Here is a 55,336-nt window from a genome sequence, read left to right as displayed (position 1 = left end):
CCCAGACGATGAAGGCGTAGAACACGGACATGAAGCCCACCGCGATGTACATGGCCCGGGGAACGGACGTATCCGGGTCGCGGGCTTCGGAGCGGTACAGCACCGTGGATTCGAACCCCATGAATGCGGCGAAGCAGATGCCCAGGATGGCCAGGACGCCGGGCCCGAAGGCCTGCCCGGGGCTGAAGGATCCCATGCTGATGCCGTGCGCGCCGCCGCTTCCCAGGATGCCTGCGCCCATGACGCCGAGGATGCCGGTCTCTGCTACCAGGAGCACGCCCAGGACCTTGGCGCCGACGTCGATGCCCCGGTATCCCAGGAACCAGACGGCAGCGACGGCGGCAAGGGCGACCGCGGGCCATGGCACGTCGAGTCCGAAGAGGACCTGCAGCATGTCGTGCGTCTGGACGGCAAAGAGGCCGTAGACGCCGATCTGCAGGCAGTTGTAGGAGATGATCGCAAGGATGGCTGATGCCAGGCCCGCGGTCTTTCCCAAAGAAATCGAGATGTAGGTGTAGAAGCCGCCGGATGCCTTCACGTGGCGCGTCATTGCCATGAAGCCGATGGCGAAGAGGGTCAGGACGATGCCGGCCAGGAGGTAACCGGCCGGGGCGCCGATGCCCGCGACTCCGATCGCCACCGGGGCTACGCCTGCCATCACTGTCAGGGGTGCCGCGGCTGAAATCACCAGGAAGGCGATGCCTCCGGTGCCCAGCGCGTTGCGTTTGAGTGCGCCGTCGGGGGACGGCGGTTTTGGTCGGGTTTTGGTAGCAGGCATGGCGTGGTCCTTTCCTGGGAGCCCACTTAAACGAAAGGCTTTCGTTTAGTATGGGACTAAGTGGTCCGGAGCACAATAGGTTTCCCGTGACGGCGGGTAATGTTTCCGGCAGTTAGGCTGGACCCGATGTCCAAGAGCTGCAGTCAGGAGAACCGATGGGCCGCCCGCCCCTCCCGTTGATTTCGGTGGAGGCCCTCACCTCGGCCGCACTCGAACTGGTGGACCAGACCGGTGATTTCAGCTTTCCCAAGCTCGCCAAGAGAATTGGCGTCAGCCAGTCCTCCATCTACAACCATGTCAGCGGCCGGGACGAGATTCTGGAACTGCTGAGGCACCGGATCATTACCGAGGAACCGTATCCGCCGGTGGACCACCAGGATTGGGAAGCGGCCCTGCGGGTCCTCATCCGCGCGTACAGGGATGCGTTCGCCCGTCATCCGCGGCTGGCACCCCTGATGGTGCTGCAGTCCATCACCGACCCGGAAGTCATCGGGCTCTATGAGGACCTCGCACTTGCGCTGGAAGCCGCGGGTTTCAGGGGCCGGGACGTGGTGGCGGCGATTTCGACCATTGACAGCTTTGCCTTGGGCGCGGCACTCGACCTTGCCGCCCCGGAGGTCGTCTGGGACCCCCCGGCCGACGGTTATCCCGCGTTGAAGCGTGCATTGGGCTTTTCCGGCCCGCCATCGGAACGCGGCGATCATGCCTTCGATTTTGGGCTGGATGTGATTATTGCGGGGTTGCGGGCGAAGCTGGCGGGCTGACCCGCAGTGCCGCCCGCATCCGGGGCTGGATCCACACCTGGTACCCCTCGGCGGCGGTGAACAGCTCCCTGTGGCCGGCGGCGTCGGCGGCCAGCCACAGGGCAGCCGGGTTCGGCATGGCGTCATCCACCACGCCGGCCCGGACAAGGGTGCAGTTCCGGCGGATCTCCACCGGAACGCCGATCAGCCGGGTCCAGCTGGAAGAGGGGTAGGGCTTCATGGCATTCCCCCGGGTGTCCGGCTAGCAGGACTCGAAGTCGGTAAGGACCTTCACTTTGCCGGCTGACGCCGACGACGGATCGAACGTGTAGCCGATCCACTCCTTCGCCAGCCGGCGGGCCAGCTCGATCCCCACGACGCGCTGGCCCATGGTGAGCACCTGGCAGTCGTTGGAAAGGATTGAGCGTTCCACGGAGAAGGAGTCGTGCGCGGCGGTGGCGCGGATTCCTTCCACCTTGTTCGCGGCGATGGCCACGCCGATTCCGGTGCCGCAGAAGAGAATGGCGCGGTCCGCTGCGCCGTCCCGGATCATTTCCCCGGCGGTGATGCCGACATACGGGTACGGCCTGGTGAAGTCATCCGGCGCATCGGTGCGGTTCACCCCGATGTCGATGACTTCGCTGACGCGCGGATCCTGCCGCAGGTCCGCGAGGACCTTGTCCTTGTAGTCCACGCCGGCTTCATCCGCGCCGACTATGAGCCGCAGCCCCATGGTGTGTCCTTCCGTTGTCATTGCTTTGCTCCCGCCGGTGCGGCTGCGCTCGTGGTGGAGGTGGTGAAGTGCGGTCCCATGACGGCGAAGACCATCGCCAGGGACGTGGCGCCCGGGTCCGGGGCGCCCAGGCTCTTTTCGGCGAGGGGGCGTGCCCGGCCCTTGAGCGGAAGGAGGTCCGCCGTGGCTGCCGCCGCGGCGGCGGATTCCTGCGCAGCGGTTTCCCAGGCGAGGACCGGTGCAACCCCGGCGGCCAGTTCCCGGCTGAAGGCGGCGGCGAAGGGCAGCAGGGCGTCCACCATGGTCTTGTCGCCGGTTTCGGCCTTTCCCAGCTGCACGATCCGGTCCGCGAAAGCGGTCACGGCCGCCGCGAGGGCTGCACCTTCCGGCGCGGCGCTGTTTCCCACGGTTTCACCGAAGGCGCGCAGCCCGGCCCCCCACAGGACACCGGAGGTGCCGCCAGCCTTGTCGGCCCAGGCGTCGCCGGCTGCGGCCAGCACGTCGCCGGCCCCTGCGCCCTCGCCAAGTGCCGCGGATGCGGCGGCTGCGGCGGCGTCCACTCCACGGACCATGCCGCGGCCGTGGTCCCCGTCGCCTGCGATGGCGTCCATCCGTCCGAGCCGTTCCTCGGCGTCGTGCAGCGAAGCCCGGGCCGCGCCGATCGCGGCGAGGCAGGCTTCGGCATACCGGCGGGAGGCGTCCGTGGCGACGAACTCCGCCGCGGAAGCGCCGCCGTCGGACGCTTCTTCCCCGGCGGCAGCGCCCGCCGACGTGGTCACGGCGCCCCGGCGGTAGGCAGGGGTTTCTGCCGGAGCTGTCCAGAGCGGTTCCAGCTCTTCGTCCAGCCACGTCACCGTCAGCGAGACGCCGGCCATGTCCAGGCTGGTGACCAGTTCCCCCACTTCGGGCATGACCAGGGTGTAGCCGGCGGCGCGGAGCAGCGGTGCCACGGTTCCCCAGAGGACGAAGAGCTCCTCGTGCTTGGTGGATCCCAGGCCGTTGAGGATGACGGCGATCCGCTTGCCGGCGTTGGCGGGGGTCTCGGAAAGAACCCGGGCAACCAGTTCCCGGCCCAGCTCCTTGGCGGACGGAAGGTCCGTGTCGCGGAGGCCGGGCTCGCCGTGGATGCCCAGGCCCAGGCCCATCTGTCCGTCCGGGAGCGTGAACAGCGGTGATTCGGCGCCGGGGAAGGTGCACCCGGCGAACGCACTGCCGATGGTGCGGGTGAGGTCATTGGCCTTACGGCCCAGACGGACCACCTCGGCCAGGCTGTCGCCCCGCTCGGCGGCCGCACCCATCACCTTGAAGACCGTGAAGTCACCGGCAATGCCGCGGCGCTTGGCGGATTCCGACGGCGGCGCGCTGGCGATGTCGTCCGTCACCAGGACGTTCTCCACGGCGATGCCCTCGGCGGCCAGGCGCTCGCTGGCCATGCCGAAGTTCATCACGTCACCCGCGTAGTTGCCGTAGGTGAACACGACGCCGGCCCCGGACTCTGCGGCCTTGGCCATCGAGTAGGCCTGCTGGGCGGACGGCGAGGTGAAGATGTTGCCCACCACCGCGCCGTCGGCGAAGCCCGTGCCGATGATTCCGGCGAAGGCCGGGTAATGGCCGGAACCACCGCCGGCAAGGACGGCGACTTTGGGCCGCGCCGGCCGGTAGCGGCGGACGGCACCGCCGGGGACCTGGCGGACCAGGTCCGAATGGACGTCGCAGAAGCCTGCCAGGGCCTCCTCGGCGAACTCTGAGGGGTCGTTGAAGATTTTGGTCATGGGAGGTTCTCCGGCGTCCGGGGTTCTGTCAGTGCTGGGGCTGTGGGTGGTGACTGGTGGCAGGTGGCTGCTAGTGCATGTGGCTTCCACCGTTGATGTCAACGGTGGTGCCGGTCAGGTAGGCCGAGTCCTCGGACGACAGGAAGGTGATGACGGAAGCGACTTCCTCGGTGGTGGCGTTGCGGCCCAGCGGGATGCCGGCGTTGATGGCGGCTTCCTGTTCCTCGGTGCTGCCCACGCGGATGTTGGTGTCCACGGCGCCGGGGGTGATGGCGTTGACGGTAACGCCGGTGGTGCCCAGTTCACGGGCCAGGGCCTTGGTGAAGCCCAGGATGGCTGCCTTGGCCGCGGAGTAGGGGACCTTGCCGAAGACGCCGCCGCCGCGCTGGGCGGAGACGGAGGACATGTTGACGATCCGGCCCCATCCGTTTTCGATCATGTCCGGCAGGAACGCCTTGGTCACCAGGTAGGTGCCGGTGGCGTTGACGTCCATGACCTTGTGCCACAGCTCAAGGGTGGTCTCCAGGAACGGGACGGGCGAGGTGATGCCGGCGATGTTGGCCAGGGCGCCGACGGGCGGGAGGTTGCCGGCTGCGACTTCGGCGGCGACGGCGGCCTGGGCGGCGATGACAGAGGCTTCGTTGGCGACGTCGATCTCATGGCCGAAGGCGGGGACGTTGAATTCGTTGCCGATTTCAGCGGCGACCTTGGCGGACTTTTCGCCGTCGAGGTCAAGGATGACGATGCCCCAGCCCTCACGGGCATAGCGGCGGGCGGTGGTGATGCCGATGCCGCGGTCGGAGGTGGCTCCGGTGAGGACGGCGGTGCGCTGGATGTTGGTCATGATGGTGCTCCTTGAATGTGTTTTTGTGGATCGATTGCTACGTATTTGTCGTTATGAGGCGTCAAAACGACATCTGCGGAGCAATCGATGGTGTTAGAGAAGGTCGGTGATGAAGCTTGCTGCCTTGGCGGCGGCGGCGGGGCGTTCGTCATTGGTGACGTCCCGGGTTTCCAGCTCGAGGGAGAAGTGGCCGGCGTAGCCGTCGGCGGCGAGCCGCTTCAGGCCGCCGGCGAAGTCGGCGTCCCCGTTGCCGATGCTGAGGTTGATGTTCCCCGGCACGGCGTCGCGGAGGTGGACGTGGCTGATGCGGCCCCGGTGCCGGTCCAGGTAGGCCTGGATGTCCTCGCCGGAGGCCACGATGTGGCTGAAGTCCATGACGATTCCGACGCCGGATCCTGCCAGCCGGTCCGCAAGCAGTCCCGCGCGTTCCAGGTTCCAGCAGAAGCGCAGGAAGTGCAGGGATTCCGTCCAAAGTTCGACGCCGAACTCCGCCGCCCGCCGCCCGGCACCAATGAGCTGGGCGGCAACGAGGTCCAAGTCCTCCTCAACGCTCCGGACCGGGGTGTGGTCCAAAGCGCCGCACGGCAGAACCAGTGCCTTCGCACCGATATTGGCGGACAAGGTCAGCAGGGCCTCCAGGTGGCGCTCCCGCGCTGCCTGCGCATCGGCGTCGAGCACCCTGTTCAGGTCCCCGATGTCGCCGTTCACGGAACGGACGCGGAGCCCGGACGCGTTGACTTCAGCCGACACCGCCTCGACGGCAGCGGCATCCAGCCCGTACGGAACGTGGTCGCAGACGCCGGGCAGGGCACCGAGGTCGATTTCCTCAACGCCCAGGCCCTTCATGGTGCGCAGCGCACTGGCCAGGTCCTGGTGCCGGAAGCTGATGGATGAGCATCCAAGTCTGGAATGGAACATCATTGATCCTCTGGGTCGTGCCGGGCTGTAGTGATGGGCACCACAATATCTTCGTTAACTGTCAACAGTCAACTCCAAAAGTCGACTGTTGACAGTGAGAATGATGTGGGTCACACTGGAGCGTATCCAGTTTGTTAACAGTCGACAGCGGCCGTCGTTCTGCAGCCGCTCTTCGAAAGGGAACCACCATGAGCAAAGATGCTCTGACCATGCGCGGTCCGGTCCACGGCACCAAGGACGCCAGGCGAGTTGCCATTGGATCCGGCGTGGGGGCCGTCATCGAGACCTATGACTTCATCGGCTTCGGCACCGCTGCCGCACTGTACTTCGGCACCGCCTTCTTCCCCGGGAGCGATCCCGTCACGGGGACCCTCGCCTCCTTCGCCACCCTTGGCGTCGGCTTCGCCGCCCGCCCCCTGGGCGGCATCATCGGCGGCCACCTGGGTGACAAAGTGGGCCGCAAGCCGGTCCTCGTCTCCTCGCTGATCCTGATGGGGCTGGCCACCTTCGCCATCGGCCTGCTCCCCACCTACGCAGCCGTCGGCCTCCTCGCCCCCGCGCTCCTCGTCTTCGTCCGCATCGTCCAGGGCCTCGCCTTCGGCGCGGAATGGGGCGGCGCCATCCTGATGAGCTACGAGCACGCGCCGTGGAAGGCCAAGGGCAAGTACACCGGCATCGTCCAGGCCGGCTTCCCCGTGGGCCTGCTGCTGGCCAACCTGACCTTCCTGGCGAGCGCCGGCCTGGGCAACGAACTGGCCTGGCGCATCCCGTTCCTGGCCAGCATCGTGCTGGTGATCGTGGGCCTGATCATCCGCTCCAAGGTTCCCGAGTCCCCCGTGTTCGATGAGGTGAAGGACAGCGGCACCATCGTCAAGGCACCCATCGTGGAGGTCATCAAGACGGACTGGCGCAACATCGTCAAGGGCATCGGCCTGCGCATCGCCGAGACCGCCGGTTACGCCGTTTCGATCACGTACATGATTTCCTACATCAACAGCCAGCACCTCGCGGACAAGACCCAGACCCTGGTCGCCCTGTGCATCGCCTCCGCCATCGGCATTGTCGCCACCCAGGCCTGGGCTGCCCTGACGGACCGCATCGGCCGCCGCCCGCTGTACGTCTGGTCCACCGCCTTCGCGGCCCTGTTCGCCATTCCGATGTTCCTGCTGGTCAACACCGGCCTGTTCATCGCCATCATCCTGACCATCGTGATCTCCTACGCGGTCTGCCAGAACTCCCTCGCCGGCGCACAGGGCGCCTGGTTCCCCGAGCTTTTCCAAGCCAAGACCCGCGCGTCCGGTGCCAGCCTCGCGTACCAGATCTCGGCCATGGTCTCCGGCTTCACCCCGTTCATCACCACCCTCCTGTTCGTCAGCTTCGGCTGGATGGGCCCGGCCCTGCTCTTCGGCGCCTACGCCCTGATCGGCCTCTGGGCGGCCGTCGCCACCCGCGAAACCTGGGGCAAGCGGGAACGGGAACTGGCTGATGAGGCGACCAAAAGCACCCCGAACACCGTCAACGCCTGAATGACCACCACGTACAAAACGACCACGGAGCCAGCAATGCCTACAGATACCGTCCAGGACGCCACCCCGCAGGGACCCGCACTGCAGAATGCGGTGACTCCGGAACGGCTGGAGAAGATCAGCGCCGCCGCGTACCGGATCCGGCACCACGCCCTCAACATGGGCGAGGTGCAGGGCCAGGGGTACGTGGGCCAGGCGCTGGGCGCAGCCGACATGCTCGCCACCGTCTACGGGGACCAGCTGCGGTTCCGCGCCGAGGACCCGCACTGGGAAGCACGCGACCGGTTCCTGCTGTCCACCGGCCACTACGCGATCGGCCACTACGCCGCCCTCGCCGAAGCCGGAATCGTCCCGGTGGAGGAACTGGAGACCTACGGATCGGACGACTCCCGGCTGCCGATGTCCGGCATGTCCACCTACACCCCCGGCATGGAAATCTCCGGCGGCTCCCTGGGCCACGGCCTGACCATCGCCGTCGGCATGGCACTGGGACTGCGCTACCAGGGCTCGAACGCCCGCGTCTTCAACTTCCTCTCCGACGGCGAACTGGACGAGGGCTCCACCTGGGAAGCGGCCATGGGTGCGCACCACCACCAACTGGGCAACCTCACCGCCATGGTGGACATTAACGCCCTGCAGGCCGACGGTAAGACCGCCACGGTGCTCCGCACCGAACCGATCACCGAAAAGTGGGAATCCTTCGGCTGGTACACCCAGCGCGTGGACGGCAACGACGTCGCCGCCCTGCTGGCAGCGTTCGACAACGCAGCCGCCCAGGCCGCCGCCGTCGGACGCCCCTCCGTGATCCTGTGCGACACCAAGGTGGGCCGCGGCGTTCCGCTGCTGGAAAACCGCGAAAAGGCGCACTTCATGCGCATCGAAGAAAACGAATGGCAGATCTGCCGCGAGCAGCTCACTGCCGGCTACGAAGGAAAGGCTTCAGCATGAGCACCACCACCGAGGCCCCGGACACCGCAGCTGCTGCGGCAGGCAAGCCGAAGCTAAAGACGTCGGCGATGATCGCATCGTTCGCCGACCCCGGGCAGAAGACCTCCTCCGCGCCGTTCGGGCACGCACTGGTGAAGGCCGCGCAGGAAAACGACAGGATCGTTGGCCTGACCGCGGACCTGGGCAAGTACACGGACATGCACATCTTCGCCAAGGCCTTCCCGGAGCGGTTTTTCCAGATGGGCATGGCCGAGCAGCTGCTCTTCGGCGCAGCCGCCGGCCTGGCCGAGTCCGGCCTGGTGCCGTTCGCCTCCACCTACTCGGTGTTCGCCGCCCGCCGCGCCTACGACTTCCTGTGCCTCGACGCCGCGGAACCGAACCTGAACGTCAACATCGTGGGTGGCCTGCCGGGCCTGACCACCGGCTACGGCCCCAGCCACCAGGCCACCGAGGACATGGCGATCTTCCGCGGCATGCCCAACCTGACCATCGTTGACCCCTGCGACTCGATCGACATCGAACAGGCCGTGCCGCAACTCGCCGCCTCGGAGGGCCCCACCTACCTGCGCCTGCTGCGCGGCAACGTGCCCACCGTCCTGGACGAGTACGACTACACGTTCGAGCTCGGCAAGGCCAAGGTGCTGCGCGGCGGCAACGACGTGGTGTTCATTTCCTCCGGCCTGATGACCATGCGCGCCCTCCAGGCGGCAAAGGCCCTGGCGGCACACAACGTGGACGTCGCCGTCGTGCACACGCCCACCATCAAGCCGTTCGACGCCGAAACCGTCCTCAAGGAGGTCAACACCGACCGGCTCGCCGTCACCCTGGAAAACCACTCCGTGGTGGGCGGCCTGTTCGAAACCGTGGCTTCCGCCGTCGTCACCGCCGGCGTGGGCAAGCGCGTGGTGCCCGTGGCACTGCCGGACCAGTTCCTGGATGCCGGCGCCCTGCCCACGCTGCACGACCGGTACGGCCTCGCCGTCGACCGCATCGTGGCCAAGGTCCTCGCCGAACTCGGCTAAGGAGCACCAATGCAGAAAGCACGGCACCGGTCCCAGGCCGGAGCCGTGCTTTCTGCCGTAGTATCGAAACCACTACCGACTGTAAACAGTCGACTTATGACATTGAGGACAGAAGCCATGGCCGGACTCACCGCCCCGCTGCTGGGACTGGAAAAGAAAAGCCTGCGCGAGCAGGCACTCTCCGCGCTGCGGACCGCCATCACCAGCGGCGAACTGGAACCTGGCCGGCACCTGGTGGAAACAGAATTGTCCGAGATGCTCCAGATCAGCCGCGGCACCCTGCGCGAAGCCCTCCGCCAGCTGGAGCAGGAAGGCCTGCTGTCCGCCGGACCCCGCGGCCGCCTGTCCGTCCGCCACTTGGACGAAAAGGAAATCCGGGACATCTACGCCGTCCGGGCCGCCCTTGAATCCCTCGCCGCCCGGACCCTGTGCGAACTCCCGGACCGGCAGCACGTCACCGAGTCGCTGCACAAGGCGATCGACGCCATGACCGATGCCACCAGCGGAAGCCTGGAGCAACGTATCGAATCCGATCTCGAGTTCCACCGCACCCTTTGCCGCCTCACCGGCAACGAAACCCTCCTTCACTCCTGGGAATCCCTCGAGGGCTCCATCCGGATGTCCATCATGTTCGCGGGCCTGGAAAAGGGCGTGAGCAACATGAGCGTGGACCGCCACAAGGACATCGTGGCCGCCATCGACACCGGAGACGCCGCCCTGGCCCGGAAGACGATCCTGGAACACATGGACACCGCGGCCGCGAACCTGGTGGCGTAGCTTTCCTGCGTCTGTCAAGCGTTTGGGAATCCCTGCGCACTCCCGGCCGTTAACCTACTGCGCGGTAAATAACCGCGGCGTTAACGAGGGATGATATGACCGCAAAGTTTGTGTCATTTGAGGACGACGCCGGCAAGGTCACCCGGTATGCCCGCCACGACAACGGCGGCGGGCTCATCGCCCCGGGAGCCATGGTGGCGGACAGCGCCAGGATCGGCCCCATGACCTACATCGAGCACGGCGCCAGGGTGGGGGCAGGGTGCCGGATCGGCCACGGCAGCTGGATCGACCGGGATGCCACCATCGGAGACCGGACTGTGATTGGTGACGGCGTCCGCATCGGCCGGGGCACGGTCATCGGCAACCGCGTGCACATCGGCAGCCACTCAAGGATCGGCTCGAGTGTCCTGATCGAGCACGGCGCCCACCTGGATACCGACAGCACCGTGCCAGACGGCAGCGAAGTCCTGGCCGGGGCGCACTCACGCCTGGCACCGGCACGGCACCGGCAGCACCGCAAAACCAAGGGCGGGCTGGCCGCCTAGGCACGGCCTAAAAAGCCCTGCGGGTCCTTGGCCACTAGGGAACGGAGCTTCCGCGCACCACCAGTTCCGCCGGATAAATAACCGGTTCCGGTGCTTCTCCGGGCTCCCCGATGGCTTCCACCAGAAGCTTTCCGGCTGCGGCCGCGATATCCGCCATGGGATGGGCCACTGTGGTGAGCCCCAGGCCATGCGCCGCCTGGATGGAGTGGTTGTCGAAGCCCACCACTGCGACGTCCTCCGGCACCCGCCGCCCCCTTCCGCGAAGAGTGTCCACGACCCCGAGCGCCATGAGGTCGGACGCAGCGAATATTCCGTCCACATCAGGCGACATGGCCAGCAATTGGGCCGCAGCATCGGCGCCGCCCGCCGTCGTAAAGTCCCCGTGGATGACGGGTCCGGGCTGGATGCCCGCTTCCCGTAGTCCCTGCAGCCAGCCGTCCAGGCGGTCGACGGCGGCCGTCATGTCAGTGGGGCCGGCAACAGTTGCCAACTTACGGCGGCCGGCGCCGGACAGGTGCCGCGCCGCCAGCCGGCCGCCCTCGACGTTGTCCAGGTCCACATAGGGAATCCCCGCGTCCGTGTCCCACGGCCTGCCGATGAAGACGGTGGGCAGCCCGGTGGCGCCCAGGGTCTCCACCCAGTCGTCGGCGCGGTGGTGGGACACCACGATCGCGCCGTCGACGTGTCCTCCACGCAGGTAGCGGAGGGTCCGCGCGGAGTCATCCCCGGCCCGGGACATGAGCAGCACCAACTGCAGGTCCGTATCGCGCAATGCTTCGTTGACTCCCATGATCACCGCGGCAAAGTACGGGTCCATCATGACCCTGGCGTCGGGTTCGGGGATGACCAGCGCCACGGATCCCGCCCGCCGGGTGACCAGGCTCCGCGCAGCACGGTTGGGGGTGTATCCCAGCGCCACAATCGCGGCGTCAACGGCCGCCTGGGCCTGTGCGCTCACCTTGGAGCCGCCGTTGATCGCACGGGATGCGGTGGAGCGGGACACCCCGGCGGCCGACGCCAGGTCCTCCAACGTAGGACTGGGCCGCCCTGCCCCTGCCGGGGCCGGGCGGCTGGAGTTTGCGTTCATTACACCGACAATACGACACCCCGGGCCGGCGGCGGGACGGGGTTGCTGCCCGCGGGAAGGGCGTTGCCGGATGCCACCGACGAGTACCACAGGGCGCTCGCTTTCGGAATCCGTTCCTGGGTGGGATAGTCCACCCGGACCAGGCCGAAGCGCTGGTGGTAGCCAAAGGACCACTCGAAGTTGTCCAGCAGTGACCACGCGAGGTATCCGCGGACGTCCACGCCGTCCGCAATGGCTCCGTGCACGGCGTCGAGATGGGCGGCGAAGAAGCCCAGCCGGTCCTGGTCGTCCACGAAACCCATGGCGTCGGGCACGTCCTCATAGGCTGCGCCGTTCTCGGTGACGTAGATCGGAATGCCGGCCGGTCCCGTGTACTCGGTTTGGAGTCGGTTGAGCAGGCGCCGGAGCCCTTCGGGCTGCACCTCCCAGCCCATTCCCGTGACAGGAAGGCCCCGGCGGACAGAGCGGGCGCCGTCGGCAGCCACGAACGGCGATGCCACCGCTCGGGTTGCCTGCCCCGGGACCGACGTCGTTTCCGGAGCTGCTTGCTCCTGGACGCCGGCCGGGTCCTTTGTGAGTGATTCACCGTGGTAGTAGTTGACGCCGAGCAGGTCCAGGGGTGTGGAAATCGACTCAAGGTCGCCGGCGTGCACCAGGTCCGCCATTCCCAGGTGCGCTACGTCTGCCAGGACGTCGGCCGGGTATTCGCCGCGGAACAGCGGGTCAAGGAAGATCCTGTTGAACTGCCCGTCAATCCGCCTCGCTGCATCCCGGTCGCTTTCGCTGCCGGGATCCCTCGGGTCGGCGACCGTCAGGTTCAGGGTGATGCCCAGGGAGGCCTCCGGGTCCCGGCGGCGGAGCTCCGCCGCTGCCAAGCCGTGGCCGAGCAGGAGGTGGTGCGCCGCAGCCAGGGCGGCCCGGGGTTCCTGCCGGCCCGGAGCGTGGATTCCTGCCGCGTAGCCCAGGAACGCCGAGCACCACGGTTCGTTGAGGGTGGTCCAGATGCGGACCCTGTCCCCCAGCACGCTATGCATATGGGCCGCGTACTCAGCGAAACGGTAGGCGGTGTCACGGTTGGCCCATCCGCCGTTGTCTTCCAGGGCCTGGGGCAGGTCCCAGTGGTAGAGGGTCAGCCACGGGGTGATGCCGGCAGCCAGCAGCTCATCCACCAACCGGGAGTAGAAGGCGATTCCCTCGGGATTGGGCTTAACGCCGTCAGGCATGCAGCGGGCCCAGGACGTGGAGAACCGGTAGGCCTTCATGTTCAGCCGGCCCATGAGCGACACGTCCTGCCGGTAGCGCCGGTAGTGATCGCAGGCCATGTCCCCGTTGTGGCCGTCCGCCACGGCACCGGGCAGCCGCGCGAACACATCCCAGATGGAGTCCCTCCGGCCATCGGCGTGTGCTGCGCCCTCGATTTGGTAGGCAGCTGTTGCCGTCCCCCAGAGGAAATCCTCCGGAAACGGACGTTGGGTGGAACTCATCCTTTGACTGCTCCTTGCATGATTCCGGATACGAGTTGACGGCCTGCCGCAATGAACAGCAGCAGGAGCGGGACGGTGGCCAGGACGGCGCCGGCCAGGACCACGGAGTAGTCCACGAAGTGGGCGGCCTGCAGCAGCTGCAGGGCCACCGGGAGGGTGGGGTTGGAGGGGTCAAGGACAATGAACGGCCAGAAGAAGTTTGTCCAGGTGGCCGCGAAAGTGAACAGTGCCAGCATGGCGGCGGCAGGGCGGGCTGCCGGGAAACCGATGTGCCAGAACGTCTGGATCATCGATGCGCCGTCCATCCGGGCGGCCTCGATAAGCTCGTCCGGCAGGGCGTCCCGAAGGTACTGCGTCATCCAGAACACCCCGAACGCGGTGACGAGGCCGGGGATGATGACCGCCCACAGTGAGCCCGTCCACCCCAGTTTGGACATCACGATGAACAACGGGACCACGCCCAGCTGGGTGGGGACCGCCATAGTGGCGATAACGAACACCAGCAGGGCCTTGCTGCCGCGGAAGCGGAGCTTGGCAAAGGCGAACCCCGCCAGGGTGGAAAATACGACGACGGATGCGGCCGTCACGCCGGAGACGATCAGGCTGTTGCCCATCGCCTTCCAGAACGGGATGCTGTCGAAGACCTTGGCCGCATTGGCCAGGAAGTTCCCGCCGGGAAGGAGCGGGATGCCCCGGCTGAGGACGGTGTTGTCATGGCTGCCCACCAGGAACGACCAGTACAGCGGAAAGATCGAAGCGAGCAGCACGGCACCGAGGAAGCCATAGGTGGCGAACCCCGGCCGGCGGGCGGCGCCGAAGCCTGTCCGGTGGTTCCCGCCGCCGCGCCGGGCTGCTGCCCTGGCCGCACCTTTTCCGGCAGTCTGTTCGATCATGGGAATGGAGCTCACTTGCGGCCTTCCTGGCTGGCGATGCGTTTGGTGATGACGAAGTTAAGCAGGGCAATCAGGACGATGATCAGGAAGAGCAGCCACGCCACCGCGGAGGCCCTGCCGAAGTTGCGCTGGCCCCAGCCGAGTTCCCACATGTACATGGTCAGTGTTTGCCACTGGCGGTCCGCCCCGCCCAGGCCGGACTGGTCAAAGACCCGGGGCTCATCGAAAATCTGGAGGCCGCCGATGGTTGAGGTGATCACCACGAAAATGATGGTTGGGCGAAGCATGGGTACTGTCACGGAGAAGAACTGCCGCAGCCTGCCGGCGCCGTCGATCGTGGCCGCTTCGAACACGTCACGCGGAATCGCCTGCATGGCAGCAAGGAAGATCAGGGCGTTGTAGCCCGTCCAGCGGAAGTTCACCATGGTGGCTATGGCGGCATGGCTTGCCACCGGATCGGAGTGCCACCGGACCGGGTCAAGCGCAAGCGCCTTCAACATCTCGTTGATCAGCCCGAACTGGTCGGCAAAGAGATTGTTGAAGATCAGCCCCACTGCCACGGGTGCCACGACGAACGGCACCAGCACCCCCATCCGCCAGAACGTCCTTGCCCGCAGGTTCGCGTCCAGCACCGCTGCGACCACCAGGGCCACGACTACCTGGGGAACGGAGGAGAGGATGAAGATGCTGAAGGTGTTGCCCACAGCGTTCCAGAAGTACGGCTGGGCCACCACGAAGGCGTAGTTTTCCAGTCCCGCGAACTTTCCCTGCCCGCCGATGAGGTTCCAGTTGTGCAGTGAAACCCAGGCCGTGTAGCCCAGCGGGAAGAGGCCCGTGACGGCGAACAGCAGGAAGAAGGGAGAAACGTAGAGGTACGGTGACAGCTTGAAGTCCCATTTGGAAACCTGCTGGGATAACGCGAGGCGCCGGACGTTTCCGCCGTCACGCCCCGTGCTGGGGCTGGGACCTGCGTGGCGCGTGACCCGGTCGGTGACTGCCATGCCTAGAGGGACTTCACTGCGGTGACGAACTTGTCCCAAGAGGACGCGGCGTCGTCCGACTTGTCAACGTCCACCCGGGTGAGGGCCTGCTGCATGGCGTCATTGATGGCGAAGTACTTGGTTCCCTTGAAGGGCGTGACATCAACGGCCTTGGCCCGCTCGGCGAAGATTTCGCCGGTCGGGGCGCCGTTGAAGAACTTGCTCGTCTGGCCCAGCAGCTCACTGCTTTCCAGTGCCTCTTTCTGGCTGGGGAAGGTGCCCTTAGCGGTGAACGCCTTGATCTGCTGCTCAGGAGCAGTCAACCAACCGGCCAGTTTCTTGGCTTCTGCCTGGTGCGCTCCCTGCGTGGGAACGGTCAGGTAGGACCCGCCCCAGTTTCCGCCACCTCCCGGGAAGACGTTGGCCACATCCCAGCCGGTGACCCCGGCCGCGTTGCCCTCGATCACTCCGAGCATCCAGCCCGGGCAGAGCGTGGTGGCGAAGGCGCCGGTCTGGAAACCGGAGGCCCAGTCATCGCTCCACTGCTTGAGGTGGGCGGACAAGCCGTCCTCGGTGGAGGCTTTCAGGACCTGCTTGTAGGTGTCCTTGACCTGCTGGTTCTCCGTGGCGATGACGGAACCGTCTTTCTCCTCATAGACCTTTTCAAGCTGGTTGCTCATGCCTTGGTAGATGGCCCCGGCGGAGTCGAACCAGGCGGAACCGGGGTTTGCGGCTTTGAATTTCTTTCCGGCGTCGAAGTAGCTGTCCCAGGAGGTACCCAGCATTTTGGCAACCTCGCCACGTTCGGTGGGCAGGCCGGCCTTCTTGAGGAGTTCGGAGTTGTAGCAGACGGCCTCGGGGCCGGAGTCTGTCCCGTAGCCAAGCAGCTTGCCGTCCGCGGTGGTGGCGGCCTGGGCCTTCCAGTCCAGCCAGCGCCCTTCCACTGCGGGGTCGGCCAGGTCCGCGAAGCGGTCCGGGTACTGCAGGAGTTCGGGAAGCCAGTCCACTTCCACGGCCTCGATATCGGACAGGCCCGAGCCTGCGGCGAGGCGCGTCGTGAGGTTGTCACGCGCCTCATTGGTGGTCGCGGCTTTCTTGTGCTGGATGGTCACGTTGGGGTTCTGTGCTTCGTATTCCTTGAAGAGCGCTTCGTAGCCGAACTCGTTGAACGTGCCGACGGTGAGCGTCACAGCCTCGGATCCGGTGGCACCGTTCACGCCGGACTTCTCGGGCGCGGAGGAACCGCAGGCCGTGAGCGACAGGGCAAGGCACGCGGCGGCGGCCGAAAGCACGGAGAACTTGCTGGGGTTTTTCACAGGGGGAAGACTCCTTCGTCAGGGTGCCCATCGGACCGCACGGGCGGCCGGGGCTGGGAGGTAGTGGAGCGGCCGGGCCGGACAGATGGACGACCATGGTGGGAGCGCTCTCACCAAATGGTGTCCCACCTCACAACTTCTTGTCAAGAAAATTTAGGAGCGCTCCCACTTCCCTTGCCGGCCCCCGGGTGCGGTGTTACGCTTCCCCGACGGGAGCGCTCCCACCATCTGACCCCGCGTGTGGTTAACCGCCGCGGGTCATCCAGCCCCACCACTGACAGGACCAGCAATGCCGCTATCCTTACGCCCTGATGCACCCAGACCCCTTCCGCCGCAGCGCCGGCACCACCCTGGCATCGTTGCCGCAAGCACCGCCCTCCTCATCGGGCTTGCCGCCGCCGGCGGGACCATTCCGGCGCAGGCGGCGCCGCCGGCCGTGAAACCCGGAGTACACGCTCCCGCTTCACCGCCGGCACCGGCACAGACCTCGCAAAGCCCGTTCGGGTCCAATGTCTACGTCTTCGATCCCAGCATGCCGGTGGCGCAAATCCAGGCCACAGTGGACGCCATTGCGGCCCAGCAGGTGGACGACGAGATGGGCTCAAAGCGCTACTCCCTGCTGTTCAAGCCCGGGACCTACGGCACCCCCGAGGAGCCGCTGATCGTCCAGGTGGGCTACTCCACCGAGGTGGCGGGCCTGGGCGCTGCACCCACTGATGTCACCATCAACGGACACGTGGACGTCTACAACCGGTGCCTCACCGCGGACAACTGCATCGCACTGAACAACTTCTGGCGTTCCCTGTCCAACCTCACCATCAACGTCACGGGACTTGAGGGCTGCCGCAGCTCGGCAAACTTCTGGGCAGCGTCCCAGGCCTCACCCATGCGCAGGGTCAACATCACCGGCGGAAACCTCTCCCTGATGGACTACTGCACCGCCGGCCCGCAATACGCCAGCGGCGGCTTCATCGCGGACTCCAAGACGGGCGCCATCATCAACGGCTCGCAGCAGCAGTACCTGGTGCGCGACAGCAGCATTGGAAGCTGGTCCAACGGAGTCTGGAACCAGGTCTTCTCCGGCGTGAACGGGGCACCTGCGGATTCCTTCCCGAACCCGCCATACACCACGCTGGCCAGCACCCCGATCAGCCGGGAGAAGCCCTACCTGACCGTCGATCCGGCCGGCCAGTACAGCGTGTTCGTGCCCGCCGTCCGGCAGGACTCAACAGGGACAACCTGGGAAAACGGTCCCACCGAAGGCCGCAGCATTCCCCTGAAGGAGTTCTACATCGCCAAGCCCGGCGATTCCGTGCAGGCCATCAACGCGCAGCTGGCCCGCGGCAAGAACCTGCTCCTTACCCCCGGCGTCTACGACGGTGACCAGAGCATCGAGGTCAAGCACGCCGGAACGGTGGTCATGGGACTGGGCATGGCAACTCTTTCCGCCGTCAACGGATCAGTACCCCTGACCGTCGCGGATGTTCCCGGCGTCGACATTGCCGCCGTCACCGTGGACGCGGGCGAGGTAAGCTCCCCTGCCCTGATGCGCATCGGCAAGGCAATCCCGGGCGCAGGGGGCGGGCCGGCAAACTCCACCGTCCGCAGCGATCCGGCCAGCCCCACCACGCTTCACGATGTGTTCTTCCGCATCGGCGGCCCCCACGTGGGCAAAGCCTCGGTCAGCCTGGAAGTCAACAGCGACAACGTGCTCCTGGACCACATCTGGGCCTGGCGCGCGGACCACGGCAAGGGCGTTGGCTGGACCAGCAACACTGGCAGGAACGGCGTCATCATCAACGGTGACAACGTCACTGCCACCGGCCTGTTCGTGGAGCACTACCAGGAGTACAACGTCATCTGGAACGGTGAAAACGGCAGGACCGTGTTCTTCCAGAATGAACTGCCTTACGACGCTCCGAACCAGGCAGCCTGGCAGCACGACGGGGTCCTGGGCTGGGCGGGATACAAGGTGGCAGATACCGTCAAAACCCACGAACTCTGGGGCGGCGGCAGCTATGTGTACAACAACGTGGACCCCACCATCCACGCCACCCGCGGCTTTGAAGTCCCCGTGACCCCCGGGGTGAAGCTGCACAGCCTGCTGACAGTGAACCTGGGTGCCGGCACGCTGGACCACGTGGTCAATGACACCGGCGCGCCCGTCTCCACGGCCGCCGTCGGAGTTCCGAGCTACGTGGCCAATTTCGGCTAGGAGCCGGCCACCACAATGGAGGGCGCGGTGCCGGCAATGGATGCCGGCACCGCGCCCACTTTTCGTTTTCGTTCCGGGCCCTATCCGTTCCGGGTCCGGCCTGCCAGCGCCGCTGCGCCCCACACGGCCAGCAGCAGCGCCACCAGCACAAGGCCGGCCTCGCCCAGATCGATGGAGCCGAGCCACGCCGTCATCGGGTCGTCCAGGGCAAAGGCCGTGTGGAGGAACCCGCCAAGGGTGATGCAGGCGATGACCAGTGCTGACAGGGCCGAGATGCCCGTGACCAGCGTGTTGAATCCGAGCCTTCGCTGCGGGTCGGACAGGGCCGAGCGGTACATCCGCATCATGGCCATGCCGTTCAGGGAATCGCACAGGGTCATTGCGGCGGCAAAGGCCAGGGGCAGCGCGAGCAGGGCGAATGCCGGCACCCCGGCCAGCGCCGCCGCGGCCGTCACCATCAGCAGCCCGATGGTGGTGGCGGTGTCAAAACCCAGGCCGAACAGGAAGCCGACCACGTAGATGTTCCGCGGCCGGCGCACCCTGGACAGGGGACGGGCAAGCAGCCGCGCCATCAGGCCCAGCGGCTCGAGATCCCCGGCGTTGACGGCGGCACCGTTCCGGGCGCGGCGGAGGGCACCAGCGGACCGGGCGAAGGCCGAGCCGTTGAACAGCCCCATGGCCAGCAGGAACAGCCCGGAAACACCGCTGCCGATCAGCCCGAGCACCAGATTGCCGGCTGTCCCCTCCTGCATGAATCCCCCCACCAGCGACGCTCCGGCGATCACCAGCACCCCGGCGAGCGTCACGACGGAGCTGTGGCCAAGGCTGAACGCGAATCCCACGCTCACCGGGTCCTGCCGCTGGGCCACGAATTTCCGGGTCGAGTTGTCAATCGCGGCCAGGTGGTCCCAGTCGTAGCTGTGCTTCACCCCGGCCAGGTAGGCGGTGAGGACCAGGCCCCAGGCCATCGGCTTGGACCCCGGCGCCCCGGCGTTTCCGGCGAGGAGGAGAACGACGGCGGCAGCGTGCAGGGCGGCCACGGCACCGAGGGTGCACAGCACCCGGGTCCGGAGCGGCAGCGTGTCCCGGTGCCGGTACAGTGCCGCGATACCGGCCACTTAGTGCTTCCTCAGGTTCAGTGGCCCCTGCCCGAACCAACGGTCCCGCAAGACATTGGCGCAGGCGGTGAGCAGGCGGTTCAGTTCCCCGGTGTTGTTGGACAGTGCGCGCAGCACCAGGCCGCCAGTTCCCCGGACGTTGCGGGTCAGCGAGATTCCGGCGAGGGCATCGAACCCTGACGTGAGGTGGTGCAGTTCATCGGCGAGCGCCTGGTCCACCCGCGCATCCACCACCATGAGCGATCCCACGTGGCTGCAGCCCTCCATGAAGCCAAGCCCGGTGACGTCGCCGAGCGGTGGCCGGATCAGCAGGTTGTCCAGTGCCAGGAGCTGCGCAGCGCTCTCCCCGTCCTCGACCCAGACCTCGTTCCGCAACCGGACCTCCTCATAGCGGAAGGCAGCCCCGTCCGGTGACCAGCCCGGCGTGACCACCTCGGCCATGACCAGGGTTGAGGTGGGCCGGAGGGTTACGCGGGTGCGTTGCCGGTAGCTGGCTTCCCGGTAGGCGATGAGCTGGTCCGGCATGAGCTCCAGCCGCGCCCCCTCCCCCAGCCGGACAGCCATCCGCTGCTCAGCAAAAGACCCGGGAGTCCGGTAAACCTTGGTGGCGGACTGGGTAGTCAGCAGCAGAGAAGCAGAGTCCCCCACCTCCACATCAATCAGGAAAAGGTCCGCCCCAAGATAAGCCCCGCCAGGATTCACGACGACATAACAAACCTGCCCGGAGTCATCGAGATAGTGCGGCCGCAAAACCCGAAGGGCGCCCTCATGGAACTGGTGCGAGGCAACCGAGCGGCCACCTCGGGAACTGACGCCCAACTCAAGCCGCCCCATCGGCGACGTACCCGCTGAGGCGGCGGAGCCGGATGTAAGGGGCCGCGGCGTGGCGGGCACCGCGAAGCGGGCACGGCCCCTTACATCCGGTGAAGCCGCCGGTGCCGCTCCCGCCGTCGTACTCATGCCAAATCGAGCATCAGGACGTCGTGCCGGATCCATTCGATGACCTTGTCCAGGCCTTCGTCGGTCTTGAGGTTGGTGAAGCAGAAGGGTTTGTTGCCGCGGAATTCTTTGGAGTCGCGTTCCATGACGGCGAGGTCAGCGCCGACGTGGGGGGCGAGGTCGGTTTTGTTGATGATGAAGAGGTCGGACTTGATCATGCCCTGGCCTGCTTTGCGCGGGATTTTTTCGCCTTGGGCCACGTCAATGATGTAGATGGAGAAGTCGACGAGTTCGGGGCTGAAGGTGGCGGAGAGGTTGTCGCCGCCGGATTCGACGAAGATGACCTGCAGGTCGGGGTGCCGGGTTTTGAGTTCCTCGATGGCGGCGGTGTTCATGGAGGTGTCTTCGCGGATGGCGGTGTGGGGGCAGCCGCCGGTTTCGACGCCGATGATGCGGTCCACGGGGAGGATGCCGTTGGCGGCGAGGATTTTGGCGTCTTCGATGGTGTAGATGTCGTTGGTGATGGCGGCCATGGAGATGTTGCCGCTCATGTGCCGGGTGAGCCGTTCCACGAGCTGGGTTTTGCCGGCGCCTACGGGGCCGCCGATGCCGATTTTGATGGGTTCAGTCATGGTGTTCCTCCTTTGGGTTCATGGGCGGTCAGCTCATGAACATTCGGGCGCGCTGGCGTTCGTGCCGCATTTGTGCAATTTCCAGTCCGGGGGTGACGGCGCCGAGGTCGTCCGGCGCCAGGTGCGCGATCACGTTGATGGCGGCAGCGACGTCGTCGTGGGCTTTCCGCAGCACCCGCTGCCCGGCGTTTTGGCCGAGGGGGATGGCGCGGACGGCGTTCTGCGTCAGGGAGGTGGCGGTGGCGAAGAGGTAGGCGGCGAGCGCCTCCTGCAGCGGCACGCCCAAAGAGCGGGCGACGACGGCGAACGCGAGCGGCTGGTGCCCGGCGGCCCGGCCGGTGGCCACCAGGTCCCGGTACAGTTCCAGCGCGGGCGAGGGAAACACCTCAGCCCCAATCTCGAGCAGCCGGCCGCCCATCTTCACGCTGGCCTCCCGAACCTGCCGCGGCAAGAGTGAAGCAGACAAAAGCGAATCCAGCTCCCCAAGATCACCCCCCTCATACAGAAGCCGAACAGCCAACCCATCCGAATAAGTCAGCGACTGCGCCACAAAAGCCGAGAGCCAGTTTCCAAATGACACTTCATCAAAAACGAGCTCCCGCTCGATGTACGTCTCAAACCCAAGGGAGTGAGCAAAAGCCCCAGTAGGAAGCGCAGAGTCAGTGAGCTGTTGAAGAGCAAGCTGATACCCGCTCACGAAAGGCGCACCCAAGGCGACGAACCCAAGCGACGCCCGGGGATGGGGGCCGCGGCGTGGCGGGCACCGCGAAGCGGGCACGGCCCCCATCCCGGGGCGGCGCAGCCAACCCGAACACCTCGAGGAGCGCGCAGCGCGGCGACGGGCCTATTAGTGCGAGTGTTCAGCATGGCGGAAAGGCACAGGCATGACGCGTTCCTGGCGGGTGTAGGGCACGGAGTTGTGGCGGAGGTAGTCCTCGACGGTGTGGTCGTAGGCGCACACCATGACGTCTGCTTCATACTCCGAGGACGCATCGAAGAACTGTGCCTGGAGGTGCCGGTTGCCGAGGGAGTGTGCGGTGACGCCCATTTCGTGGATGGTGCGGGGTGCGATGACCAGGACGTCGGTAGGCAGGACGGACACCACGATCATGTTGGACTCTTCAACATGCAGGATGTCGCCGTCGCGGAGGTCGCCGGAGCCGGCGGGGAGGCGGATGCCGATTTCCTTGCCATGGTCGGTGGTGGCGCGCTGGATTCGTTTGACCAGCGAGGTGCTGGGGAGGACCACTTTTTCGCGGTGGAGTCCGGCGTAGGCGGCGAGGTCGGCATCGGGCATTTCGTGCAGGTTGCCGAGGATTTTGTCGATGATCACGTGGTTTCTCCGGAGTTCTAGAACAGGAAGTAGCGCTGGGCCATGGGCAGCACGTCGGAGGGTTCGCAGGTGACGTCTTCCCCGTCGACGGTCACCTGGTAGGTTTCCGGGTCCACCTGGATGTCCGGGGTGGCGTCGTTGTATTTGAGGTCGGCCTTGGTGAGGTTCCGGATCCCTGACACGGGCCGGATGACCTTCCCGAGGCCCAGTTCTTCGGGCACCCCGGCGTCGATGGCGGCCTGGGACAGGAAGGTGATGGAGGACTGCTGCACCGCTTTGCCGAACGTGGCGAACATGGGCCGCATGGTGCGCGGCTGCGGGGTGGGGATGGAGGCGTTGGCGTCCCCCATCAGGGCGTAGGCGATCTGGCCGCCTTTGAGGACCAGTTCGGGTTTGACGCCGAAGAACGCCGGGTCCCACAGCACAAGGTCCGCGAACTTTCCTTCCTCGACGGAGCCGACGGTGTCGGCAATGCCCTGCGCGACGGCGGGGTTGATGGTGTATTTGGCCACGTAGCGCTTGAGCCGGAAGTTGTCGCTGCCCTCGGAACCGTGGACACCGCCGTCGGGCGCTTCCAAGACGCCGCGTTGCTTCTTCATCTTGTCCGCCACCTGCCAGGTGCGGGTGATCACTTCGCCCACCCGGCCCATGGCCTGGGAGTCGGAGGAGGTGATGGAGAAGATGCCCAGGTCCTGCAGGACGTCCTCGGCGGCGATGGTTTCTGCCCGGATGCGGGAGTCGGCGAAGGCCACGTCCTCGGGGATGTCGGGGTTGAGGTGGTGGCAGACCATGAGCATGTCCAGGTGCTCTTCGATGGTGTTCCGCGTGTAGGGCAGTGTGGGGTTGGTGGAGGCGGGCAGGACGTTGGGCATCCCGGCGATCTTGATGATGTCCGGGGCGTGGCCGCCGCCGGCACCTTCGGTGTGGAAGGTGTGGATGACGCGGCCGTCGATGGCGCGGATGGTGTCTTCCACGAAGCCGCACTCGTTGAGGGTGTCGGTGTGGATGGCCACCTGCACGTCGTATTCGTCGGCCACGTGCAGGGAGGTGTCGATGGAGGAGGTGGTGGCGCCCCAGTCCTCGTGGACTTTCAGTCCGATGGCGCCGGCGCGGATTTGCTCCGCGAGGGGTTCGACGGCGGACGCGTGGCCTTTGCCGAACAGGCCGATGTTCATGGGCAGTCCTTCGGCGGCCTGCAGCATCCGCTGGATGTGCCACTTCCCCGGAGTCACGGTGGTGGCTTTGGTACCTTCGGCGGGTCCGGTGCCGCCGCCGATCATGGTGGTCACGCCGCTGGCCAGGGCGGTGGGCACCTGGTCCGGAGAGATGAAGTGGATGTGGGTGTCGATGCCGCCCGCGGTGAGGATCTTGCGTTCCCCGGCGATGATTTCGGTGCTGGCGCCGATCACGATGTCCACGCCGTCGGTGATCTGGGGGTTTCCGGCCTTGCCGATCTTGACGATGTGCCCGTCCCGAAGGGCGATGTCCGCTTTGTAGATGCCGGTGTAGTCCAGGATCACGGTGTTGGTGATGACGGTGTCCGGCACACCGTCGCCGGAACCGTCACCGTCGCGGACCGCCTGGCCGTTCTGGCCCATGCCGTCGCGGATCACTTTGCCGCCGCCGAACACCACTTCCTCGCCGTAGGCGGTGAGGTCCTTCTCGACTTCGAGGAACAGCTCCGTGTCCGCCAGGCGGATCTTGTCCCCGGTGGTGGGGCCGTACAGGTCGGCGTACTGCCTGCGGGAAATCTCGAAACTCACTGGGTGTCCCCTTCCGTGCCGGAACCGCCCCGGCGGGCGCCGCCGTCGAGCTTTCCGTTGACGGCGTTGCTGAGGCCGAACACCTCCCGGCGCCCGGCCAGGTCAATCAGCCGGACGACGCGGGAGTCGCCCGGCTCAAACCGGGCGGCAGTCCCTGCGGGAATGTCCAGCCGGCGGCCGTAGGCGGCATGACGGTCGAAGGCCAGGGCTGAATTGGCCTCGGCGAAGTGGAAATGCGAACCCACCTGGACCGGCCGGTCGCCGGTGTTGGTCACGGCCACCTCGATGGCTTCCCGCCCGGCGTTGGCCGTCACGGGTTCCGGCCGGAGGACGTACTCCCCTGGGATCATGGCGGCGCTCCTTAGCGGATGGGGTTGTGGACGGTGACGAGCTTGGTGCCGTCGGGGAACGTGGCCTCGATCTGGACATCGTGGATCATTTCGGGCACTCCCTCCATGACGTCCGCGCGCGTGAGCAGGGTGGTGCCGTAACTCATGAGGTCGGCCACGGTGCGGCCGTCGCGGGCCCCTTCGATCAGTTCATAGCTGATGATGGCGACGGCCTCGGGGTAGTTGAGCTTGAGGCCTCGGGCCTGCCGCCGGCGGGCGAGGTCGGCGGCCACCACGATCAGGAGCTTTTCCTGCTCACGCGGCATCAGGTGCATGGGGTTCCCTTCGACGGTGCGGGGCGTGTTGACAGCGTAGGCCGGTCAGGTTTCCGCCACGTTTCGAGGGCATCAAGAAAGGCTGGATTCCGTTCCGACCCCGGCTTCAGTGAGCCGGGCAAGGATCTCGTCGCTGGACTGGACAGGCTGGCGGTAGGTGGCGGACAGGATGCGGAGCATGTCGGCGGCGTCCTGGTCGGCTTCCGAGGCCATCGCGTCCCTGGCATAAGTCACGCGGATGTTGTGCGCGAAGGCGTCCGCCCCGGTCTGGGCGATGCAGTTGTGCGTTGAGACGCCGGCCAGCACCACTTCGCCGGCATCCCAGTTCCGGAGCCGTGCCAGCAGGTTGGTGCCCACGAAGGCGCTGTCCCTGGTCTTGTTCAGCTGGGGCAGGTCGTCGGTGATGAGGCCCGGCACCGATTGGGCCTGCCCGCTGCCGCGGAAGATGAACCCCTGGTCGTCGTCCAGCATGCTCAGGGTCCAGGTGGACTTGTCCCGTTCATGCTCGGTGCCCACCAGGAGCGCCTTGTGTCCGGCCGCCCTGAACCCCTCCAGCAGGCGGTTGCACTCGCTGACCACCCGTTCCTGCTGGGCTGCCAGTTCCGGTGTCTCAAAGAAGGCGTTCTGCATGTCGATGACCAGGAGGGCAATCACGGGGGCACCTTTCCGAATCGTGAACCGGTGCCATGGCTGTACCCGCCGCCGGCGCGGACAAAACCTGCATACCCGGAATCTAGGGGGCGGACTCCCGGATCCTCAGCTCGAACCCGGCCTCCACGTGCACACCCTGTGCTGCGGTTTCGCGCCCGGCGATCCGGTCCAGCAGCAGGCCGATGGAGCGTTCGGCGATCTCCTCCATGCCGGGCGAGACAGTGGTCAGGGAGGGCGACGCGAACCGGGCTTCGTCGATGTCATCGAACCCGGCGACGGCCACGTCCGCCGGCACGTTGACGCCGCGGATCAGCAGTTCGTGCAGGGCGCCGAGTGCCAGCACGTCGTTGAGGCCAAAGACGGCGTCGAACGTCACGCCGGCCGCCAGGAGCCCGGCCACGGCGGCAGCCCCGGTGTCCCGGCGCCACTCGGCAGGCGCCACCAGGGCGGGGTCGAACGGGATGCCGGCGTCCTCGAGTGCCTTACGGTAGCCGTTCAGGCGCAGGCCCGCGCTCCCGGAAGATTCCGCGGGGTTCGCTCCGATCACGGCAATACGACGGCGGCCACCGGCCAGCAGGTGCGCCGTCAGCGCTGCCGCGGCTTCCCCGTTCTTCATGGTGACCAGGTCGAATCGCGGGTCCATGATGTGCTCGCCGAGCATCACCAGGGGCTTGGTGCCTGCCCGCGCGGCAATGGCCTCGGCGTCCGCCACCAGCGGCGTGAACAGCAGGCCGTCGGTGAGCTGCCGGAAGGTTCCCTGCAGGGCGCCGAGTTCCGCGTCCGCCTCGGCGTCGGACTGTTCCACCATTACACGGTAGCCGTGGCGGGAGGCGGCCTTCATCACCTTGGAGGCCAGCTCCGCGTAGTACGGGGCGGAGAGGTCGGACAGGACCAGGCCCAGCATGGAGGTCTTGCCGGACCGGAGGCTGCGGGCCGTGAGGTTTGCTTCGTAGCCCAGTTCCGCGATGGCGTCCTGCACGCGCTGCTTGGTGGCCGGCCGGATGAATTCGTAGTCGTTCAGGACATTGGAGACGGTCTTGAGGGACACGCCCGCAGCCCTCGCGACGTCGTTCATGGTGACTGCCATTAACGTTCTTTTCCTGCTTTCGCCGCGGCCTTGGCCGCCTGCTTGCTGGCCCGTACCTTGGCCAGGGATTCCGGGTCCACGATGTCCGCCACGGACAGGTAGCTGCCTTCCGCACCGTAGTGGCCGGCGGCCTCGCGCCATCCGGGCGCGTCGAGGCCGCGCTGCTTGCCCAGCAGTGCCAGGAAGATTTTGGCTTTCTGCTCCCCGAAGCCGGGCAGGGCCTTGAGCCGCCGCAGCACCTCGGCACCGTCCGGCGAGCCCTTGGTCCAGATGGCGGCGGCGTCGCCGTCCCAGTCGCTTTCCACTGCCTCCGCGAGCGCCTGGACGCGGGCGGCCATGGACCCGGGGAAGCGGTGCACGGCAGGACGTTCCTTGAACATCTCCACGAACGCGGCGGGATCGTGTGCGGCGATGGCACCAGGATCCATCGAACCGATCCGGGTCCTGATTTTCTCCGGCCCCGCGAAGGCGGACTCCATGGTCACCTGCTGGTCCAGCAGCATGCCGGTCAGCAGGGCGAAGGCGTCCTCACTCAACAACTTGTCCGCGGCGGGGTCCCCCGTGATGTGCAGTTCCATGCCGTCCATCCTCCCACCTGCGGGCCGCCGTCGTCACAGCAACGGCGGCGGCCCGGCACCAGGGCGATCAGCCCTCCACAGCCAGCCGGATCATTGACCAGGACACTGCCGGGAGCTCCGCTGTGAGCCGGCCGCCCTCAACCTGCACCGTTCCGTTGTCCGAGGGCAGGACGGAGGTGGAATCGTCGGCGCTGGCCTGCCAGTAGGGGTCCTTGTTGGCGTAGGTAACGGCTTCCACCAGGCGCACATTGCCCAGGGCTGCGACGGCGGCGTCCAGCGTGAGGGCGTCGGCGGCGGACCGGTTGACGGCGAACACCACTGCCTCGCCCTTGCCGGCGTCGTACGTGGCGACGGCGGACAGTGCCGCGACGTCCGCCGTCTTGCCGCCGCTGACCAGCGGGGATTCGACGGCGAGCCGCAGCACGGTGCCGGAGGCGTGCCGGGAGGTCAGTGCGAAGGGGTGGAAGGTGGTCTGCTTCCAGGCACGGCCGCCGGGTTCGGTCATGATGGGCGCGATGACGTTGACCAGCTGGGCCAGGCTGGCGGAGTGGACGCGGTCCGTGTTCCGGAGCAGCGTGACCAGCAGGTCCCCCACCACCACGGCGTCGGCCACCGTGTAGGTGTCTTCGAGCAGCACGGGGGCCACCGGCCAGTTCTTTCCGGTGGGTACCTTGGACTCGTCCCGGCTCATGTGCCACACATTCCACTCATCGAAGGAAATGTTCACCTGTCTGGTGGATTTCTTCACGGACTTCACGTGGTCGATGTGGCTGACGATGTCGTGGATGAAGGCATCCATCTTGTGCCCGGCGGCGAGGTGTTCCTGGAGGTCGCCGAAGTCTTCGAAGTACTGGTGCGCCGAGACGAGGTCCACCAGTTCGTAGGTCTCGGACAGCACCACCCGCTCCCATTCGCCGAACGTTGGCATGGTGGGCCCCGAGCTGCCGCAGGCCACGAGTTCAAGGCCAGGGTCGATCATGCGCATGCCGCGGGCAGTGTCCGCCGCGAGCCGGCCGTACTCCAGGGCGTTCTTATGCCCGATCTGCCAGGGCCCGTCCATCTCGTTGCCCAGGCACCACATCCTGATGCCGTAGCCGTTTGCCGCGCCGTTGGCGCGGCGCTGTTCCGACAAGGCCGTGCCGCCGTCGATGTTGCAGTACTCCAGCAGGTCCAGCGCTTCCTGGGTGCCGCGGGTGCCGAGGTTGACGGCCATCATGGGCTCCACCCCGGCCTTGGCCGACCACTTGGCGAATTCGTCCACGCCCACCGTGTTGGGGTCCGTGGAATGCCACGCGAGGTCAAGGCGCACCGGACGCTGCTCCACCGGGCCCACGCCGTCCTCCCAGCGGTAGCCGGAGACAAAGTTGCCGCCCGGGTAGCGGACCGTGGACACTCCCAGCTCCCGGGTCAGTTCCAGCACGTCCCTGCGGAAGCCATCCCCGTCCGCGTCCGGGTGGTCCGGCTCGAAGATGCCGGTGTAGACGCACCGGCCAAGGTGCTCCACGAAGGCACCGAAGGTGCGGCGGCGGACGGGTCCGACGGTAAAGGAGGGGTCGATGGTGATGGTGGCGGCGGCAGGTTGTGGCAGGGTCACGAAAGGCATCCTCGGTTCGGTTTTTACAACGTTATAGAAACATTCTTGAAGCAAGGGCTTGCCGAGTCAAGAGTTTTGTTTTCGGTGCCCTGGAGGATATTCGCCGCCGTGTTGACGGGGCGTGCGCGTCCGACCTGCGGCAACATCCACTAGGGACCCTGGGGCCGCACGTCCAAGTACTACCTAATCGAAAAAACAGGTACCAGCTACGCGTTCACCTGGAGTTTGCCGGGATTTAAGTTTTTCTCAGAGACAAGGCCTGTTGGCTCTCGGTACTTGGCTCACTAGGGGGTGTGAGACTGGCAATGCGCGCACGACAGGTAGGCCCAGGTTTCCCGGTCCAAAGGATCCGGGTGATAGGCGGGGCCGGCGACGAGGAGTCCTTCGAGACCAAGGGCTCTCCCCCAGCCGTCGCCGGCCCTCTTGCCCCCGCCTCCGGCTCCAGGGTCCACGCGAAGCTGCACGCTGCAGGCAGCCACGGCACGGCAGGGAACCCGGCCCTTTTGCTCGACCTGGTCAATGGCACCCAGTCCCTTGCAGACTCGCTGGACCTGCTGGTCGCGGCCTCAGCGGCGCACGTGGTCAGGACCGCGGGACTGGATGTGGGGTGCGGAGTGGTGCTGCACCAGCCCAAGCGCAGCCCGGCAATCACGGGCACCAGCGAGGAAGTGGTCCGGCTGCTGGATTGGGAACGGGAGGCAGCTGAAGGCCCGGTCACCGACGTCATGGCCGGCGGCCACCCCGTTGCAGTACTCCAGAGGAACGGGGACTTCCGCTGGCAGCGTTACTCCAGCCAGCTGCAGTCCGCCGGCTACGGCAGTGCCCTGGCGGTGCGGCTGCGGTTGGAACCCGAACCGCCAGGGGATACGACAGTCCCCCGGGAAGACGGGCGCCCCGGCCGCAGCGAAGCGGGCCAGCCCGCCGCTGTCCTTGCCTTCTTCGCCCACGACGCCAAAGCCTTCCCGCTGCAGGTCATTGCTGAAGCACGGAGCTTTGCGGCACTGGCAACCAAGAGCCTGCAGATGGCCGTCAACCTGCACGCGGCCCGCTCGCTGGCCACCGACCTCCGCTCTGCCCTGGACAGCCGCACATCCATCAACGTGGCGTGCGGGGTGATCATGGCGCAGAACAGGTGCTCCTACCAGGAAGCATTCTCCATCCTGGCCAAGGCTTCGAGCCACCGGAACATCAAAGTGCGCAAGGTGGCGGAGGACATCCTGGAGCAGCTGCCCGAGGGCGCGCCACAGGCGCACTTCGGCCACTAGGTTCCTGCCGCGGCACGGGTTCATTCCTCCCGGGATGGGTAGGAACCGTTGAGGACCGGGCACGGGAGGAGTGGCAGGGTGAAGGACGACGGGCAGGCATCCACCCCGCGCGGCCGTACCCGGAATCCAGCGCCGGGTGGTGCCTCCGCCTGGCCCGCAGGGCCGCTGGCCGCTGGCCTTGGGCTGGCCGCACACCTTGGCGGCGGAGGCCTGTCGCCGGCAGTCCCTGTCGTGGTGGCGCTGGCGGCGCTTCTGGGACTGTCCGCGGTGCTCCTGCAACGCCTGGCGCCGGCACGCCTTCCGGGCTGGGCCATCCTGGTGGCATCCGCCGCCGCCCAACAACTGCTGCACCTGGCGTTCGCAGCCTTCTCGACAGCCGGCGCTGTCCCGTTGCCGGACCACATGCATGGCGGACTCCCGGCGCCGGACGTACCGTCGTCGCCAGCCGTCCCTGCAGCCCACTCGCTGCACCTGATGCTCTACCTGCATGCGGCCGCGGCGCTGCTGGTGGCCGCGGCCGTTGCCCAGTGGGGCCGGTTCACGGGGTGGGCGCGGGCGTCCCTCAGGATGTAAGGGTGCCCCTGGCGATGCTCACGCTGGAGTGGGCCGGGTTGCCGTCCACGGGCTCGTCCGACACGTCCACCACCGGGTACTGCGAGAGGTCAAGACCGGCGGGAACCTGGAATGTCCCCGACGTGGAATTCATGACGCCGAGGCTGACCAGCCGGGACAGGTCCGGGGCGATGAGCCACACCTCCTGGTAACCCCTCGCTTCATCCTTGTCCAGGGTGACCTGCAGGTTGCGCGAGCCATCCGGAGCTGCCACCACCTTGGCCGAGCCTGCCGCCGAATGCTGCGGCAGCGGCTCCAGCTGGGCGGCCGCCAGCTGCTGGGGCTGGGGACGGTTCAGCGCCCAGATCCCGCCGAAAGCCACCAGCACGGCAGCAGCCGTGGCGGCCAGCCAGGGGCCGGGATGCCGCCACCACGCGGCTTTGGCCTGCCCGCGGAAAGGGACAACGTTCGACGGCGGCACTGGGCCCGGTGCGTCGGCGCCAGGGCCCGGGGCGGAGCCGGCGGCGGAACCGAAGGATGGGCCGCCGCGTCCCTTCCCGGCCGCGTCCACTGCCAGGGGGTCCTCCCGCAGGGACTCGTCCAGGCCGAGTTCGCGATGGATTCCCGCCCAGACCGCCGGGCCGGGCATGGAGAGCCTGCTCGTGTCGGGCGCGGTCCTGACCGCTTCCACGGTGCGGCGCAGGGCGGCATAGTCGGCAGCGCATTCGGGGCACGCCCGCAGGTGCTCCCGGCCTTCCGGGTCGTCCCATCCTTCGTACAGGGCCAGGAGGCTCAACTGTTCCGGATCAAGATGCGGCATGGTCTACCTCCAATCTGCTTCTCAGGTGGGTCAGGCTGCGGCGGATGTGGCTCTTGACGGTACCAAGGGGCAGGCCAAGTTTCCGCGAGATCTGTTCGTGCGTCAGGTCCTCGTAGAAGGCAAGCTTCATGATGGAGCCCTGCGGCTCGCCCAGCCGTTCCAGTTCGCCGTCCAGGAGCAGCCGGTCAGCAAGCATTTCGGCTGCCTCTGTTCCAGCTCCTGTCTCGCCGGCCATGCCTGCACCGGCGGCGGCAAGGGCCTTGCGGGCCTCGCGGGTCCACGCCTGCTGCGCATCGGCGATGGCGTTGCGGGTGATCCCCACGATCCAGGCAGGGAGCCTGGCGACCTCGGGATTGAACGTGGCCCGCGAGCGCCACACACGGATAAAGACCTCCTGGGTCACATCGTCTGCGGCGGCACGGTCCGGAAGGGACCGCAGCGCCAGGGTGTGCACCAGTGTCGCGAACTCGCGGTACGCCGCTGCCAGCGCCCTCTCGTCGCCGGCCAGGAAGGAGGCGGTCAGACCGTCGTCCCATCCGCGGGAGGCGTGCCCGGGCGATGTCACAGGCAACTCCTTCCCGGCTTCGGTGACGAGAAACATGCTGGTCACCGCTTATGCAGGGGCAGCAGTGACAATCACATTGTCGCTGTAGTCCATGCGCTCGTCCAGCCACCGGCCGCCGCAGGTGACCAGCTTGAGTTCGTGTGGACCGTGGCGGCGGAACACCGAGCCGGAGTCGAATCTGTCCTTGGCCATCAGTTCCACGCGCACCACCCGGTAGGTGAGCGCCGGGGCATCCTCGCGGCCCACCCGGATCAGTGTTCCGGCCGCAAGGGACTTCAGCGCCGAGAACGGCGCCCTGTCGGAGGTGGTGTCGATATGGCCGGCGATGACGGCGGTGCCTTCGGCTGCCCCGGGGGCGGGACCGAATTTGTACCAGGCGGCACGGTCGAACACGTCGGGTATCTCCATCGCCCCGCCGCCTGATACTCCGGCAGGTACCACGGGCATGCTGATGGAGGTCCCGGACACCGAGAGTGACGTGGGGGCCGGGACGGACCGGGGGGCGGGCGGCGGAGTCGCCGGCCGGATCTGGATGGCGCTGGTCGAGGGAACAGCGGGCGAAGGAACGGCCGGCGGGGTAACAGCTGCCGGTGAAGGCGCGGCAGCGCCGGCCGGGGACGGGGCGGCGGTCGCAGGGGCCGGGGAACCGGCGGCCGGTGGGACGGGGGCCGTCTCACCGGCGCCGGCGGGGCCCGCAGTCCCGGCGGTACCGGCCGGACCGCAGCCCGAAAGAACCAGTGCGGCAGCAAGCACCGCCGCCGCAGCGCCCGGGGAACGGCGGCGGTCCGTTCCTGCCGGCGTCGTGCCTGTCTTCATGCCTGCTGTCCTCCCTTCAGCACCGGGTAGCCACCCTCAATGGTGCCCGGCGACCCGGATCCGGCGCCGGACCACCAGGGCGGGCGGCCACCCGGCGCATCCTCACCAGCAGTCAGGGGAGCCGTCCCGCATTGCCGGGCCGGCTCCCCTGCGCTGGTCCTTCAACAGCTTCCGCCCGCGTTACAGCTCCGCGCGCCGGGTCCTGACGGCGCGGGCCACGCCGACCGCTCCGGCCAGGAGGGCCAGTGCCGCCAGGCCGAAGCCGGCAGTGGCAACGGCCGGGCCCGCACCGCCGGCATCCGCTGAACCGTTAAGGGCACCGGGAACCGAACCCGGGGCGGAATGCAGTCCGTCGATGGTCTGCACGGCGAGCTTCAGGTTCTGGTCCTGCAGGCTGCCCCAGGCGTAGACGATGGTGTGCGTTCCTTCGGTGACCGCCACGTCCGCGGGGCCGAGCACCGGGGTGGTGGTGCCAGCGGCGGCAACCGCGGCAGGGACCGTGCCGGCGTCGAGGGTCAGGGTCTTTTCATTGGGGTTGGCCAGGTTGCTGATGACGGCGGTGCCGCCGGCCAGGACGTCGACGGCGGGGGCAGCGGCTGCGTGCCGGACCGTCAGTTTGCCCTTGCCTGCGGGTATCTGGGACACGTCATTGGTGAACAGGCTGGCCGTGGGTTTGCCATCGGCACCGAGGTGCGCGGCGGCGGTGTAATTTCCGTTGGCGGCAAGGTTGACGCTGACGGGGCCGATCGCCGGTGCGGAAGCGTCTGCGGCGTCCGCTGCCGTGATGGCGATGTTGTACGTGCCGGCCGGGAGGGCCAGCGGTCCGGCGAGGGTTCCGGGAGTGAAGTCATCCAGGGTGCGTTCGCCGTTGACCCAGACGTCCACGGTCAGTCCGGGGACGCCATGCAGCACGGAAAGCTGCGCGTCCCCGTCTGCTGCGTGGGCTGGGCCTGCAAGAGCGATTGCGGCTGCAATGGCTGCTGCACCGGCACCTGCGGTGAAGATTGTGTTGCGCATGTCCATCTCCTTGAGCGGCCCGGCTGCCGGGCGTCTTTTGCTGACACCCCTACTACCGGCGCAGCCCCGGATTTGGATGCAGATTCATGGAGATTTTTTTGGCTTCTTTCTTCCGCCTATGGGGCGGGGGCGGCGGTGCTGGCCCGCAGGACCAGTTCGGGCGGAACCACGGTGGAGCTCACAGCGGCACCGGACTCGATCTCCTTGAGCATGATGTCCATGCAGCGGCGCCCCAGTTCCTCGAAGTCCTGGCGGACAGTGGTCAGCGGCGGCGTGAAGTACCCCGCTTCCGGCTGGTCGTCGAAGCCCACCACGGAGACGTCGTCGGGCACCTTGACCCCTGCCTCGGTGAACGCGCGCAGCAGGCCCAGGGCCATCTGGTCGTTGCCCACGAAAATGGCCGTGGCCGTCAGGCCTGACGCCAGCCGGCGGCCGATGGCGTAGCCGCTGCCCGCGCTCCAGTCGCCCTCGACCAGCAGGGATTCGTCCAGGCCGGCCTCCCGCAGGGCCGCCCGCCACCCCTCCGCACGTTCGGCGCCGTCCGTCCAGTCCGGCGGCCCGGCAACGTGGCCGATCTTCCGGTGCCCTTCCTTGATGAGGTGTTCGACGGCGAGCAGGGCGCCCGCGCGCTGGTCCACCATTGCGCCGCTGACCGAGGCGCTGCCGGTGGAACCCACGGCCACCACGGGCACGGGAAGGTTCAGCTGCTCGAGTACGTCAACGGTGTCCGCATGCGGCACCAGGACGGCAATCCCGTCCACGGCCTGGTCCATGAAGTGGCCCACGGCGTTGGAGATCGCCTCCCGGCTGACTTCCCGGAGCGCGGCGATGCTGACAAAGTACCCGGCGTTGCGGGCCGCCTGCTCAACCCCCAGCAGGGTGTTGGCCGGGCCGTACTGGGACAGTTCACTGGCCAGCACGCCGATGGTCTGCGAGCGCCGAGTAACCAGGCTCCGGGCCGCGGTGTTGCGCCGGTACCCCAGTTCGGCAATGGCAGCCTCGACTTTTTCGCGCGTCGCTTTGCTGACATTGGGGTGGTTGTTCACCACGCGGGAGACAGTCTGGTGCGAGACGCCGGCCACCTTGGCCACGTCTTCCAGGCGCGGCATCCGGCCCTTGCTGGTTTTCGGCATGTGCCTATTGTGCCTGTTGGCGTGTTTCCGGCATGCGGCACATGCCGGAAACCACAGCGGCTTCGTGCGGAGCAGCGGCTTTTGGAGCCTTGCGCGGCCCGTGCCCGGGGGGAAGGATGGGGGTGATCCCGCGCCTGTAAAGAAGGAGCCCGGCGGCATGACCAAGTACCTGATCTCGTTCCCCAGCGGCGCCATGGACATTCCCGACGGCGGCCTGCAGGAAGTAGCGGATGCCGCGCACGCCGTGGTGCAGGACGCGAAGGACGCCGGCGTCTGGGTTTTTGGCGGCGGCATTGACGAGGGCGTTCCACCCGTCATGGTGGACGGCGGCGGAACGGTGCGTGAAGGCACCTATCCCCAGACGGCGCAGATAGAAGGCGGCTACGCGGTACTGGAACTTCCCACCTACGACGCCGCGCTGCAGTGGGCCGCGAAGATGGCGGCAGCCTGCCGCTGCGCACAGGAGGTACGCGCCTTCGCGTACGACCCCGCCAGCTGAAGGCCCCGGCAGATCCGTGGAGCTGGACTACCCGTTCACGGGAACCTGGCGGTGCAGAACTCTCCGGCCAACCGCGTGCCCAGCCACGGGACGCGGTTGTTTGCGACTAGCCATGCCATCGATTTCACGCCTGTGGACCGGGACGCGCGTTCGGCGCCAATCACCCTGGCTGCGTTGTTCCGGCCCCAGCCGCCGGACCGCTTCGTGGGCTTTGGCAGGGCCATCCTGGCGCCGGTCTCCGGGACGGTGCACGCCGCCCACGACGGGGAGCCGGACCATGCAGCCTTCCGCGGCTTCCCGTCAATCGGCTACGCGGTCACCCAGGCAGGGAGGGTGCGGGCGGGCTGGCTGGGCCTGGCCGGCAACCATGTGGTGATCGAACGCCTTGGGGTGTTCGTCGCCCTGTGCCATCTGCGGTGCGGGAGCGTCGGTGTCCACCCGGGGCAGCGGGTGGTGCCTGGGGACGTGATCGGCGGATGCGGCAACTCGGGCAACAGCACGGAACCGCATCTGCATGTCCAGGCGATGGATGGTCCTGATCCGGGGCGTGCGGCAGCCGTTCCGATCTCATTCCCGGGCGGGCTGCCGCGGAACGGGACCGTTGTGTCCGGATAAGGGCTTCGGGACGGCTTCGGAAACAAAAAGGGTGTCCGCCCTGACGCCGGGCGGACACCGCGAATTCGTGTGGGTGGGCCCTGTGGGGCTCGAACCCACGACCCACGGATTAAAAGTCCGATGCTCTACCAACTGAGCTAAAGGCCCCTGCCGGCCGGTCAGACACGTAGTGTCCACCCGTTCGGCCCAATCCATTTCTGGACGTTAATACTCTAACCCATGCTTCCGGCGGCTTTGTCACATATCCCGGGCTCCGGCGTCGTGCATTCCTGCCACCCGGTCACGGCACTTGCCGCAGCCCGAAGACTCCTTTTCCGCGCCTCACACCGTGCATCCCCGGATGGTCCGGCGGATGCTCGATTTCCGCTGCGGCACAGGAGTAGCGTGGGGGGCATGAGCGAGCAAGCAGGAACCAGTCCTTACGGCGGCGGCAACCGGCACCACAAGCCCAAACCTTTCGCACCGATGGACTTCGAGCCCTTCGCCGGCGGGGCCGACCCCGCCCGGGTTTCCGAGGCCGCCCACCTTGCCGCCCAGGCCCTGGTCCGCCATGGCCGCGACAGCGACGATCCCGTGATCACCGAGCGCCTGGTGAAGCTTGCCGACGAACAAGGGCTGGATGCCATCGCCGAGATGTGGGCGGAAAGCCCTGCCCGCTCCCTCCCCGGCGCCCTGTGGCGGCTCTACGCCCTCCGCGCCGCCACCGTCCAGGACCCCGAACGGATCTCCGTCTACTTCCGTGCGGGCAGGGACACGGCGCAGGTCTCCAACGTGGTGGCCGGCGCCGCCGAACCGCCGGGCGCTGATGAAATGCGTACCATGGCCGATGCCATCCTTTCCGGCGCGTTCGACGGCGATTTCGACGTCGCCCTGGAACGTTCCGCAGCCTTTTGCCGCGTCGTTGCCCTGGGACAGGCCACCCTCGCCGACGGCGCCGAGCACGCCAACGAGGCACATGCCAGCAAACTGACCCGCAACTCGCACCAACTGGTGAAGACCGCCGAAGACCTGGAACACGCCGCCAACGCGTGGCGCCTGGGTGAGCTGGACTGATACCTTTCCAGTCCCCGGAGCGCCATTCGGGGACGACGCCGGCCGCCGCTGTCAAGATTGACTTGGGCCGGACGAAGTAGAAGACTGAAACCGGTGCCGAGCCGCGAAACCCCCGGGCTTCAACAATTAGCCGCCTAGAGCGGCCTACCGCCGAGAGGCGTATCCGGTTCGGCACCATTTTTCTGCCCTCATCCGGGTGGCCAATTCAGGGCGTACTGTGACTGGCCGGTAGAGTAGGCGACAGTTGCGCGCCGGCGTCACGCCACACGGCAGCGACCCCCGCCTTAATAAGTCCCCGGAGACCGGTACATACGTGAAGCTGCGCCTTTTTCCCCAGGAGCCCGCCGGGCTGAACCTGCTCTCGCAGATGGCACACCAGATCGTGCTGGCCAGCGCCACCCTGGCCGAGATCCTTGGCGTACCGGCGGACGGCCACGCCAAGCTCGTGGAGGACATGCACAACATCGATGCGAAATCCGCAGAGCTGCATTTTGCCCTGCTGACCCATATGCGCACCAGCTTTGTGAACCCCCTCCCCAGGGAGGACATGTACGCCCTGTCCCGGTACCTCAACGAGGCCATGGAGAAGATGGACGCCGCCGCGGAACTGGTGGCGCTCTACAAGCTGGACCGCCTGCCCAAGCGTGCCGCGGACCAGCTCGAGATCATCAGCCGGCAGGCCGACCTGACCGTGGACGCCATGCGCCGGTTGAACAACCTGGACGACCTCGAGGACTACTGGATCGAAATCCTCCGCCTGGCCAAGCGGGCCGAGCGGACCCACCGGGTCTGGGTGGCGGACATGATCGCCGACATGAAGTGGGCCCAGTACTCCCGCAACCGTGACATCGCCAACCAGCTGGTGGAGGTCACCAAGGACATGCGGCGGGTGGCCACCCAGGTAGGCAGCATCATCGTCAAGGAGTCCTGAGGTGGCGCCAGCCATCTTCACCGCGGTGGTCCTGCTGGCTGCGGGATTCGCGTTCCTCAACGGCTTCCGTGACGCGTCCACCTCGGTTGCCCTTGCCGTGCGCAACAGGGCCCTCACCCCCAGCGTGGGCGTGCTCCTGGCCGCGTTCTTCAACTTTGTGGGCGCCCTTTTGAGCGCCTCCCTCGCGGTGGCGGCCAGCCAAAGCTGGATCAACCTCCCGCACGGCACCGACGGCCTTAACATCCTCGTTGCCGGACTGGCCAGCGCCTGCGCCTGGGGCCTGCTCATGTGGCGCCGCGGCATCCCCGCCTCGTCCACCCACGCCCTCGTGGGCGGCCTTGCCGGCGCGGGCCTGGCAAGCCTGGCCATCGGCGGCCCGGGCGTCGCCGGGGTGGACCAGTCACTCCTGTTCCAGGTGGTGCTGCCCCTGGTGCTGTCCCCGCTGGTGGCCTACAGCGGCTCCTTCCTCCTGGTGTATCCGGCCACCTGGGTGGCCCGCTACACCCAGCCCAACGTGGTGAACCAGCGGTTCCGCCGGGGCCAGGCCGTGGCCGCCGGGGCAGTCGCCTTCGGCCACGGACTGCAGGACGGACAGCGCGTCAGCGCAGTCCTGTTGCTGGCACTGCTGGCGGCAGGCTATTCCGACGGCGGGATCCCCACCTGGGTGGCCGCGCTCTCTGCCGTGATGATGACGGCCGGCACGCTTTTTGGCGGCTGGCGGATTTCGCACACCATCGGCTACAAGATCACCCGGATCGATCCCCTGCGCGGGTCCGTGGCCCAGACCTTCAGCGCGCTGATGCTTTTTGTCGGCGCCATCGCCCTGCATTGGCCGCTCTCCACCACCCATACCGTGACCGCCGGGGCGCTGGGCGCGGGGGAAAACCAGCATTTTTCCGTGACCAACCGGAAGCTGGTCATCCGGATCCTGTGGTTCTGGGCCCTGACTCCCCTCGCCACGTGCGCCCTGGCCTTCGTGCTGGCGCTGGCGTTGTCCCCCATCCCCGGATAACGCGCGGCTGCGCCGTCTAGCCCCAACCCTGTACAGCTCCGGTAACGGTGACGTAGATTCAAAGTGCGCCCCCGGACACTGATGCCGGGGACGGGCCGTCCCAGCCGGGTGCAGGGCCGTGGACGGGCGCCGCTGCAGCAACACGGCGGCCCGGATGCACAACGCGGAAAAGCTAGGCATCATGTCTCTCCCGTATTCCCGCGGCCCGCTGCCACAGCCCCGGCAGCTCCAGTGCGAGGCCTGCGGAACCGAAACGCAGCTCACCGTTCATGCCATTACGGCCATTGGTGCCGCGGGCGGGGACCTGGTGACGGTCTCCTACACCTGCAACGACTGCAGCCTCTTCCAGGAACACACCGCTTATGCCACCGACGTCGCGGCTGCCCTGAGCCAGGTCCGCTGGATGGCCAAGGTGGTCCTCTTCGGGGACGACTACATCCACTGCGGTTTTCCCATGGAGGAGGCGGAATTCGAGGTGGAGCGGCTCTGCTACCGCAGCAGCACCACGGCAAGCGGCCTCAACGCCGTGTCCCTGCCCACCCGCGTCCTGCGCTGCCAGTGCGGGTTCCAGCTGGAAGTCCCGGAATAGGTCCGCCGCGCCGGGCCACGTGGCGGGCAACCCGGACCGGCACGCAGCTGGGGCCGGGCAGGAACGGGGGCCGGGCCGGACCGGGGGCTGGCTAGAGCTGGGGAGCCGCCGGAGCCGGCCCTGCTGCCAGGACGGCAGCCAGCTCGTCCGCCGTGAGGTTTGCTGCGGTGCAGAGCTCGTCCTCTGCCACCCCGCACGCGGAGGCCTTGCGGACCGCCTGACGCAGCGACTCCAGGGCGTTGTCCAGCTCCCACTGCATGCTTTCCAGGTGCGAACTGGTCCGCCAGACCTCCGAGAGCACGTCGCCCTCGTCGTCCGCTCCGGTAACGGCCAGCGCGATGTGGGGTTCAAGCTCCGGGGTCAGCGGACCGGCGGCCAGGGGACCCGCCAGATCCGCAGCGGCGGCAAAGTCAGGCGCCACGGCAGCCGCCGACGGTGCCGGTCCGGTTCCGGGCAAGGAAACAGTAAGCTGGGGGCCCAGACCGCTGTTGGCCGTTTGCGTCATTGCCGAACTCCTTTAGTTGGCTTACTACTAGACATGAAAGTATCTAGTTAAGCGTACTAAATGATCGGGTGCACCGCCAACGGACCTGCTGCTTATCCAAAACGGCCTGAGACGTAGTCCTCGGTGGCCTTCTGGACCGGGTTGCTGAAGATCGTGTGGGTGTTGCCGTACTCGATCAGCTTGCCCGGCTTGCCGGTGCCCGCGATGTTGAAGAACGCGGTCTTGTCGGACACACGTGCGGCCTGCTGCATGTTGTGGGTCACGATCACTACGGTGTACTGGTCCTTGAGCTCATTGATGAGGTCCTCAATGGCAAGGGTGGAGATGGGGTCCAGTGCGGAGCACGGCTCGTCCATGAGGATCACCTGCGGCTCCACCGCGATGGCCCGGGCAATGCAGAGGCGCTGCTGCTGGCCGCCGGAGAGGCCGGAGCCAGGCTTCTCCAGCCGGTCCTTGACCTCGTTCCACAGATTGGCGCCCTTGAGCGAACGCTCCACCAGCACGTCTGCCTCGCCCTTGGAGATCTTCTTGTTGTTCAGCTTGACCCCCGCCAGGACGTTGTCGCGGATGGACATCGTGGGGAACGGGTTGGGCCGCTGGAACACCATGCCGATCTGCGAGCGGACCGTCACCGGGTCCACGCCTGCGCCGTAGAGGTTGTCGCCGTCCAGCAGCACCTCGCCCTCGACCCTCGCTCCTGGGATGACCTCGTGCATGCGGTTCAGGGTGCGGAGGAAGGTGGACTTTCCGCAGCCGGAGGGGCCAATGAACGCGGTGACGGACTTGGCCTCGATGTTGATGCTGACGTCCTCCACGGCGAGGAAGTCGCCGTAGTACACGTTCAGGTCCTTGACGTCGATGCGCTTAGACATGGTGTTCCTTCACTTGCTGTGTGTGGGTTGAAGTCTGTGGATGCGGCGGGCGAACCGCCGGCCGGTCAACGGCCTGTCTTGGGGGCGAAAATCCGTGCGACCAGGCGTGCCACCAGGTTCAGGACCATGACCAGGATGATCAGCACCAGCGCCGCTCCCCAGGCCCGCTGCGAGGAGGGGTCCGGGTTTGAGGGCGAGGTGGGGTTGAGGATCTGGGTGTAGATGAACGTGGGCAGCGATGCCATCCAGCCGCCGAACACGTTGGAGTTGATGCTGGTGGCAAAGCCGGCGGTGACCAGGATGGGCGCCGTCTCGCCGATGACCCGGGCGATGGCCAGGGTGACGCCGGACGCGATGCCGGAAATCGCCGTCGGAATCACCACCTTGAGGATGGTGCGCCACTTGCGGACGCCCAGGGCGTACGCCGCTTCGCGGAGTTCGTTGGGCACGATCTTCAGCATTTCCTCGCTGGAGCGCACCACCACGGGGATCATCAGGACCGACAGCGCGACGGCGGCCACGGCGCCGGTCTTGGTCCCCGGCCCCGCCACCACGAAGAAGAACGCGGCGGCGAACAGGCCGGCCACGATGGAGGGGATACCGGTCATGACGTCCACGAAGAACGTGATGGCCTTGGCCAGGCGTCCGTCCTGCCCGTACTCCACCAGGTAGATGGCCGTGAGCAGCCCCACGGGAACGGAAATCACAGTGGCCAGCAGCGTGATCTGCACGGTGCCGAGGATCGCGTGGTAAATGCCGCCCATCACCGGGCCGCCGCTTTCCACGGCCTTGTTGTCGAAGGCACCGGTCACGCCGTTCATGGAGGTGGTGAGGAATCCGGGGTCGATGAGGCCGGGAATGCCGTTGACCAGCACGGTCCAGATCACCGAAACCAAGGGCAGCAGCGCCACCAGGAAGGAACCAACCACCAGGCAGGTGGCCAGTTTGTCCTTGGCCTTGCGCGAGCCCTCCACCGCGCCGCTCCAGGAGACCAGGCCGGCCGCGAACAGGATCGCGGAGACCACGCCCCAGCCGAACGGGTTGAAGCCGGCCAGGGCCATGATGGCGGCGCCGACGATCAGGGCGGCACCGAGCACGGCATACGGTGCGTACTTGGGCAGCTGGCCCTTGGTGAGCGCTGACCGCTTGCTGCGGACGGGGGTGAGCGTGGAGGTCATTTAGTTGGCTCCCGAGAATTCCTTGTGCCGGGTAATGACCCAGCGGGCGATCATGTTCACGGCCAGGGTGATGATGAACAGCACCAGGCCGGCGGCGATCAGGGTGCTGACCTTGAGGCCGCTGGCTTCCGGGAAGTTCAGGGCAATCTCGGCAGCGATGGTCTGGTTTCCGGACTGGATCAGGCTGGCGGTGAGGGCGCCGGAGGAGAGTACCAGGGCAACGGCCATGGTCTCGCCCAGGGCGCGGCCCAGGCCCAGCATGACGGCGCTGATGATGCCCGGACGGGCGAAGGGCAACACTGCCATCTTGATCATTTCCCAGCGCGTGGCGCCCAGCGCCAGCGCCGCCTCCTCATGCAGCTTGGGGGTCTGCAGGAAGATCTCGCGGGACAGCGAGGTGATGATCGGCAGGACCATGACCGCCAGGACAATGCCGGCAGTGAGGATGGTCTTGCCGGTACTGGAGGCCGGTCCCTGGAAGATGGGGAGCCAGCCCATGTTTGCCGCAAGCCAGCCATAGGCCGGGGCGATTTCCTTGGCCAGGAAGGCAGCACCCCAGGCCCCGTAGACCACGGATGGGATGGCGGCGAGGAGGTCCACCACGTAGCCCAGGCCGGAAGCCAGCCGTCGGGGTGCGAAGTGGGAGATGAACAGTGCCACACCGATGGCGACGGGCGTTGCGATCACCAGCGCGATGACGGCGGCGATCAGGGTGCCGATCACGATAGGCCAGATGTAGGTGAAAAAGCCCTGGCCGCCCTGGATCTTGTCGGCGGGTGCGGTCAGCGCGGGAACTGCCTGGACCACCAGGAAAAGTGCGACGCCGAAGAGGACGGCGAGGATCAGGCAGCCGGCTGCCAGCGTGGCGCCGGAAAAGACTTTGTCCCCGGCGCGTCCGGCGCCCTGGGTACTGGTCAGGGTGGTGGCGGTCATTCGACGGCCCTTCGGTTCGTTGCGTGAAAGAGGAAGCGGGTGCAATGCCAAGTTCCCCGCGCTGCCTTCCGGCAGGCGGGGAACCCGGTTTTGCGGCGTTGGCTAGGACTTGGCCTTGATCGAGTCGATGGCCTTGACGGCCTTTGCGGCCAGGTCGGAGGACAGCGGAGCGGACTTGGCCGAGTCTGCGGCAGCCTTCTGGCCCTCGTCGGAGACTACGTAGTGCTCGAAGGCCTTCACCAGGTCAACGGTCTCCTGCTTGTCGTAGGTGGTGCACAGGACGTGGAAGGACACCAGGACGATGGGGTAGGCCCCTGCGATGGTGGTGGTGCGGTCCAGCTTGATGGACAGGTCGTTGGCGGCGCGGCCTTCAACGGGCTTGCCGGCATCCACTGCCTTGGCTGCTGCGTCCGCGGAGATCTTGGTGAAGGAATCGCCCACCTTGATCTGCGCAACGCCCAGCTTGCCGCTTACCGCGGAGTCGTCAGCGTACGTCACGGCGCCTGGGGTGTCGGTGACGGTCTTGACCACGCCGGAGGTGCCCTTCGCGTTTTCGCCCTGCAGGCTGGCAGGCCAGATACCGGCAGCCTTGTCAGTCCAGACGCTGGGGGCTGCGGCAGCCAGGTAGTCGGTGAAGTTCTGGGTGGTGCCCGAGTCGTCGGAGCGGTTGACCGGGGTGACCTTCAGGTCGGGCAGCGATACGCCTGCGTTCAGGGCGGCGATGGCGGGGTCGTTCCACTTGGCGATCTGGCCGCGGAAGATCTTTGCGACGGTGGTGGCGTCCAGCTTCAGGTCCGTCACGCCGGGGACGTTGAAGGCCACGGCGATCGGGGAGATGTAGACCGGGACGTTGATGGCGCCGTCGGGTCCGCAAACGGACTTGGAGGAGGCGTACTCGTCATCCTTCAGGTAGGCGTCCGAGCCGGCGAACTGGGCCGAGCCGTCCAGGATGGCCTTGCGGCCTGCGCCGGAGCCGTCCGGGGAGTACTGCACGGTGGCGCCGGAGTTGGCGGAGGCGAAGTTGGTCTTCCATGCGTCCATGGCGGCGCCCTGGGCGGAAGAGCCGATGCCGGTCAGCGTGCCGGTGACCTTGGGGCCGGCGGCGGACTGGTTGCCGGCAGGAGCGGTGCCCGTGGCGTTGTCTGAACCGCAGGCGCTGAGCGCGAGTGCGCCGGCTGCGATGACAGCGATAGCCGCGTGGCGGCCGAAGCGGAGTGCCTTCACTTAGATGTACCCCTTCCAGGGTTATTCAGGTGCGGGGACAGGGCCGGAGAACCCTGCTGCGCGATGCGTACGGTGTGTACCTTCAAGTAAGTTATGGGCCGCAGGTAACGGGATGGGCTGTCCAAAGTGAACGGAGGATTAACGACGGCGGGATATTGGCTGACATATGCCGGGTCACCATTGCGCGAATCACAGATGCGGCCGTAGTGGCCTGTCCCGGACGCCCCACCGCCACTGAATAGACTTGAACCCATGGCAATCGAAGCAGGACTCTTGGCAACCAGGCGGTTCCTGCGCAGCCGCGTCCGGACCGGGCTGATCCGGAGCCGCAACTCGTTTATCCCCGCCATCCAGATGACCGTCTGCGCGGTGGGCGCCTACGCCTTCGCGGAATATGTGCTGGGCCATTCCGGCCCGCTGTTTGCCGCCACCTCCTCCCTGATCGCGCTCGGGTTCTCCCGCGAGCCGCGGCTGCGGCGGGTGATGGAGGTGGGCCTGGGCTGCACCATCGGGATCGCCGTGGGTGACCTGCTCCTGCACTGGCTGGGCGGCGACATCTGGGTGGCCGCCGTCGTTCTTCTCTTCTCCATCCTGCTGGCCCGGTTCCTGGACAGCGGAAACATCTTCACCACGCAGCTGGCGCTGCAGTCGCTGCTGGTAGTGCTGTTGCCGGCGCCGTCCGGCGGCCCGTTCACCCGGAGCATCGATGCGGTGGTGGGCGGCCTGTGCGCCCTGCTGGTGACCATCCTCGTGCCCAAGGATCCCCGCAGGGAACCTCGACGGGACGTCCAGAAACTGCTGCACGAGCTGGCCGAGGTGCTGCGCGAATGCGCCGGGGCCCTGGTGAACAGCGACTCCACGCAGGCGTGGCACGCGCTTATCCGGGGCAGGAACTGCCAGCCCCTGGTGGATGCCATGCGCCAGTCGCTCCGTGCGTCCGGCGAAGTCGCCACGCTGGCGCCCGCCTACCGCCGGCACCGCGACGAACTCGACCGGTTGAAGCAGTCGCTGGACTTCATCGATCTGGCGCTGAGGAACAGCCGTGTCTTCGCGCGGCGGCTGACCAGCGCCATCAACCACACCGCCCTTTCGGACGACGCCACGGACAGCATCGCGGAGGTGCTCCAGGAGACCGCTGCCGCCATTGACGAACTGTCGCTGGGGCTCGCGGAAATGCACGACGGCGTCCGGCGCGCCCACCTGCGCACGGCCCGCCGGGACCTCAGTGAAATCGCGCTGCGGCTGCATCCGAAGCTGCTGCAGGTGCAGCGGCTGGAAGGTGAAACGGTGGTCATGCTGTTCCGGCCGCTGATGGTGGACCTGCTCGAGGCCACCGGCATGGACGCTGCCGAGGCACGGGACGTTCTGCCCGCGCTGTAGGCTCCCGCGAACAATGTCGGTGCCCGCCACTAGGGTTGAACGCATGGCAACAAAGACTTCCCGCGCTTCCAAGGCGCCCGCGTACAAATGCGCCGAATGCGGCTGGACCACCGCTAAGTGGGTGGGCCGCTGCGGCGAGTGCCAGGCGTGGGGCACGGTTGAGGAAACGGGCACGGCGGTGGCACGGACCACGGCCGCCACCACGGTGGTTGAACCGGCGCGGCGGATCGCGGACGTGGACGCCACCACCGCCGCGTTCCTCCCCACCGGGGTGGACGAACTGGACCGGGTGCTGGGCGGCGGCCTGGTGCCGGGCGCCGTCATCCTGCTGGCGGGTGAGCCCGGCGTGGGCAAGTCCACGCTGCTGCTGGACGTCGCGGCTAAGTTCGCCCGGACCGCCCAGGACGTCCTGTACGTCACCGGCGAGGAGTCCGCCGCGCAGGTGAAGCTGCGCGCCGAGCGGATCGATGCCGTCGCCGAATCCCTGTACCTGTCCGCGGAAACGGACCTTGGCCAGGCGCTGGGACAGGTGGAGAAGATCGAGCCACGGCTGCTGATCGTGGACTCGGTCCAGACCCTCAGCAGCGCGGATGTGGACGGCAGCGCCGGTGGTGTGTCCCAGGTGCGCGAAGTGGCGGCCTCCATCATCGCCGCCGCCAAGCGGCGCAACATGACAACCCTGCTGGTGGGGCACGTGACCAAGGACGGTTCCATCGCCGGGCCCCGCCTGCTGGAGCACCTGGTGGACGTGGTGTGCCAGTTCGAGGGCGAGCGGCATTCAAGGCTCCGGCTGCTCCGCGCCGTGAAGAACCGGTACGGCCCCACCGATGACGTGGGCTGCTTCGACCTCAACGAGAACGGCATCGAGGGTTTGGCCGATCCCAGCGGCCTGTTCGTCAGCCGCACCAAGGACCCGGTCTCGGGCACCTGCATCACCGTCACCATGGAAGGGCGCCGGCCCCTGCTGGCGGAAGTGCAGTCACTGCTTGCCGAAAGCCCCAATTCACAACCCCGCCGGGCTACCAGCGGCCTGGACAGTTCCCGGGTTTCCATGCTGCTGGCCGTCCTGCAGCAGCGCGCCGGGACCCAACTCCACAAGGACGACTCCTACGTCGCCACGGTGGGCGGGGTGAAACTCAGCGAACCGGCAACGGACCTCGCGGTGGCCCTCGCCGTGGCCTCAGCCAAGGCCCGCAAGCCCCTGCCCATCCGGCTCATTGCGTTCGGCGAGGTGGGCCTGGCAGGCGAGGTCCGGCCGGTCCCGGGCATCAACCAGCGCATCCAGGAGGCCCACCGCCTGGGATTCACCCACGCAGTGGTCCCTGCCAGCCACACCGGCCCGGGCCCCGTCCCTGCAGGATTTTCCGTCCGCGAAGTGGAGCACCTCACCGAAGCGCTCAGCCTCCTGATCGGTTAGGACGCGCCGGCCGGTTAGCAGGCAGCCATGTGGAACGCGCTGGCCGGTTGGCACGCGGGTAGCCAAGGGATACGCTCCGTGACAAAGGCCCCGTCGCGGGTACTGTGTTTGCAAGGCCTTTCTGCAGCGGGAGGTTTGCTCAAATTCGGCACTGGGGGCCAGTTTGGTAATCCGGGAATATGAGGGCCGCACGGAAGCGCCCGGCAAGGTTCTTCGCGCGCCGGCCGAACCTGTGGTGTCGGACCGCCTCGACGGACTCTTCGGCGGCCTGAGTGCCCGCAAGAGGGTAATGGCCTGCCAGTTGCCGGTCACCTTGACCATCGCACTGGTGGTGGCTGCCGCCGCCGTTTTCAGTCCGGAGACTTTGACCAACAACCTGTTCCTGGCGGCGCTGCTGTTCCATCTGGCAATTGCCGCAGCCTGCGCAGCCGTACCCTGGGCCCGGTTACCAGCAGGGGGCTTTGCCGCGATCCCGCTCCTCGACTGCCTTGCCATCGGGTTCACCCGGGAGGCCGGCGGCCCGGCCTTCAGCGTCATGAGCATGATGCTGGTGTTCCCCGTCGTATGGTTGTCGGCGCAGGTCCGGCCCTCCATGCCTGCCCTGGCCATCGCGGGGACGATCCTCAGCACCGTGGCCCCCGCCATCGTGCGGGGCTCGGCACCGGCCGGAGGATCGATGATCCGCACCATCATCCTCCCGCTGGTCATGTCCGTCATCGCTGTCACCGCACACGTGGTGGCCACCACCATCCGCCGCCACCGCACCAGGCTGTTGGAGAGCGAACATGACCTGGCCCGCGCGCTGGACGAGAGCGTCCGGCGGCAGGGGCTTCTGGATGCGGTCCTGAAGTCCGTCGGAGTCGGGGTTTGGGTGGTGGACCGCCGCGGCAGGACGGTGCTGGCCAACAAGGCGATGCACGCCGACGCCGCCCTGGCCGGGATCCTCGAGTCCGCCGGCGGTAGGGTCCTGCTGTCTGCGGACCGCTCCACCCCTGTCCCGGCCCGCCTCCATCCGGCAGAGCGCGCCGCCTCAGGGGAAGACTTCCGGGATGAGCTGTACTGGGCCGGCCCCGCGGACCGCCAAGCCGCCTACTCGGTGAGCGCCCACAGTTTTCCCGCCAAGGGAGGGCAGGAAGGCGGCGCGGTCATCACCTTTGTCGATGTCACAAGCCTCATCGGGGCGCTGGCGGCAAAGGACAACTTCGTTGCCACGGTCTCGCACGAATTGCGGACACCGCTGACCTCCATCCTTGGCTACCTGGAACTGGCCATGGACGAGCCCGGACATGAGGATATCCGGGAGGAACTCCTCGTAGTACGCCGGAACGCCGAACACCTGTTGAACCTGGTCAACGACCTCATCGCAGTGGCGTCCGAGCGCGTGGAGCTGTCACCGGAGCACGCGGACCTCGCCCGGATCGTCACCGAGGCGGTGGACTCAGTGCTGCCCAGGGCGGCCGGCGCGGGGCTCGAACTGAAGCTGGAAGTGGAGCGGCCGCTTCCCGCCCGGGTTGACCCGGCACGGATCAGCCAGGTCATCCACAACCTGCTCTCGAATGCCATCAAGTTCTCGCCCCACGGCGGCCTTATCACTGCCACCGCCCGCAGGACCGAGGCCGGATTGGTCTGTTCCATCAGCGACACAGGGATCGGTATGAGCGGGGAGGAGCAGGAACAGGCCTTCACCAAGTTCTTCCGGTCGGCGCGCTCCCGCGAAACGGCCATCCCCGGTGCAGGGCTGGGGCTGCCCGTCAGCAAGACGATCGTGGAAGGCCACGGTGGTTCCATCAGCCTGGACAGCGAGCCCGGCCGGGGCACCACGGCAACCTTTGTCCTCCCCGCCTGAATGATGACGGTGCCAGCCGGCGTTGGCAGGGCAGACAACCGGGTTTGCCCGCTGTCAGGCCCCCGCCAACCACCGCGCAACGTCGCTGCGCAGCACCAGCAGCGGGCCGCCCGTGGCATTCACATTGCCGTTTGCCACGTAATAGCCGCGGCCTGAACCCGCTCCCCCGGCGGCGCGGTCCAGGGCATCCACCAGGTGCCTCGGGAGGTGGCCCTGCGGACCCAGGCCGCGCAGCTCATCGACTTCTTCCGGCGTCAGCCGTCCCAAAACCTCAGCAATGTTGGCCATGAGTGGTCCCGTCCCTCTCGAGCAGAGTGCCTGGCAGAGTGCCTGAGGGAATAACCTAAAGCAGCGCCGTGAACTCCACGTTAACGGCGGACTGCCATTGGACGACGGCCGGCAGCGGCCCACACTGGAGGATCAATGCCCATTCGCAGTGCAGGCATCCTGCTGTACCGGCCGGACCCGGACGCAGCCGCCGGCTCCCCCGTCCGGGACCGGCTGCAGGTCTGGATAGCGCACATGGGCGGCCCCTTTTGGGCCCGCAAGGACCAGCACGCCTGGTCCATCCCCAAGGGCGAATATGCCGACGGCGAGGACCCCCTGGCGGCTGCCCTGCGGGAGTTCGGCGAGGAGATGGGGACGCCGGCGCCGGACACCGGCTACCGGCTGCTCGGCGAATTCCGGCAGCCCTCCGGAAAGCTCATCACGGTCTTCACGGCGGAGGCGGACTTCGCCCCGGATGAAATCACCAGCAACACCTTTCCGCTCGAATGGCCCAAAGGATCAGGCCGGATCCAGCACTATCCCGAGATCGACGACGCCCGCTGGTTCCCTGGCCAGGAGGCCCGGCTCAAGCTCGTCAAAGGACAGCTGCCCATCCTTGATGCGCTGGACAGGCACGTTGCCGGCAACGGGTCTGAAGCGGACAACGGGACTGGGGCGGAGAACGGGCCTGAGGCGCAGGACGGGGAGGCTAGGAGCGGGCACCCCCGGCCTTGACCGCAAGTACGGGCCGGTCTGCCTGCATGAGGATCTGCTGCGCGTGGCTGCCCAGGATGAACTTGCCTACCTGGGTACGGTGCCGGAGGCCGATCACGATCAGGGATGCGTCCACCTCGCGGGCCACGTCCAGGAATTCGTCCGCGAGGTCGTGCTCGTAGGGCGGCTGGATAACGGTGGCCGTGACGCCGGCGTCTGCTGCCTGCTTCGCGGCCTGCGCGAGGACGTCCTCCGGTGCCACCGACTTGTCCACCAGCGCACCCTGCCGCGCCGAGTTCACGATATAGAGGTCCTTCTGCCGGAGCTGCGCTTCGGCGATTCCCGCGGCGAGGGCTGCCTCGCCGGCCGGGGTGGGAACGAACCCGACAATGATGCTCATACCTTCTCCTTGATGTTCTGGTTGGTGCCGTTCCCCGCAGCGGCGGCTGCCGCCGTCGTACTTTTACGCCTGGCCAGCACGCCCCGGATGCCCGGCAGCACCGCCACCAGGACAAAGACCGCCAGCAGGGTTGCCGAGATGGGGCGGGTGAAGAATCCGGTGGGGTCGCCGCCGAAAACCAGCAGCGAGCGCCGCAGCGAACTCTCCAGCAGCTCACCCAGGACGAATGCCAGGACCAGCGGTCCCGGTTCGAAGCCGAACTTCTTCATCAGATAGCCCAGCACGCCGAAGAACACCACCAGGGTGACGTCGAACATGCTGTTGTTGATGGTGTAGGCGCCCAGCAGCGTGATCAGGGCGGTGATCGGGGCGAGGATGGCCGCGCGGACCCGGAGGATCCGGACGAAGATGCCCACCAGGGGCAGGCTCATGATCAGCAGCAGGATGTTGCCGATGTACATGGAGTTGACCACGCCCCAGAACAGGTCCGGGTTCTGCTCCACCAGCTGCGGGCCGGGCGTCACGCCCTGGATCAGCAGCGCGCCGAACATCAGTGCCATGGTGGCGTTGGCCGGTATGCCGAGGGTCAGCAGCGGGATGAAGGATGACGTCGCCGCCGCGTTGTTCGCTGTTTCCGGGCCGGCCACACCCTCCGGAGCCCCCTTGCCGAAGCGCTCCGGCTGCTTGGCCCGTTTCTTCTCCATGGCGTAGGAGGCCATGGACGCGATGGTGGCACCGCCGCCGGGCAGGATGCCCAGGAAGAAGCCGAGGACGGAGCCGCGGGTGATGGCGCCGGAGGCATGCTTGAGGTCGGACCGGGAGGGCCAGACATTGGAGACTTTCGACGGCGCCTTGGCGGCGCGGTGGCGCTCCTCCAGGTTGTAGAGGATCTCACCCAGGCCGAAGAGCCCCATGGCGATGGGGACGAAGTCGATGCCGTCAGCCAGCTGCAGGCTGCCGAAGGTGAAGCGGCTTTCACCGGTAAAGACGTCGCGGCCCACGGTGGCGAGCAGGAGCCCGACGGCGGCCGCGATAAGGGCCTTGGCCTTGGAACCTCCGCTGATGGTGGCCACCAACAGGATGCCCAGCATGGCCAGGGCAGAGTATTCGGCCGGTCCGAAGTCGAGGGCAAAGCCCGCCACGACGGGGGCCAGGAAGGTCAGGCCAATAATGGCTGCTGTTCCGCCGATGAAGGAGCCGATGGCTGCCAGGCCAAGGGCAGTCCCGGCCTTGCCCTGCCTGGCCATCTGGTACCCGTCAAAGACGGTGACCACCGATGATGCCTCACCGGGGAGCCGCAGCAGCACGGAGGTGATGGTGCCGCCGTACTGGGCACCATAGAAGATTCCGGCCAGCATGATGATCGCCGTGACGGGCTCCACGCTGTAGGTCAGGGGCAGCAGGATGGCGATGGTGGCTGCGGGACCAAGCCCGGGCAGCACGCCGATCAGCATGCCGATCACGACGCCGATCAGGCAGTACAGCAGGTTCATCGGTTCCAGGACGACTGAAAAACCGTTGATCACGGGATTGAGGAAATCCACGGTGGTCTCCTAGAAGAGGTGGGGGATGGACGTGCCGAGCGCCAGGACGAAAATCCCGTAGAACGCGGCGACGACGATGGCGCTGACCAGGAGGGCGGAACGCCAGGTTTCGCTGCCCAGGAATTTCATCCAGATGATGCACAGGATGAGGGACGGGAGCTCGAAACCGATGACGGGCATCAGTGTCACCATGGCGGCAAGCGTGGCGAGGCCGGTGAGCGGGGAGAGGGACATCCGGGTGAATTTCTCCGCGTCCCGGTTATGCCGGCCCCACACGAGCTGGAAGATGGCCAGGGCCACCATGACGCAGCTGGTCAGGAACGGCCACAACCCGGGCTCGGGCTTTTCCGGAGTGCCCAGGCCCATGGCAACGGACAATGCGAGGGCGCCGAGCCCGATGGCGAGCACCACCAGGGACGAGGCGGCGTTGGCGAGCGGACCGGCAGCGGGAGGCTTTTCCTCCTCCCACTGCGCGGCGAGCTCTTCGGGAGTCAGGGCTTCGGGGAGTTCTTCGTTCGGGCTGGACAATGCATCCCCGTCCTGCTGCCGGTCGGGGCTCACGCCCTTCCCGGCAGCGACTGCTGGAGTAGTCTCCATGGCCGTTACTTGTTCCCGCTGAGGCTGATGCCGTACTTCTCCACCAAGGACTTGTACTTCGCGGCGTAGTCCTTCCATTGGGTAGCCACTTCCTGACCGGAAATCTCCTTGGGGGTCAGGAGGTTCTTCTTGTTGAACTCCTTGTAGGCATCGGAGCTGAACGTGTCCTTGAACGCGGCGGCGAGCTTGTCCTTGACCTCCTGTGGCGTGCCCTTCGGGGCCGCGACGGCACGGTACTGCGCCACCGGCACGTCATAGCCCGCCTCCTTTGCCGACGGAACATCCGGCAGGAAGCTGTTGCGCTCTTCGGAGAAGACCAGCAGCGGCGCAACCTTCCCGGCCTGGATCTGGGCCATGGCCTCGCCAAGCTGGACCGTGGCCAACTCCACCTGGTTGCCCAGGACGGCGGTCAGGGCCGGTTTGCCGCTGTCGAACGGGACATCGGTGCCCTGAACGTTGGCCTGCTTGAACAGCACCGTCTGGGCAAGCTGGCTGCCGGTGCCCACCCCGGTGGTGCCGAAGGTGATGTTGCGCCCGGCCGAGGTGACGTCCTTGAAACTCTTGAAACCGGAGCCCTGGCTGGCCACGAGGACGTAGTCATCCTGGGAGAGGCCGGTGATGATATCGAGGTCATCGAGGTTGACTGCCTCGTCCTTGCTGACGGCCAGGGGCGTGATGGTGACCAGCGACGCGGTCAGGAGGACCAGCTCCTGGCCGTCGGCCGGCTTGCCGGCAACTTCCTTCGTGGCCAGCGCACCGTTTGCCCCGGGCTTGTTCACCACCGGCATCGGAGCACCCAAGGTCTTGGCCGCTCCGTCGGCGAGTGCCCGGGCAATGAGGTCGGTGCTGCCGCCGGCCGCCTGGCCTACGGTCATCGTGACGGGCCCGGACGGGTATTTGGAGGTGTTGCCGGCCGCGGCTCCGCCGGCAACATTGCCGCCGCAGGCGGTCAGCGCCAGCAGGGTGAAGGCGGACGCCGTTCCAAGGACGGCGCGGCGTGACGGGAAGTGCATCATTGGGACTCCTAGGGCAAGTGCAAGTGCGGGCTGGGGCGCCCGGAACAGCTGTGAAGGGGGTCACCCCCGCTTCGCTTTGTCGAGTGTAGGGAGCAGCTATGATGCCTGTCTAAGCCCTTATCTGCATCATTTGATACCCGGAAGGCATCATGTTCACATTCGACCAGTTGGCCGGCTTCATTGCCGTTGCCGAGGAGCTGCATTTCGGCCGGGCAGCGGAACGGCTCAACATGACGCAGCCTCCGCTCAGCCGGCAAATACAGAAGCTGGAAAAGATCGTGGGGGCCGAACTGCTGGAGCGGGACAACCGGAAGGTGGAACTGACGTCCGCCGGCCGGACCTTCCTTGATGAGGCACGCAGGCTGATGGCCCTGGCTGAGCGGGCCCCGGTGACGGCGCGCCGGATTGCCTCCGGCAAGTCGGGCGTGCTGCGGATTGGATTCACCGCAGCCAGCGGCTTCAGCATTCTGGGACCATTGCTGGACGAACTGTCGGGCATCATCCCGGACGTGGACATCGAGCTGCACGAACTCGTCACGGGCGATCAGCTGGCAGGACTCCTGACCGGCGAACTGGACCTGGGGCTGGCCCGCCCTCCCTTTGACCGGGAGAGCTTCGACTCACACCTGCTCTACAGGGAATCCATGATGCTGGCCGTCCCCGAAGGCCATCCCCTCGGACGGCTGGGACGGAGCATCACCGCTGACGATTTCAGCGGGGAGCCCCTGATCATGCACTCCCCCACGCAGGCCCGCTACTTCTATGACCTGGTGGTGCGCATGCTCCCCATCCGGCACGCCAATGTTGTGCATACGGTCAGCCAGATCCTCACCATGGTGTCGCTGGTTGCCGCCAACCGGGGCCTGGCATTCGTGCCCCACTCGGCCACCCTGCTGGGCATCCGCGGAGTGGAATTCCTGCCGCTCGAGGGCGGCGACAGCGAGCAGGTGGAACTCCATGCGCTGTGGAACCGGCGGATCACCAACCCCGCCCTCTCCCGTCTCTTGAAGGACCTGGAATTCGCGATGGAGTAGCTCCGGGATGCAGCGGCGTTCGATGCCGGGAAGGTATCAATACATATAAAAATGCACTTAGACAGGCATCAGGACCCCTCCTACTCTGGAGTGGAACCATCAGCCTGCCGCCGCGCGGCGCACACACCGAAGGACCACACCGTGGCTAAGTACACACCCCAGGAACTCGCGGACACGCTCAAGGAAGGCCTGCTGTCCTTCCCTGTGACCTCTTTCGACGCCAACCTGCAGTTCGATGAAGAGAACTACCGCAAGCACCTGGCGTGGCAGGCAAGCTTTCCGGTGGCCGGCCTGTTCGCCGCCGGCGGCACCGGCGAAGGCTTCTCGCTCACACCGGCAGAATCGGAGCACGTGGTGCGCACCGCCGTCGAGGAAGTGGGAGGCACCGTCCCTGTCCTCGCCTCCGCGGGCGGCTCCACCGCACAGGCCATCGCAAACGCCCAGGCGGCGGAAGCAGCCGGCGCCGAAGGCATCCTCCTCCTGCCCCCATACCTGACCGAAGCCGACCAGGACGGCCTGGTGGAGCACGTCAGCGCCGTCTGCGAGGCCACCTCGCTTGGCGTCATCATCTACAACCGGGCCAACGCCATCTACAAGGACAC

The 55,336-nt window shown here is 67.0% G+C and carries 59 protein-coding genes and 1 tRNA gene (2 of these 60 only partly in view); 21 read left to right on the top strand and 39 right to left on the bottom strand.

The window, feature by feature from the left end:
* Positions 1-778 carry the 5' portion of an APC family permease gene (locus PUN71_RS10405; RefSeq protein ID WP_277798328.1) on the bottom strand. It extends 677 nt beyond the left edge of the window, so the window shows 778 of its 1,455 coding nt (coding positions 1-778); its start codon is at positions 776-778; its stop codon lies beyond the left edge, outside the window.
* Positions 779-933: 155 nt separating this feature from the next.
* Here PUN71_RS10405 and PUN71_RS10400 point away from each other — a divergent pair, with 155 nt between their 5' ends.
* Positions 934-1,542: a TetR/AcrR family transcriptional regulator gene (locus tag PUN71_RS10400; RefSeq protein WP_277798327.1), complete on the top strand. Its 609-nt coding sequence runs from the start codon at positions 934-936 to the stop codon at positions 1,540-1,542.
* Here PUN71_RS10400 and PUN71_RS10395 read toward each other — a convergent pair.
* From PUN71_RS10395 to PUN71_RS10375, 5 genes are all read right to left on the bottom strand, one after another.
* A complete protein-coding gene (locus tag PUN71_RS10395) occupies positions 1,508-1,762 on the bottom strand; it encodes a hypothetical protein (RefSeq protein ID WP_277798326.1) in 255 nt (84 codons plus the stop codon). The genes PUN71_RS10400 and PUN71_RS10395 overlap by 35 nt on opposite strands.
* Positions 1,763-1,783: 21 nt before the next feature.
* Entirely contained in the window at positions 1,784-2,275 is a 492-nt protein-coding gene (locus PUN71_RS10390) for an RpiB/LacA/LacB family sugar-phosphate isomerase (RefSeq protein ID WP_277798325.1), read from the bottom strand.
* Positions 2,272-4,026, bottom strand: a complete 1,755-nt coding sequence (locus PUN71_RS10385) for a dihydroxyacetone kinase family protein (protein WP_277798324.1) — start codon at positions 4,024-4,026, stop codon at positions 2,272-2,274. The genes PUN71_RS10390 and PUN71_RS10385 overlap by 4 nt, the downstream gene beginning before the upstream one ends.
* Positions 4,027-4,096: 70 nt before the next feature.
* A complete protein-coding gene (locus PUN71_RS10380) occupies positions 4,097-4,870 on the bottom strand; it encodes an SDR family NAD(P)-dependent oxidoreductase (RefSeq protein ID WP_277798323.1) in 774 nt (257 codons plus the stop codon).
* Between the two features lie 93 nt (positions 4,871-4,963).
* Positions 4,964-5,788, bottom strand: coding sequence for a sugar phosphate isomerase/epimerase family protein (locus PUN71_RS10375; RefSeq protein ID WP_277798322.1), 825 nt, complete (start codon positions 5,786-5,788; stop codon positions 4,964-4,966).
* A gap of 188 nt (positions 5,789-5,976) precedes the next feature.
* Between PUN71_RS10375 and PUN71_RS10370 the strand changes: the two genes are divergently transcribed.
* From PUN71_RS10370 to PUN71_RS10350, 5 genes are all read left to right on the top strand, one after another.
* Positions 5,977-7,314, top strand: coding sequence for an MFS transporter (locus PUN71_RS10370; RefSeq protein ID WP_277798321.1), 1,338 nt, complete (start codon positions 5,977-5,979; stop codon positions 7,312-7,314).
* Between the two features lie 36 nt (positions 7,315-7,350).
* Positions 7,351-8,262 (top strand): transketolase, encoded by a 912-nt coding sequence (locus PUN71_RS10365; RefSeq protein WP_277798320.1) that lies wholly within the window; start codon positions 7,351-7,353, stop codon positions 8,260-8,262.
* Positions 8,259-9,284, top strand: coding sequence for a transketolase family protein (locus PUN71_RS10360; protein WP_277798319.1), 1,026 nt, complete (start codon positions 8,259-8,261; stop codon positions 9,282-9,284). The genes PUN71_RS10365 and PUN71_RS10360 overlap by 4 nt, the downstream gene beginning before the upstream one ends.
* Before the next feature lie 117 nt (positions 9,285-9,401).
* Positions 9,402-10,061: a GntR family transcriptional regulator gene (locus PUN71_RS10355; RefSeq protein ID WP_043449907.1), complete on the top strand. Its 660-nt coding sequence runs from the start codon at positions 9,402-9,404 to the stop codon at positions 10,059-10,061.
* Positions 10,062-10,156: 95 nt separating this feature from the next.
* Positions 10,157-10,606 carry a transferase gene (locus tag PUN71_RS10350; protein WP_277798318.1) on the top strand — a complete coding sequence of 150 codons (450 nt, stop codon included), beginning with the start codon at positions 10,157-10,159 and terminating at the stop codon, positions 10,604-10,606.
* A 34-nt stretch (positions 10,607-10,640) separates the two neighbouring features.
* Here PUN71_RS10350 and PUN71_RS10345 read toward each other — a convergent pair whose 3' ends face one another.
* From PUN71_RS10345 to PUN71_RS10325, 5 genes are read right to left on the bottom strand one after another with little or no spacing between them, the layout of a single operon-like run.
* On the bottom strand, positions 10,641-11,693 hold the full coding sequence (locus tag PUN71_RS10345) for a LacI family DNA-binding transcriptional regulator (RefSeq protein ID WP_277798317.1): 1,053 nt from the start codon (positions 11,691-11,693) through the stop codon (positions 10,641-10,643).
* The gene (locus PUN71_RS10340; protein ID WP_277798316.1) at positions 11,693-13,177 is read right to left on the bottom strand and encodes a glycoside hydrolase family 1 protein; all 1,485 of its coding nucleotides are present in this window, start codon (positions 13,175-13,177) and stop codon (positions 11,693-11,695) included. Before PUN71_RS10340 ends, PUN71_RS10345 begins: the two co-directional genes overlap by 1 nt.
* Positions 13,174-14,085 carry a carbohydrate ABC transporter permease gene (locus tag PUN71_RS10335; RefSeq protein ID WP_277798315.1) on the bottom strand — a complete coding sequence of 304 codons (912 nt, stop codon included), beginning with the start codon at positions 14,083-14,085 and terminating at the stop codon, positions 13,174-13,176. The genes PUN71_RS10340 and PUN71_RS10335 overlap by 4 nt, the downstream gene beginning before the upstream one ends.
* Positions 14,082-15,071 carry a carbohydrate ABC transporter permease gene (locus tag PUN71_RS10330; RefSeq protein ID WP_277798314.1) on the bottom strand — a complete coding sequence of 330 codons (990 nt, stop codon included), beginning with the start codon at positions 15,069-15,071 and terminating at the stop codon, positions 14,082-14,084. The genes PUN71_RS10335 and PUN71_RS10330 overlap by 4 nt, the downstream gene beginning before the upstream one ends.
* Before the next feature lie 2 nt (positions 15,072-15,073).
* Positions 15,074-16,366: an ABC transporter substrate-binding protein gene (locus tag PUN71_RS10325; RefSeq protein ID WP_277798313.1), complete on the bottom strand. Its 1,293-nt coding sequence runs from the start codon at positions 16,364-16,366 to the stop codon at positions 15,074-15,076.
* A 289-nt stretch (positions 16,367-16,655) separates the two neighbouring features.
* On the opposite strand from PUN71_RS10325, the gene PUN71_RS10320 reads away from it, so the two are divergent.
* Positions 16,656-18,581, top strand: coding sequence for a pectate lyase-like domain-containing protein (locus PUN71_RS10320; protein ID WP_277798312.1), 1,926 nt, complete (start codon positions 16,656-16,658; stop codon positions 18,579-18,581).
* A gap of 80 nt (positions 18,582-18,661) precedes the next feature.
* Here PUN71_RS10320 and PUN71_RS10315 read toward each other — a convergent pair whose 3' ends face one another.
* The 12 genes from PUN71_RS10315 to arfA all read right to left on the bottom strand — a co-directional run bounded on the left by PUN71_RS10315 (position 18,662) and on the right by arfA (position 28,949).
* Positions 18,662-19,699: a HoxN/HupN/NixA family nickel/cobalt transporter gene (locus PUN71_RS10315; protein WP_277798311.1), complete on the bottom strand. Its 1,038-nt coding sequence runs from the start codon at positions 19,697-19,699 to the stop codon at positions 18,662-18,664.
* Entirely contained in the window at positions 19,700-20,533 is an 834-nt protein-coding gene (locus PUN71_RS10310) for an urease accessory protein UreD (protein ID WP_277798343.1), read from the bottom strand.
* Between the two features lie 122 nt (positions 20,534-20,655).
* A complete protein-coding gene (gene ureG / locus PUN71_RS10305) occupies positions 20,656-21,270 on the bottom strand; it encodes an urease accessory protein UreG (RefSeq protein WP_277798310.1) in 615 nt (204 codons plus the stop codon).
* 28 nt (positions 21,271-21,298) lie between these two features.
* Positions 21,299-21,967: an urease accessory protein UreF gene (locus tag PUN71_RS10300; protein ID WP_277798309.1), complete on the bottom strand. Its 669-nt coding sequence runs from the start codon at positions 21,965-21,967 to the stop codon at positions 21,299-21,301.
* Positions 21,968-22,117: 150 nt separating this feature from the next.
* Positions 22,118-22,603 carry an urease accessory protein UreE gene (gene ureE / locus PUN71_RS10295; RefSeq protein WP_043449932.1) on the bottom strand — a complete coding sequence of 162 codons (486 nt, stop codon included), beginning with the start codon at positions 22,601-22,603 and terminating at the stop codon, positions 22,118-22,120.
* A gap of 17 nt (positions 22,604-22,620) precedes the next feature.
* Entirely contained in the window at positions 22,621-24,366 is a 1,746-nt protein-coding gene (ureC, locus tag PUN71_RS10290; RefSeq protein WP_277798308.1) for an urease subunit alpha, read from the bottom strand.
* A complete protein-coding gene (locus PUN71_RS10285; protein ID WP_277798307.1) occupies positions 24,363-24,716 on the bottom strand; it encodes an urease subunit beta in 354 nt (117 codons plus the stop codon). The genes ureC and PUN71_RS10285 overlap by 4 nt, the downstream gene beginning before the upstream one ends.
* An 11-nt stretch (positions 24,717-24,727) precedes the next feature.
* On the bottom strand, positions 24,728-25,030 hold the full coding sequence (locus PUN71_RS10280; protein WP_043449939.1) for an urease subunit gamma: 303 nt from the start codon (positions 25,028-25,030) through the stop codon (positions 24,728-24,730).
* 72 nt (positions 25,031-25,102) lie between these two features.
* Entirely contained in the window at positions 25,103-25,684 is a 582-nt protein-coding gene (locus PUN71_RS10275) for a cysteine hydrolase family protein (protein WP_277798306.1), read from the bottom strand.
* A gap of 79 nt (positions 25,685-25,763) precedes the next feature.
* Complete coding sequence (locus PUN71_RS10270; protein ID WP_043449942.1) at positions 25,764-26,768, bottom strand: LacI family DNA-binding transcriptional regulator; 1,005 nt, start codon at positions 26,766-26,768, stop codon at positions 25,764-25,766.
* Positions 26,768-27,355 carry an HhH-GPD-type base excision DNA repair protein gene (locus tag PUN71_RS10265; protein WP_043449944.1) on the bottom strand — a complete coding sequence of 196 codons (588 nt, stop codon included), beginning with the start codon at positions 27,353-27,355 and terminating at the stop codon, positions 26,768-26,770. The genes PUN71_RS10270 and PUN71_RS10265 overlap by 1 nt, the downstream gene beginning before the upstream one ends.
* A gap of 58 nt (positions 27,356-27,413) precedes the next feature.
* Positions 27,414-28,949, bottom strand: a complete 1,536-nt coding sequence (gene arfA / locus PUN71_RS10260) for an arabinosylfuranosidase ArfA (protein ID WP_277798305.1) — start codon at positions 28,947-28,949, stop codon at positions 27,414-27,416.
* Between the two features lie 344 nt (positions 28,950-29,293).
* Here arfA and PUN71_RS10255 point away from each other — a divergent pair, with 344 nt between their 5' ends.
* Both PUN71_RS10255 and PUN71_RS10250 read left to right on the top strand, forming a co-directional pair.
* Positions 29,294-30,205, top strand: coding sequence for an ANTAR domain-containing response regulator (locus PUN71_RS10255; protein WP_277798304.1), 912 nt, complete (start codon positions 29,294-29,296; stop codon positions 30,203-30,205).
* A 78-nt stretch (positions 30,206-30,283) separates the two neighbouring features.
* Entirely contained in the window at positions 30,284-30,778 is a 495-nt protein-coding gene (locus tag PUN71_RS10250) for a hypothetical protein (protein ID WP_277798303.1), read from the top strand.
* Here the strand turns inward: PUN71_RS10250 and PUN71_RS10245 are convergent.
* From PUN71_RS10245 to PUN71_RS10225, 5 genes are all read right to left on the bottom strand, one after another.
* On the bottom strand, positions 30,768-31,577 hold the full coding sequence (locus PUN71_RS10245; RefSeq protein WP_277798302.1) for an anti-sigma factor domain-containing protein: 810 nt from the start codon (positions 31,575-31,577) through the stop codon (positions 30,768-30,770). The two genes, PUN71_RS10250 and PUN71_RS10245, sit on opposite strands and share 11 nt — an antisense overlap.
* Complete coding sequence (locus tag PUN71_RS10240) at positions 31,564-32,178, bottom strand: RNA polymerase sigma factor (RefSeq protein ID WP_277798301.1); 615 nt, start codon at positions 32,176-32,178, stop codon at positions 31,564-31,566. Before PUN71_RS10240 ends, PUN71_RS10245 begins: the two co-directional genes overlap by 14 nt.
* Positions 32,179-32,190: 12 nt before the next feature.
* Complete coding sequence (locus PUN71_RS10235) at positions 32,191-32,958, bottom strand: class F sortase (protein WP_277798300.1); 768 nt, start codon at positions 32,956-32,958, stop codon at positions 32,191-32,193.
* 180 nt (positions 32,959-33,138) lie between these two features.
* Positions 33,139-33,975 carry a DUF4397 domain-containing protein gene (locus PUN71_RS10230; RefSeq protein WP_277798299.1) on the bottom strand — a complete coding sequence of 279 codons (837 nt, stop codon included), beginning with the start codon at positions 33,973-33,975 and terminating at the stop codon, positions 33,139-33,141.
* A gap of 116 nt (positions 33,976-34,091) precedes the next feature.
* The gene (locus PUN71_RS10225) at positions 34,092-35,108 is read right to left on the bottom strand and encodes a LacI family DNA-binding transcriptional regulator (RefSeq protein ID WP_043449959.1); all 1,017 of its coding nucleotides are present in this window, start codon (positions 35,106-35,108) and stop codon (positions 34,092-34,094) included.
* 157 nt (positions 35,109-35,265) lie between these two features.
* On the opposite strand from PUN71_RS10225, the gene PUN71_RS10220 reads away from it, so the two are divergent.
* Positions 35,266-35,607 (top strand): YciI family protein, encoded by a 342-nt coding sequence (locus tag PUN71_RS10220; protein ID WP_277798298.1) that lies wholly within the window; start codon positions 35,266-35,268, stop codon positions 35,605-35,607.
* Between the two features lie 51 nt (positions 35,608-35,658).
* Positions 35,659-36,222 carry a M23 family metallopeptidase gene (locus PUN71_RS10215; protein WP_277798297.1) on the top strand — a complete coding sequence of 188 codons (564 nt, stop codon included), beginning with the start codon at positions 35,659-35,661 and terminating at the stop codon, positions 36,220-36,222.
* Between the two features lie 74 nt (positions 36,223-36,296).
* Here PUN71_RS10215 and PUN71_RS10210 read toward each other — a convergent pair.
* Positions 36,297-36,369 (bottom strand) — tRNA-Lys (locus tag PUN71_RS10210).
* A 246-nt stretch (positions 36,370-36,615) separates the two neighbouring features.
* Between PUN71_RS10210 and PUN71_RS10205 the strand changes: the two genes are divergently transcribed.
* The 4 genes from PUN71_RS10205 to PUN71_RS10190 all read left to right on the top strand — a co-directional run bounded on the left by PUN71_RS10205 (position 36,616) and on the right by PUN71_RS10190 (position 39,807).
* Positions 36,616-37,275, top strand: coding sequence for a hypothetical protein (locus PUN71_RS10205; RefSeq protein ID WP_043449967.1), 660 nt, complete (start codon positions 36,616-36,618; stop codon positions 37,273-37,275).
* A 313-nt stretch (positions 37,276-37,588) separates the two neighbouring features.
* Complete coding sequence (locus PUN71_RS10200; protein WP_043449970.1) at positions 37,589-38,206, top strand: DUF47 domain-containing protein; 618 nt, start codon at positions 37,589-37,591, stop codon at positions 38,204-38,206.
* Between the two features lies 1 nt (position 38,207).
* A complete protein-coding gene (locus tag PUN71_RS10195; RefSeq protein WP_277798296.1) occupies positions 38,208-39,218 on the top strand; it encodes an inorganic phosphate transporter in 1,011 nt (336 codons plus the stop codon).
* Between the two features lie 181 nt (positions 39,219-39,399).
* Positions 39,400-39,807, top strand: a complete 408-nt coding sequence (locus PUN71_RS10190) for a hypothetical protein (protein ID WP_277798295.1) — start codon at positions 39,400-39,402, stop codon at positions 39,805-39,807.
* A 91-nt stretch (positions 39,808-39,898) separates the two neighbouring features.
* Here PUN71_RS10190 and PUN71_RS10185 read toward each other — a convergent pair whose 3' ends face one another.
* The 5 genes from PUN71_RS10185 to pstS all read right to left on the bottom strand — a co-directional run bounded on the left by PUN71_RS10185 (position 39,899) and on the right by pstS (position 44,519).
* Entirely contained in the window at positions 39,899-40,312 is a 414-nt protein-coding gene (locus PUN71_RS10185; RefSeq protein WP_277798294.1) for a hypothetical protein, read from the bottom strand.
* Between the two features lie 92 nt (positions 40,313-40,404).
* On the bottom strand, positions 40,405-41,184 hold the full coding sequence (pstB, locus tag PUN71_RS10180) for a phosphate ABC transporter ATP-binding protein PstB (RefSeq protein ID WP_043449976.1): 780 nt from the start codon (positions 41,182-41,184) through the stop codon (positions 40,405-40,407).
* Between the two features lie 65 nt (positions 41,185-41,249).
* Positions 41,250-42,362: a phosphate ABC transporter permease PstA gene (gene pstA / locus PUN71_RS10175; protein WP_043449978.1), complete on the bottom strand. Its 1,113-nt coding sequence runs from the start codon at positions 42,360-42,362 to the stop codon at positions 41,250-41,252.
* Positions 42,363-43,295 (bottom strand): phosphate ABC transporter permease subunit PstC, encoded by a 933-nt coding sequence (gene pstC, locus PUN71_RS10170; RefSeq protein ID WP_277798293.1) that lies wholly within the window; start codon positions 43,293-43,295, stop codon positions 42,363-42,365.
* 102 nt (positions 43,296-43,397) lie between these two features.
* A complete protein-coding gene (pstS, locus tag PUN71_RS10165; RefSeq protein ID WP_277798292.1) occupies positions 43,398-44,519 on the bottom strand; it encodes a phosphate ABC transporter substrate-binding protein PstS in 1,122 nt (373 codons plus the stop codon).
* A 252-nt stretch (positions 44,520-44,771) separates the two neighbouring features.
* Here pstS and PUN71_RS10160 point away from each other — a divergent pair, with 252 nt between their 5' ends.
* The 3 genes from PUN71_RS10160 to PUN71_RS10150 all read left to right on the top strand — a co-directional run bounded on the left by PUN71_RS10160 (position 44,772) and on the right by PUN71_RS10150 (position 49,162).
* A complete protein-coding gene (locus PUN71_RS10160; RefSeq protein WP_277798291.1) occupies positions 44,772-45,899 on the top strand; it encodes an FUSC family protein in 1,128 nt (375 codons plus the stop codon).
* Between the two features lie 43 nt (positions 45,900-45,942).
* Positions 45,943-47,316 (top strand): DNA repair protein RadA, encoded by a 1,374-nt coding sequence (gene radA / locus PUN71_RS10155; protein WP_277798290.1) that lies wholly within the window; start codon positions 45,943-45,945, stop codon positions 47,314-47,316.
* A 163-nt stretch (positions 47,317-47,479) separates the two neighbouring features.
* Positions 47,480-49,162 (top strand): sensor histidine kinase, encoded by a 1,683-nt coding sequence (locus PUN71_RS10150; protein WP_277798289.1) that lies wholly within the window; start codon positions 47,480-47,482, stop codon positions 49,160-49,162.
* A gap of 54 nt (positions 49,163-49,216) precedes the next feature.
* Here the strand turns inward: PUN71_RS10150 and PUN71_RS10145 are convergent, their stop codons facing one another.
* Positions 49,217-49,450 (bottom strand): hypothetical protein, encoded by a 234-nt coding sequence (locus tag PUN71_RS10145; RefSeq protein WP_043449991.1) that lies wholly within the window; start codon positions 49,448-49,450, stop codon positions 49,217-49,219.
* Between the two features lie 135 nt (positions 49,451-49,585).
* Here PUN71_RS10145 and PUN71_RS10140 point away from each other — a divergent pair, with 135 nt between their 5' ends.
* Positions 49,586-50,164: an NUDIX hydrolase gene (locus tag PUN71_RS10140; protein ID WP_277798288.1), complete on the top strand. Its 579-nt coding sequence runs from the start codon at positions 49,586-49,588 to the stop codon at positions 50,162-50,164.
* On the opposite strand, the gene PUN71_RS10135 is transcribed toward PUN71_RS10140, so the two are convergent.
* Genes PUN71_RS10135 through PUN71_RS10120 form a run of 4 tightly spaced genes read right to left on the bottom strand, consistent with a single transcriptional unit; the run spans position 50,139 to position 53,700 of the window.
* A complete protein-coding gene (locus PUN71_RS10135; RefSeq protein WP_043449994.1) occupies positions 50,139-50,543 on the bottom strand; it encodes a universal stress protein in 405 nt (134 codons plus the stop codon). The genes PUN71_RS10140 and PUN71_RS10135 overlap by 26 nt on opposite strands.
* Positions 50,540-52,087 carry a tripartite tricarboxylate transporter permease gene (locus PUN71_RS10130; RefSeq protein ID WP_043449998.1) on the bottom strand — a complete coding sequence of 516 codons (1,548 nt, stop codon included), beginning with the start codon at positions 52,085-52,087 and terminating at the stop codon, positions 50,540-50,542. The genes PUN71_RS10135 and PUN71_RS10130 overlap by 4 nt, the downstream gene beginning before the upstream one ends.
* Before the next feature lie 9 nt (positions 52,088-52,096).
* Positions 52,097-52,684 (bottom strand): tripartite tricarboxylate transporter TctB family protein, encoded by a 588-nt coding sequence (locus PUN71_RS10125; RefSeq protein WP_277798287.1) that lies wholly within the window; start codon positions 52,682-52,684, stop codon positions 52,097-52,099.
* Positions 52,685-52,689: 5 nt separating this feature from the next.
* Positions 52,690-53,700, bottom strand: coding sequence for a tripartite tricarboxylate transporter substrate binding protein (locus PUN71_RS10120; RefSeq protein ID WP_043450001.1), 1,011 nt, complete (start codon positions 53,698-53,700; stop codon positions 52,690-52,692).
* Between the two features lie 149 nt (positions 53,701-53,849).
* On the opposite strand from PUN71_RS10120, the gene PUN71_RS10115 reads away from it, so the two are divergent.
* Positions 53,850-54,734, top strand: a complete 885-nt coding sequence (locus PUN71_RS10115; protein ID WP_043450004.1) for a LysR family transcriptional regulator — start codon at positions 53,850-53,852, stop codon at positions 54,732-54,734.
* Positions 54,735-54,875: 141 nt separating this feature from the next.
* A protein-coding gene (gene kdgD / locus PUN71_RS10110; protein WP_277798286.1) for a 5-dehydro-4-deoxyglucarate dehydratase crosses the window boundary here: on the top strand, positions 54,876-55,336 show its 5' portion. 454 nt of this gene lie beyond the right edge of the window; the window shows 461 of its 915 coding nt (coding positions 1-461); it begins with the start codon at positions 54,876-54,878; the stop codon falls past the right edge of the window.

Source organism: Arthrobacter sp. NQ7 (assembly GCF_029581595.2).
GTDB lineage: Bacteria > Actinomycetota > Actinomycetes > Actinomycetales > Micrococcaceae > Arthrobacter > Arthrobacter phenanthrenivorans_B.
This window is presented reverse-complemented; position numbering and strand designations above follow the sequence as displayed.

Excerpts from the sequence above, each read along its gene's own strand:
- PUN71_RS10230 (WP_277798299.1), bottom strand. The coding sequence starts at position 33,975 with ATGCGCAACACAATCTTCACCGCAGGTGCCGGTGCAGCAGCCATTGCA.
- PUN71_RS10340 (WP_277798316.1), bottom strand. The coding sequence starts at position 13,177 with ATGAGTTCCACCCAACGTCCGTTTCCGGAGGATTTCCTCTGGGGGACG.
- pstC (WP_277798293.1), bottom strand. The coding sequence starts at position 43,295 with ATGACCGCCACCACCCTGACCAGTACCCAGGGCGCCGGACGCGCCGGG.
- PUN71_RS10385 (WP_277798324.1), bottom strand. The coding sequence starts at position 4,026 with ATGACCAAAATCTTCAACGACCCCTCAGAGTTCGCCGAGGAGGCCCTG.
- PUN71_RS10145 (WP_043449991.1), bottom strand. The coding sequence starts at position 49,450 with ATGGCCAACATTGCTGAGGTTTTGGGACGGCTGACGCCGGAAGAAGTC.
- PUN71_RS10235 (WP_277798300.1), bottom strand. The coding sequence starts at position 32,958 with ATGAAGACAGGCACGACGCCGGCAGGAACGGACCGCCGCCGTTCCCCG.
- PUN71_RS10400 (WP_277798327.1), top strand. The coding sequence starts at position 934 with ATGGGCCGCCCGCCCCTCCCGTTGATTTCGGTGGAGGCCCTCACCTCG.
- PUN71_RS10360 (WP_277798319.1), top strand. The coding sequence starts at position 8,259 with ATGAGCACCACCACCGAGGCCCCGGACACCGCAGCTGCTGCGGCAGGC.
- PUN71_RS10115 (WP_043450004.1), top strand. The coding sequence starts at position 53,850 with ATGTTCACATTCGACCAGTTGGCCGGCTTCATTGCCGTTGCCGAGGAG.
- PUN71_RS10375 (WP_277798322.1), bottom strand. The coding sequence starts at position 5,788 with ATGTTCCATTCCAGACTTGGATGCTCATCCATCAGCTTCCGGCACCAG.
- PUN71_RS10370 (WP_277798321.1), top strand. The coding sequence starts at position 5,977 with ATGAGCAAAGATGCTCTGACCATGCGCGGTCCGGTCCACGGCACCAAG.
- PUN71_RS10120 (WP_043450001.1), bottom strand. The coding sequence starts at position 53,700 with ATGATGCACTTCCCGTCACGCCGCGCCGTCCTTGGAACGGCGTCCGCC.
- PUN71_RS10390 (WP_277798325.1), bottom strand. The coding sequence starts at position 2,275 with ATGACAACGGAAGGACACACCATGGGGCTGCGGCTCATAGTCGGCGCG.
- PUN71_RS10285 (WP_277798307.1), bottom strand. The coding sequence starts at position 24,716 with ATGATCCCAGGGGAGTACGTCCTCCGGCCGGAACCCGTGACGGCCAAC.
- PUN71_RS10190 (WP_277798295.1), top strand. The coding sequence starts at position 39,400 with ATGTCTCTCCCGTATTCCCGCGGCCCGCTGCCACAGCCCCGGCAGCTC.
- PUN71_RS10140 (WP_277798288.1), top strand. The coding sequence starts at position 49,586 with ATGCCCATTCGCAGTGCAGGCATCCTGCTGTACCGGCCGGACCCGGAC.
- PUN71_RS10355 (WP_043449907.1), top strand. The coding sequence starts at position 9,402 with ATGGCCGGACTCACCGCCCCGCTGCTGGGACTGGAAAAGAAAAGCCTG.
- PUN71_RS10330 (WP_277798314.1), bottom strand. The coding sequence starts at position 15,071 with ATGGCAGTCACCGACCGGGTCACGCGCCACGCAGGTCCCAGCCCCAGC.
- PUN71_RS10135 (WP_043449994.1), bottom strand. The coding sequence starts at position 50,543 with ATGAGCATCATTGTCGGGTTCGTTCCCACCCCGGCCGGCGAGGCAGCC.
- pstB (WP_043449976.1), bottom strand. The coding sequence starts at position 41,184 with ATGTCTAAGCGCATCGACGTCAAGGACCTGAACGTGTACTACGGCGAC.
- PUN71_RS10380 (WP_277798323.1), bottom strand. The coding sequence starts at position 4,870 with ATGACCAACATCCAGCGCACCGCCGTCCTCACCGGAGCCACCTCCGAC.
- PUN71_RS10240 (WP_277798301.1), bottom strand. The coding sequence starts at position 32,178 with ATGTTTCTCGTCACCGAAGCCGGGAAGGAGTTGCCTGTGACATCGCCC.
- PUN71_RS10265 (WP_043449944.1), bottom strand. The coding sequence starts at position 27,355 with ATGGACGGCATGGAACTGCACATCACGGGGGACCCCGCCGCGGACAAG.
- PUN71_RS10245 (WP_277798302.1), bottom strand. The coding sequence starts at position 31,577 with ATGCCGCATCTTGATCCGGAACAGTTGAGCCTCCTGGCCCTGTACGAA.
- PUN71_RS10310 (WP_277798343.1), bottom strand. The coding sequence starts at position 20,533 with ATGGGGCGGCTTGAGTTGGGCGTCAGTTCCCGAGGTGGCCGCTCGGTT.
- PUN71_RS10205 (WP_043449967.1), top strand. The coding sequence starts at position 36,616 with ATGAGCGAGCAAGCAGGAACCAGTCCTTACGGCGGCGGCAACCGGCAC.
- PUN71_RS10280 (WP_043449939.1), bottom strand. The coding sequence starts at position 25,030 with ATGCACCTGATGCCGCGTGAGCAGGAAAAGCTCCTGATCGTGGTGGCC.
- PUN71_RS10395 (WP_277798326.1), bottom strand. The coding sequence starts at position 1,762 with ATGAAGCCCTACCCCTCTTCCAGCTGGACCCGGCTGATCGGCGTTCCG.
- PUN71_RS10350 (WP_277798318.1), top strand. The coding sequence starts at position 10,157 with ATGACCGCAAAGTTTGTGTCATTTGAGGACGACGCCGGCAAGGTCACC.
- arfA (WP_277798305.1), bottom strand. The coding sequence starts at position 28,949 with ATGCCTTTCGTGACCCTGCCACAACCTGCCGCCGCCACCATCACCATC.
- PUN71_RS10220 (WP_277798298.1), top strand. The coding sequence starts at position 35,266 with ATGACCAAGTACCTGATCTCGTTCCCCAGCGGCGCCATGGACATTCCC.
- PUN71_RS10125 (WP_277798287.1), bottom strand. The coding sequence starts at position 52,684 with ATGGAGACTACTCCAGCAGTCGCTGCCGGGAAGGGCGTGAGCCCCGAC.
- PUN71_RS10185 (WP_277798294.1), bottom strand. The coding sequence starts at position 40,312 with ATGACGCAAACGGCCAACAGCGGTCTGGGCCCCCAGCTTACTGTTTCC.
- PUN71_RS10225 (WP_043449959.1), bottom strand. The coding sequence starts at position 35,108 with ATGCCGAAAACCAGCAAGGGCCGGATGCCGCGCCTGGAAGACGTGGCC.
- PUN71_RS10270 (WP_043449942.1), bottom strand. The coding sequence starts at position 26,768 with ATGGCAGTCACCATGAACGACGTCGCGAGGGCTGCGGGCGTGTCCCTC.
- PUN71_RS10320 (WP_277798312.1), top strand. The coding sequence starts at position 16,656 with ATGCCGCTATCCTTACGCCCTGATGCACCCAGACCCCTTCCGCCGCAG.
- PUN71_RS10365 (WP_277798320.1), top strand. The coding sequence starts at position 7,351 with ATGCCTACAGATACCGTCCAGGACGCCACCCCGCAGGGACCCGCACTG.
- PUN71_RS10160 (WP_277798291.1), top strand. The coding sequence starts at position 44,772 with ATGGCAATCGAAGCAGGACTCTTGGCAACCAGGCGGTTCCTGCGCAGC.
- pstA (WP_043449978.1), bottom strand. The coding sequence starts at position 42,362 with ATGACCTCCACGCTCACCCCCGTCCGCAGCAAGCGGTCAGCGCTCACC.
- radA (WP_277798290.1), top strand. The coding sequence starts at position 45,943 with ATGGCAACAAAGACTTCCCGCGCTTCCAAGGCGCCCGCGTACAAATGC.
- ureG (WP_277798310.1), bottom strand. The coding sequence starts at position 21,270 with ATGACTGAACCCATCAAAATCGGCATCGGCGGCCCCGTAGGCGCCGGC.
- PUN71_RS10345 (WP_277798317.1), bottom strand. The coding sequence starts at position 11,693 with ATGAACGCAAACTCCAGCCGCCCGGCCCCGGCAGGGGCAGGGCGGCCC.